General features: G+C 64.4%; 64 protein-coding genes (2 of these 64 only partly in view). 10 read left to right on the plus strand and 54 right to left on the minus strand.

Going from position 1 to position 53,756, the window contains the following annotated elements; genetic code table 11:
* The 9 genes from ACN0SW_RS01660 to recN form a co-directional block, all read left to right on the plus strand.
* Positions 1–236, plus strand: partial view of an APC family permease gene (locus ACN0SW_RS01660; protein WP_417726143.1) — the final stretch only. 952 nt of this gene lie to the left of the window's left edge; only the last 236 of its 1,188 coding nucleotides appear in the window; its start codon lies off the left edge, out of view; the stop codon is at positions 234–236.
* Positions 233–478, plus strand: coding sequence for a DUF2484 family protein (locus tag ACN0SW_RS01665; RefSeq protein ID WP_417726144.1), 246 nt, complete (start codon positions 233–235; stop codon positions 476–478). Before ACN0SW_RS01660 ends, ACN0SW_RS01665 begins: the two co-directional genes overlap by 4 nt.
* A gap of 55 nt (positions 479–533) precedes the next feature.
* Positions 534–1,475, plus strand: coding sequence for a UDP-N-acetylmuramate dehydrogenase (murB, locus tag ACN0SW_RS01670; protein ID WP_417726320.1), 942 nt, complete (start codon positions 534–536; stop codon positions 1,473–1,475).
* 51 nt (positions 1,476–1,526) lie between these two features.
* A complete protein-coding gene (locus tag ACN0SW_RS01675) occupies positions 1,527–2,450 on the plus strand; it encodes a D-alanine--D-alanine ligase (protein ID WP_417726145.1) in 924 nt (307 codons plus the stop codon).
* Positions 2,438–3,307: a cell division protein FtsQ/DivIB gene (locus ACN0SW_RS01680; protein WP_417726146.1), complete on the plus strand. Its 870-nt coding sequence runs from the start codon at positions 2,438–2,440 to the stop codon at positions 3,305–3,307. Before ACN0SW_RS01675 ends, ACN0SW_RS01680 begins: the two co-directional genes overlap by 13 nt.
* Positions 3,308–3,310: 3 nt before the next feature.
* Positions 3,311–4,645, plus strand: a complete 1,335-nt coding sequence (gene ftsA / locus ACN0SW_RS01685) for a cell division protein FtsA (RefSeq protein WP_417726147.1) — start codon at positions 3,311–3,313, stop codon at positions 4,643–4,645.
* Positions 4,646–4,818: 173 nt separating this feature from the next.
* Positions 4,819–6,420, plus strand: a complete 1,602-nt coding sequence (gene ftsZ / locus ACN0SW_RS01690) for a cell division protein FtsZ (RefSeq protein WP_417726148.1) — start codon at positions 4,819–4,821, stop codon at positions 6,418–6,420.
* Between the two features lie 346 nt (positions 6,421–6,766).
* Complete coding sequence (locus ACN0SW_RS01695) at positions 6,767–7,615, plus strand: outer membrane protein assembly factor BamD (RefSeq protein WP_417726149.1); 849 nt, start codon at positions 6,767–6,769, stop codon at positions 7,613–7,615.
* A 39-nt stretch (positions 7,616–7,654) separates the two neighbouring features.
* Positions 7,655–9,304: a DNA repair protein RecN gene (recN, locus tag ACN0SW_RS01700; protein WP_417726150.1), complete on the plus strand. Its 1,650-nt coding sequence runs from the start codon at positions 7,655–7,657 to the stop codon at positions 9,302–9,304.
* Positions 9,305–9,376: 72 nt separating this feature from the next.
* Here recN and ACN0SW_RS01705 read toward each other — a convergent pair whose 3' ends face one another.
* Positions 9,377–10,753, minus strand: a complete 1,377-nt coding sequence (locus ACN0SW_RS01705) for an FAD-binding oxidoreductase (protein WP_417726151.1) — start codon at positions 10,751–10,753, stop codon at positions 9,377–9,379.
* 88 nt (positions 10,754–10,841) lie between these two features.
* Here ACN0SW_RS01705 and ACN0SW_RS01710 point away from each other — a divergent pair, with 88 nt between their 5' ends.
* Positions 10,842–12,530 carry a chloride channel protein gene (locus ACN0SW_RS01710; RefSeq protein WP_417726152.1) on the plus strand — a complete coding sequence of 563 codons (1,689 nt, stop codon included), beginning with the start codon at positions 10,842–10,844 and terminating at the stop codon, positions 12,528–12,530.
* A gap of 6 nt (positions 12,531–12,536) precedes the next feature.
* On the opposite strand, the gene ACN0SW_RS01715 is transcribed toward ACN0SW_RS01710, so the two are convergent.
* The 53 genes from ACN0SW_RS01715 to ACN0SW_RS01975 form a co-directional block, all read right to left on the minus strand.
* The gene (locus tag ACN0SW_RS01715) at positions 12,537–12,878 is read right to left on the minus strand and encodes a DUF427 domain-containing protein (protein ID WP_417726153.1); all 342 of its coding nucleotides are present in this window, start codon (positions 12,876–12,878) and stop codon (positions 12,537–12,539) included.
* A 64-nt stretch (positions 12,879–12,942) separates the two neighbouring features.
* The gene (locus ACN0SW_RS01720; protein ID WP_417726154.1) at positions 12,943–14,745 is read right to left on the minus strand and encodes an aminopeptidase P family protein; all 1,803 of its coding nucleotides are present in this window, start codon (positions 14,743–14,745) and stop codon (positions 12,943–12,945) included.
* Positions 14,746–14,878: 133 nt separating this feature from the next.
* On the minus strand, positions 14,879–16,756 hold the full coding sequence (gene cobT, locus ACN0SW_RS01725) for a cobaltochelatase subunit CobT (protein ID WP_417726155.1): 1,878 nt from the start codon (positions 16,754–16,756) through the stop codon (positions 14,879–14,881).
* A gap of 26 nt (positions 16,757–16,782) precedes the next feature.
* On the minus strand, positions 16,783–17,769 hold the full coding sequence (gene cobS, locus ACN0SW_RS01730) for a cobaltochelatase subunit CobS (protein WP_417726156.1): 987 nt from the start codon (positions 17,767–17,769) through the stop codon (positions 16,783–16,785).
* Positions 17,770–17,896: 127 nt separating this feature from the next.
* Positions 17,897–18,550 (minus strand): Crp/Fnr family transcriptional regulator, encoded by a 654-nt coding sequence (locus ACN0SW_RS01735; protein WP_417726157.1) that lies wholly within the window; start codon positions 18,548–18,550, stop codon positions 17,897–17,899.
* Positions 18,550–19,422 (minus strand): 3-hydroxyisobutyrate dehydrogenase, encoded by an 873-nt coding sequence (gene mmsB / locus ACN0SW_RS01740; RefSeq protein ID WP_417726158.1) that lies wholly within the window; start codon positions 19,420–19,422, stop codon positions 18,550–18,552. The genes ACN0SW_RS01735 and mmsB overlap by 1 nt, the downstream gene beginning before the upstream one ends.
* On the minus strand, positions 19,419–20,468 hold the full coding sequence (locus ACN0SW_RS01745) for an enoyl-CoA hydratase/isomerase family protein (RefSeq protein WP_417726159.1): 1,050 nt from the start codon (positions 20,466–20,468) through the stop codon (positions 19,419–19,421). Before ACN0SW_RS01745 ends, mmsB begins: the two co-directional genes overlap by 4 nt.
* Entirely contained in the window at positions 20,465–21,607 is a 1,143-nt protein-coding gene (locus tag ACN0SW_RS01750; RefSeq protein ID WP_417726160.1) for an acyl-CoA dehydrogenase family protein, read from the minus strand. Before ACN0SW_RS01750 ends, ACN0SW_RS01745 begins: the two co-directional genes overlap by 4 nt.
* A 216-nt stretch (positions 21,608–21,823) precedes the next feature.
* The gene (locus ACN0SW_RS01755; protein ID WP_417726161.1) at positions 21,824–22,933 is read right to left on the minus strand and encodes an ABC transporter ATP-binding protein; all 1,110 of its coding nucleotides are present in this window, start codon (positions 22,931–22,933) and stop codon (positions 21,824–21,826) included.
* Positions 22,930–23,112 carry a hypothetical protein gene (locus ACN0SW_RS01760; protein ID WP_417726162.1) on the minus strand — a complete coding sequence of 61 codons (183 nt, stop codon included), beginning with the start codon at positions 23,110–23,112 and terminating at the stop codon, positions 22,930–22,932. Before ACN0SW_RS01760 ends, ACN0SW_RS01755 begins: the two co-directional genes overlap by 4 nt.
* Positions 23,081–23,299, minus strand: a complete 219-nt coding sequence (locus tag ACN0SW_RS01765) for a Com family DNA-binding transcriptional regulator (RefSeq protein ID WP_417726163.1) — start codon at positions 23,297–23,299, stop codon at positions 23,081–23,083. The genes ACN0SW_RS01760 and ACN0SW_RS01765 overlap by 32 nt, the downstream gene beginning before the upstream one ends.
* A gap of 163 nt (positions 23,300–23,462) precedes the next feature.
* Positions 23,463–23,756: a hypothetical protein gene (locus tag ACN0SW_RS01770; protein WP_417726164.1), complete on the minus strand. Its 294-nt coding sequence runs from the start codon at positions 23,754–23,756 to the stop codon at positions 23,463–23,465.
* A complete protein-coding gene (locus tag ACN0SW_RS01775; RefSeq protein WP_417726165.1) occupies positions 23,756–25,174 on the minus strand; it encodes a glycine-rich domain-containing protein in 1,419 nt (472 codons plus the stop codon). The genes ACN0SW_RS01770 and ACN0SW_RS01775 overlap by 1 nt, the downstream gene beginning before the upstream one ends.
* A 3-nt stretch (positions 25,175–25,177) precedes the next feature.
* Positions 25,178–25,657 (minus strand): hypothetical protein, encoded by a 480-nt coding sequence (locus tag ACN0SW_RS01780; RefSeq protein ID WP_417726166.1) that lies wholly within the window; start codon positions 25,655–25,657, stop codon positions 25,178–25,180.
* A 1-nt stretch (position 25,658) separates the two neighbouring features.
* A complete protein-coding gene (locus tag ACN0SW_RS01785; RefSeq protein WP_417726167.1) occupies positions 25,659–26,267 on the minus strand; it encodes a helix-turn-helix domain-containing protein in 609 nt (202 codons plus the stop codon).
* Positions 26,267–26,671: a hypothetical protein gene (locus ACN0SW_RS01790; protein ID WP_417726168.1), complete on the minus strand. Its 405-nt coding sequence runs from the start codon at positions 26,669–26,671 to the stop codon at positions 26,267–26,269. The genes ACN0SW_RS01785 and ACN0SW_RS01790 overlap by 1 nt, the downstream gene beginning before the upstream one ends.
* Before the next feature lie 25 nt (positions 26,672–26,696).
* On the minus strand, positions 26,697–27,038 hold the full coding sequence (locus tag ACN0SW_RS01795) for a hypothetical protein (RefSeq protein WP_417726169.1): 342 nt from the start codon (positions 27,036–27,038) through the stop codon (positions 26,697–26,699).
* Positions 27,031–27,438 (minus strand): hypothetical protein, encoded by a 408-nt coding sequence (locus ACN0SW_RS01800; RefSeq protein WP_417726170.1) that lies wholly within the window; start codon positions 27,436–27,438, stop codon positions 27,031–27,033. Before ACN0SW_RS01800 ends, ACN0SW_RS01795 begins: the two co-directional genes overlap by 8 nt.
* Positions 27,439–27,440: 2 nt before the next feature.
* Positions 27,441–31,253 carry a phage tail protein gene (locus ACN0SW_RS01805; protein WP_417726171.1) on the minus strand — a complete coding sequence of 1,271 codons (3,813 nt, stop codon included), beginning with the start codon at positions 31,251–31,253 and terminating at the stop codon, positions 27,441–27,443.
* Positions 31,250–31,651 (minus strand): DUF6950 family protein, encoded by a 402-nt coding sequence (locus tag ACN0SW_RS01810; RefSeq protein WP_417726172.1) that lies wholly within the window; start codon positions 31,649–31,651, stop codon positions 31,250–31,252. The genes ACN0SW_RS01805 and ACN0SW_RS01810 overlap by 4 nt, the downstream gene beginning before the upstream one ends.
* The gene (locus tag ACN0SW_RS01815) at positions 31,648–32,307 is read right to left on the minus strand and encodes a hypothetical protein (RefSeq protein WP_417726173.1); all 660 of its coding nucleotides are present in this window, start codon (positions 32,305–32,307) and stop codon (positions 31,648–31,650) included. Before ACN0SW_RS01815 ends, ACN0SW_RS01810 begins: the two co-directional genes overlap by 4 nt.
* On the minus strand, positions 32,304–32,975 hold the full coding sequence (locus tag ACN0SW_RS01820; protein WP_417726174.1) for a hypothetical protein: 672 nt from the start codon (positions 32,973–32,975) through the stop codon (positions 32,304–32,306). Before ACN0SW_RS01820 ends, ACN0SW_RS01815 begins: the two co-directional genes overlap by 4 nt.
* Entirely contained in the window at positions 32,975–35,635 is a 2,661-nt protein-coding gene (locus ACN0SW_RS01825; RefSeq protein WP_417726175.1) for a phage tail length tape measure family protein, read from the minus strand. The genes ACN0SW_RS01820 and ACN0SW_RS01825 overlap by 1 nt, the downstream gene beginning before the upstream one ends.
* A gap of 1 nt (position 35,636) precedes the next feature.
* Positions 35,637–35,885 (minus strand): DUF1799 domain-containing protein, encoded by a 249-nt coding sequence (locus ACN0SW_RS01830; RefSeq protein ID WP_417726176.1) that lies wholly within the window; start codon positions 35,883–35,885, stop codon positions 35,637–35,639.
* A gap of 98 nt (positions 35,886–35,983) precedes the next feature.
* Entirely contained in the window at positions 35,984–36,313 is a 330-nt protein-coding gene (locus ACN0SW_RS01835; protein WP_417726177.1) for a hypothetical protein, read from the minus strand.
* A 38-nt stretch (positions 36,314–36,351) separates the two neighbouring features.
* Positions 36,352–37,287, minus strand: a complete 936-nt coding sequence (locus ACN0SW_RS01840; protein WP_417726178.1) for a phage tail tube protein — start codon at positions 37,285–37,287, stop codon at positions 36,352–36,354.
* Complete coding sequence (locus ACN0SW_RS01845) at positions 37,284–37,406, minus strand: hypothetical protein (RefSeq protein ID WP_417726179.1); 123 nt, start codon at positions 37,404–37,406, stop codon at positions 37,284–37,286. The genes ACN0SW_RS01840 and ACN0SW_RS01845 overlap by 4 nt, the downstream gene beginning before the upstream one ends.
* Complete coding sequence (locus ACN0SW_RS01850; protein ID WP_417726180.1) at positions 37,403–37,834, minus strand: hypothetical protein; 432 nt, start codon at positions 37,832–37,834, stop codon at positions 37,403–37,405. The genes ACN0SW_RS01845 and ACN0SW_RS01850 overlap by 4 nt, the downstream gene beginning before the upstream one ends.
* Entirely contained in the window at positions 37,831–38,328 is a 498-nt protein-coding gene (locus tag ACN0SW_RS01855) for a phage virion morphogenesis protein (protein WP_417726181.1), read from the minus strand. Before ACN0SW_RS01855 ends, ACN0SW_RS01850 begins: the two co-directional genes overlap by 4 nt.
* A 1-nt stretch (position 38,329) precedes the next feature.
* On the minus strand, positions 38,330–38,782 hold the full coding sequence (locus tag ACN0SW_RS01860; RefSeq protein WP_417726182.1) for a gp436 family protein: 453 nt from the start codon (positions 38,780–38,782) through the stop codon (positions 38,330–38,332).
* Positions 38,755–38,982 (minus strand): hypothetical protein, encoded by a 228-nt coding sequence (locus ACN0SW_RS01865; protein ID WP_417726183.1) that lies wholly within the window; start codon positions 38,980–38,982, stop codon positions 38,755–38,757. The genes ACN0SW_RS01860 and ACN0SW_RS01865 overlap by 28 nt, the downstream gene beginning before the upstream one ends.
* A gap of 83 nt (positions 38,983–39,065) precedes the next feature.
* Positions 39,066–39,422, minus strand: a complete 357-nt coding sequence (locus ACN0SW_RS01870; protein ID WP_417726184.1) for a hypothetical protein — start codon at positions 39,420–39,422, stop codon at positions 39,066–39,068.
* A complete protein-coding gene (locus ACN0SW_RS01875) occupies positions 39,419–40,378 on the minus strand; it encodes a hypothetical protein (RefSeq protein ID WP_417726185.1) in 960 nt (319 codons plus the stop codon). The genes ACN0SW_RS01870 and ACN0SW_RS01875 overlap by 4 nt, the downstream gene beginning before the upstream one ends.
* A 17-nt stretch (positions 40,379–40,395) precedes the next feature.
* Positions 40,396–40,761 carry a hypothetical protein gene (locus ACN0SW_RS01880; protein ID WP_417726186.1) on the minus strand — a complete coding sequence of 122 codons (366 nt, stop codon included), beginning with the start codon at positions 40,759–40,761 and terminating at the stop codon, positions 40,396–40,398.
* Positions 40,754–41,839 carry a hypothetical protein gene (locus ACN0SW_RS01885; protein WP_417726187.1) on the minus strand — a complete coding sequence of 362 codons (1,086 nt, stop codon included), beginning with the start codon at positions 41,837–41,839 and terminating at the stop codon, positions 40,754–40,756. The genes ACN0SW_RS01880 and ACN0SW_RS01885 overlap by 8 nt, the downstream gene beginning before the upstream one ends.
* 298 nt (positions 41,840–42,137) lie before the next feature.
* Positions 42,138–42,356, minus strand: coding sequence for a hypothetical protein (locus ACN0SW_RS01890; protein ID WP_339670830.1), 219 nt, complete (start codon positions 42,354–42,356; stop codon positions 42,138–42,140).
* A complete protein-coding gene (locus tag ACN0SW_RS01895) occupies positions 42,356–43,687 on the minus strand; it encodes a phage minor head protein (protein ID WP_417726188.1) in 1,332 nt (443 codons plus the stop codon). Before ACN0SW_RS01895 ends, ACN0SW_RS01890 begins: the two co-directional genes overlap by 1 nt.
* Positions 43,684–45,234, minus strand: coding sequence for a DUF935 domain-containing protein (locus ACN0SW_RS01900; RefSeq protein ID WP_417726189.1), 1,551 nt, complete (start codon positions 45,232–45,234; stop codon positions 43,684–43,686). Before ACN0SW_RS01900 ends, ACN0SW_RS01895 begins: the two co-directional genes overlap by 4 nt.
* Before the next feature lies 1 nt (position 45,235).
* A complete protein-coding gene (locus tag ACN0SW_RS01905) occupies positions 45,236–46,876 on the minus strand; it encodes a hypothetical protein (RefSeq protein WP_417726190.1) in 1,641 nt (546 codons plus the stop codon).
* The gene (locus ACN0SW_RS01910) at positions 46,873–47,439 is read right to left on the minus strand and encodes a phage protein Gp27 family protein (protein WP_008280206.1); all 567 of its coding nucleotides are present in this window, start codon (positions 47,437–47,439) and stop codon (positions 46,873–46,875) included. Before ACN0SW_RS01910 ends, ACN0SW_RS01905 begins: the two co-directional genes overlap by 4 nt.
* A gap of 1 nt (position 47,440) precedes the next feature.
* On the minus strand, positions 47,441–47,743 hold the full coding sequence (locus ACN0SW_RS01915) for a hypothetical protein (RefSeq protein ID WP_009819464.1): 303 nt from the start codon (positions 47,741–47,743) through the stop codon (positions 47,441–47,443).
* A complete protein-coding gene (locus tag ACN0SW_RS01920; RefSeq protein WP_417726191.1) occupies positions 47,740–48,084 on the minus strand; it encodes a DUF2730 family protein in 345 nt (114 codons plus the stop codon). Before ACN0SW_RS01920 ends, ACN0SW_RS01915 begins: the two co-directional genes overlap by 4 nt.
* Positions 48,081–48,653, minus strand: coding sequence for a holin family protein (locus ACN0SW_RS01925; RefSeq protein WP_417726192.1), 573 nt, complete (start codon positions 48,651–48,653; stop codon positions 48,081–48,083). Before ACN0SW_RS01925 ends, ACN0SW_RS01920 begins: the two co-directional genes overlap by 4 nt.
* Positions 48,644–49,255 carry a holin-associated N-acetylmuramidase gene (locus tag ACN0SW_RS01930; protein WP_417726193.1) on the minus strand — a complete coding sequence of 204 codons (612 nt, stop codon included), beginning with the start codon at positions 49,253–49,255 and terminating at the stop codon, positions 48,644–48,646. Before ACN0SW_RS01930 ends, ACN0SW_RS01925 begins: the two co-directional genes overlap by 10 nt.
* 42 nt (positions 49,256–49,297) lie before the next feature.
* Positions 49,298–49,687, minus strand: coding sequence for a hypothetical protein (locus tag ACN0SW_RS01935; RefSeq protein WP_417726194.1), 390 nt, complete (start codon positions 49,685–49,687; stop codon positions 49,298–49,300).
* A gap of 9 nt (positions 49,688–49,696) precedes the next feature.
* A complete protein-coding gene (locus ACN0SW_RS01940; protein ID WP_417726195.1) occupies positions 49,697–50,149 on the minus strand; it encodes a gp16 family protein in 453 nt (150 codons plus the stop codon).
* A 4-nt stretch (positions 50,150–50,153) separates the two neighbouring features.
* Positions 50,154–50,804 carry a DUF3164 family protein gene (locus tag ACN0SW_RS01945; RefSeq protein ID WP_417726196.1) on the minus strand — a complete coding sequence of 217 codons (651 nt, stop codon included), beginning with the start codon at positions 50,802–50,804 and terminating at the stop codon, positions 50,154–50,156.
* 1 nt (position 50,805) lies between these two features.
* Positions 50,806–51,006 carry a hypothetical protein gene (locus ACN0SW_RS01950; protein ID WP_417726197.1) on the minus strand — a complete coding sequence of 67 codons (201 nt, stop codon included), beginning with the start codon at positions 51,004–51,006 and terminating at the stop codon, positions 50,806–50,808.
* Positions 51,003–51,353, minus strand: a complete 351-nt coding sequence (locus ACN0SW_RS01955; RefSeq protein ID WP_417726198.1) for a hypothetical protein — start codon at positions 51,351–51,353, stop codon at positions 51,003–51,005. The genes ACN0SW_RS01950 and ACN0SW_RS01955 overlap by 4 nt, the downstream gene beginning before the upstream one ends.
* Positions 51,340–51,714, minus strand: a complete 375-nt coding sequence (locus tag ACN0SW_RS01960; protein WP_417726199.1) for a hypothetical protein — start codon at positions 51,712–51,714, stop codon at positions 51,340–51,342. The genes ACN0SW_RS01955 and ACN0SW_RS01960 overlap by 14 nt, the downstream gene beginning before the upstream one ends.
* Positions 51,711–52,241, minus strand: a complete 531-nt coding sequence (locus ACN0SW_RS01965; RefSeq protein WP_417726200.1) for a hypothetical protein — start codon at positions 52,239–52,241, stop codon at positions 51,711–51,713. The genes ACN0SW_RS01960 and ACN0SW_RS01965 overlap by 4 nt, the downstream gene beginning before the upstream one ends.
* On the minus strand, positions 52,238–53,035 hold the full coding sequence (locus ACN0SW_RS01970) for an AAA family ATPase (RefSeq protein ID WP_417726201.1): 798 nt from the start codon (positions 53,033–53,035) through the stop codon (positions 52,238–52,240). Before ACN0SW_RS01970 ends, ACN0SW_RS01965 begins: the two co-directional genes overlap by 4 nt.
* An 18-nt stretch (positions 53,036–53,053) precedes the next feature.
* On the minus strand, positions 53,054–53,756 hold the 3' end of the coding sequence (locus ACN0SW_RS01975) for a transposase domain-containing protein (protein ID WP_417726202.1). Its footprint extends 1,421 nt past the window's final position; 703 of the gene's 2,124 nt are visible here — the last part of the coding sequence; its start codon lies off the right edge, out of view; its stop codon occupies positions 53,054–53,056.

The following is a 53,756-nucleotide window of genomic DNA, read 5'->3' on the forward strand; positions in this document are numbered from 1 at the left end:
CAACCATGCTGATTGGTGTGGCGGTGGTTGGCGGGGCTCTGGCCTTGCCGGTGGCGGATCTGGCGGGGGTGACCTCGATGCTGCTGTTGTCGGTCTTTGTGTTGGTCAATGGCGCGCTGATCATGATGAAACGGCGGGTGCCGGAGGCGGCGTTTAGGGTGCCGATGGCGGTGCCGGTCTTTGGTCTGGTGGCCGCATTGGCCGCCTTGGGCGTGAGCGTTGGAGGTATGGGATGACGGTGTCTCTGGTTCTGGCCTGTCTCTGGGCGGTGGCGGCGAATGTGCTGGCGATGCTGCCAAGCCGCAACAACTACTGGCGGCGGGCCTATGTGCTGATTGCGGTGGGCGTGCCGATCCTGGGCTTTGTGACCTGGCAGAATGGGCCGTGGATTGGCCTGTTGGTGATGGTTGCGGGGATGAGCGTGCTGCGCTGGCCGGTGATTTATCTCGGGCGGTGGCTGCGGCGAATTTTGGGCTAGGATTGGCGCAGGGGGCTTTACCTTGGGCGCGTCGAAGGGCAGAACCGCAGCCATGATGACTTTGCCGGACGCTCGGGGCACGCTGACCCCAAACAGGCCCTTGGCCGACCTGACCTGGCTGCGCGTCGGCGGGCCGGCCGATTGGCTGTTTCAACCGGCGGATCTGCCGGATCTGGTGGCATTTCTGGCTGGGCTGGATGCGTCCGTGCCGGTGTTTCCCATGGGGGTGGGCAGCAACCTGATCGTGCGCGATGGTGGGCTGCACGCGGTGGTTATCCGGTTGGGGCGTGGATTCAACGCTATTCGGGTCGAGGGGAGCCGGGTGATTGCAGGGGCCGCTGCGCTGGATGCGCATGTGGCGCGGCGGGCGGCAGAGGCCGGGGTCGATGTGACATTCCTGCGCACCATTCCGGGAAGCATCGGCGGGGCGGTGCGGATGAATGCGGGTTGTTACGGGTCCTATGTGGCGGATCATCTGGTCGAAGCCAAGGTGGTGACGCGGGCGGGGGAGGTGGTCACGCTGACGCCCGATGCGCTGAAATTTGCCTATCGGCACAGTGTTTTGCCAGAGGGTTGGGTGATCGTCGAGGCGACATTTGAGGGGGAGGCAGGCGATCCGGCGGCGCTGGAGGTCAGGATGGCCGAGCAGATCGCCAAGCGCGATGCGACACAGCCCACCAAAGAGCGCAGCGCAGGCAGCACATTTCGCAACCCGGCGGGGTTTTCTTCGACCGGGCAGGCCGGGGACGTGCATGATCTCAAAGCCTGGAAGGTGATCGAAGAGGCCGGGCTGCGCGGGGCAAGGCGCGGTGCGGCGCAGATGAGCGAGATGCATCCCAATTTCCTGATCAACACCGGCGGGGCCACTGCCGCCGATCTTGAAGGACTTGGCGAAGAGGTGCGAAAAAAGGTTTTTCAAATGCGTGGAATAGAGTTAGAGTGGGAAATCATGAGGGTCGGTGAACCGGCTCCGGGCGAAAGCCCTCAGGCAGACTAACAAAACAACACTACAACAGGGCCGGTGAACCGGCTCGGGACATTGAGGCACATGGTGGTTGGTTCGAGCAGAACAACCCCGAAAGTGGCGGTGATCATGGGCGGCCCCTCGGCGGAGAGGGAAGTGTCGCTCTCTTCAGGACGTGAATGCGCCGTCGCGTTGAGGGAAGCAGGGTATGACGTGGTCGAGCTGGATGCTGCGGCGGACCTGTGCGCGCGCTTACAAGAGATAAAGCCGGACGTTGTCTTTAATGCCCTGCACGGGCGTTGGGGCGAGGACGGGTGTGTGCAGGGGGTGCTGGAATGGCTCGGCCTGCCCTATACCCATTCGGGCGTGTTGAGCTCTGCGCTCGCCATGGACAAGGAGCGGACCAAGGTGGCCTATCGTGCCGCCGGTCTGCCGGTGGTGGAGAGTGTGCTGGCGCGGCGCGATGAGGTGCGGACGCGGCATGTGATGCCGCCGCCCTATGTGGTCAAGCCATATAATGAGGGGTCTTCGGTCGGGGTCTATCTGGTCGAGGCCGGTGCCAATCGTCCACCTGCGTTATCGGACGACATGCCCGATGTGGTTATGGTCGAGGCCTATGCGCCGGGGCGCGAGCTGACGACGACGGTTGTGGGCGACCGCGCCCTGACGGTCACGGATATTCTGACCGAGGGCTGGTATGACTATGATGCCAAATACAAGCCCGGCGGTTCGCGCCACGTGGTGCCTGCCGACGTGCCGCAGGAGATTTTCGACGCCTGTCTCGATTATGCGCTGAGGGCCCATGCGGTTCTGGGCTGTCGTGGGGTGAGCCGCACCGATTTTCGTTGGAACGAGGCCAAGGGGCTGGACGGGCTGATCCTGCTTGAGACCAATACGCAGCCGGGGATGACGCCCACCTCGCTGGCGCCGGAACAGGCGCAAGCGCTGGGCCTGTCCTTTCCCGAGTTGTGCCGCTGGATGGTGGAGGATGCGTCATGCAACCGGTGATCCCGCGCGCAGATCCCGCACCGTCGCGTTTGTCCTATCGGCTGGAACGGCTCATGCTCACGCCGCTCTATCGTTGCCTGATCCGGTTTGGGCCGCCGGTGCTTGTGGTGGCGGGGATCATTGGCGGTTATCTGGGCGATGAGGGCCGCCGCACCGCGCTGGTGGAGCAGGTCGCGGAACTGCGTCACCAGATTGAGACGCGGCCGGAATTCATGGTCAATCTTTTATCGGTCGAAGGTGCCAGCGTCAGTGTGCAGGAGGATATCCGCGAGATATTCCCCTATGATCTTCCGGCGAGTTCGTTCGATCTCGTGCTTGATGATATTCGGGTGATGATCGAGGAATTGCCCGCCGTGGCGCGCGCCGAAGTGCGGATCCGGCAGGGGGGCGTGATGGTGGCCGAGATTACCGAACGCGTGCCTGTCGCGCTCTGGCGGACGCGCGATGCAATCAATGTGGTCGATATCGAGGGCGAGGTGATCGGCGTTGTGGCGGTTCGGGGCGAACGGGCCGATTTGCCGGTGATTGCCGGGGATGGTGCGCCCGAGCAGGTGGCCGAGGCACTGGAGATCCTGCGCGCTGCGGCTCCGATGGGTCTTGAGATGCGCGGTCTTGTGCGGATGGGTGCGCGCCGCTGGGATCTGGTCTTGGCCGATGGCAAACGCATTCTTTTGCCCGAGACCGGGGCCGTGCGGTCACTGGAGCGGGTGATGGTGCTCAATGGGGCGCAGGACATGCTGGCGCGGGATCTGGTGGCGGTTGATATGCGGATCGCCGCCCGCCCGACCATCCGGTTGAACGAACACGCCATGGAAGAGTGGTGGCAGATAACACAGATGAGCTTGGGGATGAACTGAACGATGATCGAGCTGTATGAATCCCAGAGGGCGATGCGCCATATGCGCAAGGTGGCGATGCAACGCGGTGTGGTCGCGGTGCTGGATGTCGGCACGTCCAAGATCGCCTGTCTGGTGCTGCGCTTTGACGGCACAGAGCGGTTGCACGAGGCCGAAGGCATCGGCCGGATGGCTGGTCAGGCCGGGTTTCGGGTGATCGGGGCGGCGACGACCCGGTCACGCGGCGTGCGCTTTGGCGAGATCGACGCCATGGCCGAGACCGAGCGCGCCATTCGCACCGCCGTACAAGCGGCGCAGAAGATGGCGAATATCCGGGTCGATCATGTGATCGCCTGTTTTTCGGGCGCGGGTCCGCGCAGCTATGGTCTGGCCGGTCAGGTCGAGTTGGAAGGCCATACCGTCAGCGAGCAGGACATCAGCCGTGTGCTGAGCGCCTGCGATGTGCCGGATTTCGGTGAGGGGCGTGAGGTGCTGCATGCGCAGCCGGTCAATTTTGCGCTGGACCACCGCAGCGGTCTGATTGATCCGCGCGGGCAGATGGGGCAGGTTTTGTCCACCGACATGCATATGCTGACGGTTGATGGCGCTGCGATCCAGAACCTTGCCTATTGCGTCAAGCGCTGTGATCTGGAACTGGCCGGGGTTGCCAGCTCTGCCTATGTGTCAGGCATTGCCGCCTTGGTCGAGGACGAACAGGAACTGGGCGCGGCCTGTATTGATCTGGGCGGCGGCACGTCGGGTGTGTCGATCTTTATCAAAAAGCACATGATCTATGCCGATAGCGTGCGTATGGGCGGCGACCATGTGACCAATGACATTTCCATGGGATTGCAGGTGCCGCAGGCCACCGCCGAGCGGATCAAGACATTCTATGGTGGGGTTGTGGCCACCGGCATGGATGACCGCGAGATGATCGAGATAGGGGGCGATACCGGCGATTATGAGCATGACCGCCGCCGCGTGAGCCGGGCCGAGTTGATCGGGATCATGCGTCCGAGGGTTGAGGAAATTCTGGAAGAGGTGCGCGCGCGGCTGGATGCGGCGGGGTTCGATCATCTGCCCAGCCAACAGATCGTTTTGACCGGGGGCGGCAGCCAGATCCCTGGACTGGACGGGCTGGCGAGCAAGATACTGGGTCAGCAGGTGCGGCTGGGGCGGCCCCTGCGGGTGCACGGCCTGCCGCAGGCGGCAACCGGGGCGGGATTTGCCAGTGCTGTGGGCATGTGCCTCTTTGCGGCCAATCCGCAGGACGAATGGTGGGATTTCGAGATTCCCGTCGATCGCTATCCGGCGCGGTCGCTCAAGCGCGCGATGAAATGGTTTCGGGACAACTGGTGACCGCTATATGTGGCGTCATCGGCGAAATCCCGCGAAAAAGGCCGAGAATGTGGCCATATTTAGTGGCCATATAGTGTTTTTTAGGTGACGATTGGGCCAACCATCGGTAAGAATGGAGCCAATTAGGCGGAAAACAGCCCGCGAATGTGGGCATCAGGACAGGCGGACAAGCTATGACACTCAACCTCACTATGCCCGGACATGACGAGCTGAAGCCCCGTATCACCGTTTTCGGTGTGGGTGGGGCAGGTGGCAACGCCGTGAACAACATGATCGAGAAGCGTCTCGATGGTGTGGATTTCGTGGTGGCCAATACTGATGCGCAGGCGCTGAGCCAGAGCAATGCAGAGAGCCGAATTCAGCTGGGCGTCAAGGTGACTGAGGGTCTGGGGGCAGGGGCGCGCGCCTCTGTGGGCGCTGCTGCTGCGGAAGAGAGTATCGAGCAGATCGTCGATCATCTTGCGGGCGCGCATATGTGCTTTATCACCGCTGGCATGGGTGGCGGCACCGGCACCGGGGCCGCACCGATCATCGCGCAGGCCGCACGGGAATTGGGTGTGCTGACGGTCGGTGTTGTCACCAAGCCGTTCCAGTTCGAAGGCGCAAAGCGCATGCGACAGGCCGAGGAAGGCGTTGAGGCGCTGCAAAAGATGGTCGATACGCTGATCATCATTCCCAACCAGAACCTGTTCCGTCTGGCCAATGAAAAGACCACCTTTACCGAGGCGTTCAGCATGGCTGACGACGTGCTCTATCAGGGCGTCAAGGGGGTGACCGATCTGATGGTGCGCCCCGGCCTGATCAACCTTGATTTCGCCGATGTGCGCGCCGTCATGGACGAAATGGGCAAGGCGATGATGGGCACTGGCGAGGACAGCGGTGAAGATCGCGCCATTCAGGCCGCCGAAAAGGCGATTGCCAACCCGCTCTTGGATGAAATCAGCCTGCGCGGGGCCAAGGGGGTGCTGATCAACATCACGGGTGGGCATGACCTGACGCTGTTTGAATTGGACGAGGCCGCAAACCGGATCCGCGAAGAAGTCGATCCAGATGCCAATATCATCGTGGGCTCCACGCTTGATCCGTCGATGGAAGGGTCGATCCGTGTGAGTGTTGTGGCCACCGGCATCGACGTGAGCCAAGTCGCCGCCGATCTGCCTGTGCCGCGCCGGTCGATGGCGCAGCCGCTCAAGCAGCAGGTCAGCGCCGAGGTCCCCGTTGCGCAGCCTGAGCCGGCACCGGTTGCCGCCCGCGTGGCCGAGCCTGAGCCGTCGCTCTTTGGCGCAATGGAGGCGCAGCGCGCCGCCGCCGAAGATCAGATGGAAGACATCTTTGAGGAAGAAATCGCAGAAGATGATCTGCCGCCCCCGGCCTATCAGCCGCGCGTCGAAGAATTTGCGGGCAGTGCCTATGACGAGGAAGAGGAGCTGGAGGCCTATGTTGCCCCGCGCGCCCCGGCCCCCGGCACGCCTTCGCCTGAGGCATTGCAGCGTTTGCAGGCCGCAGTTGGGCGCGTCCCGGTGCAGCCGCAACAGCGCCGCCCCGAACCCGAGGCGCGGGCCCCGGAAGAGCGTCCGCGCTTTGGGATCAACTCGCTGATCAACCGGATGACCGGGCATGCCGCGCCTGAGGCAGATCGGTCGCAGGCCGCTCCGCGCCCGTCGCGTCAGCAACCCACGATGGGCAGCGCGCAGCCGCAGCAAGCCCCGGCGCGCGCGCATGACGAAGATGAGCAAATCGAGATACCAGCGTTTCTGCGTCGTCAGGCGAACTGAACCTGATCCGAGCGATTTCTGGAAAAGCCGCCCTAACCGGCGGCTTTTTCGATCTTATCAGCGCGGGGCGGAATATACCGCTGAAGCAGGCAGTCGCCGCGCCTCCAGCGGCTGAGAATTGCCCGTGATGATGAGCGAAGGCGGTGGAGCAATGGATCTGTCGCTTCCTCGGCAGAGGTCTGCAAGCGCGGGCGTCGGCTGCGTATCTCGGTGGAATTTTGCATGTCGCCTGAGATCGCCCCCGCTAAATGCGCCAAAGGCGTTTTGCACCGCAAATTAATATGCTAGGACCGAAACCATGCGGGCGAAATGCCCTGCGTTTTCGTAACTGAGAGTGAGATCGCGCATGAGAATCGGCACGTCCCGGGCCAGGCTGTTCGGAGCCCTTGCTGTGGCCATCGCAATTGCGGGCTGTGGTCAAAAGCAAAGCGTTGAACGTGGAACTGTCGATTACGAGAATTACACCGCGCAGCAGATTTTCGAGCGCGGCGAGTATGACCTCGCGCAGCGCGACCCGGAACTGGCCGCCACGAACTTTGCCGAGGTTGAGCGGCTGTATCCCTATTCGGATCTGGCCAAGCGCGCCGTGATCATGCAAGCCTATGCCCATCATCAGGCCAAGCAGTATGAGGAAAGCCGTTCGGCTGCGCAGCGTTTCATCGACTTTTATCCCACCGATGAAGATGCAGCCTATGCGCAGTATTTGCTGGCGCTGAGCTATTACGACCAGATCGATGAGGTCGGGCGCGATCAGGGCCTGACCTTTCAGGCCTTGCAGGCGTTGCGTGAGGTGATCGAGCGCTATCCTGACAGTGAATATGCCAATTCTTCCATTCTGAAATTCGATCTGGCCTTTGATCATCTGGCCTCTAAGGAGATGGAGATCGGGCGTTATTACCTCAAACGCGACAATTTTGCCGCTGCCGCAAACCGGTTCCGGGTGGTGGTTGAGGATTTCCAGACGACGACCCATACCGCCGAGGCGCTGCACCGGTTGGTCGAGTCCTATCTGTCACTGGGCCTTGTGAATGAGGCGCGCACCGCCGGGGCGATCCTTGGGCATAACTTCCAAGGGACGGACTGGTATGAGGACAGCTACAAGCTGTTGACCGGGCGCGGCTATACGCTGGAGGCGGCCGGAGATGGCTGGTTGCAGCAGATTTATCGTCAGACCATCAAGGGTCGCTGGCTATAAGGGGGGGCGGGGGAGCACCCTGCCCGACGGGTTGGCCTGATGCTGCGCGCGCTTGAAATCCGGGACATGCTGATCATTGACCGGCTGGAGCTTGTGTTTCAGCCGGGGCTTAATGTGCTGACGGGCGAAACCGGAGCGGGAAAATCGATTCTTCTTGACAGTCTGGGGTTTGTGCTGGGCTGGCGGGGGAGGGCCGAATTGGTCCGAAAAGGCGCCGATCAGGGCGAAGTGATTGCCGAGTTTGATCTGAGCCCGGAGCATCCGGCGCGTGCGGTGTTGCGCGAGGCGGGCCTGCCTGAGGACGATGCGCTGATCCTGCGCCGGGTCAATTCCGTGGATGGACGCAAAACCGCATGGGTGAACGACCGGCGGGTGTCGGGCGAGGTGCTGCGGCAATTGTCGGATGTGTTGGTCGAATTGCACGGGCAGCAGGATGATCGCGGCTTGCTGGATCCCAAGGGGCACCGTGATTTGCTGGATGATTACGGTAATCTGATCACCATGCGCGACGCGGTGCGCACCGCGTGGCGGGACATGGCGGCACGGCGCAAGGCACGAGATGCGGCAGAGGCGGCGCAGGCGGCGCTGCGCGCCGAGGAAGAGTTTTTACGCCATGCCGTGGCGGAACTGGATGCGCTCGATCCGCAGCCCGGCGAAGAGGCGGAATTGGACGCCCGCCGCCGGATGATGCAGGGCGCGGAGCGTATCCGAGGGGATATCGCCAAGGCCGCCGAAGCTTTGGGTCTCAACGGGGCAGAGGGGGCGGCGGGCGATGCCCTGCGTTGGCTTGAAGCGGCGGCGGATAAGATCGAGGGGCAATTGGACGAAGCGGTGGCGGCGATAGGCCGGGCGCTGGTGGAACTGGACGAGGCGGGGCGCGGTGTGCTGCGGTGCCTTGAGGCGCTGAATTTCGATCCGCTGGAGTTGGAAGAGACCGAAGAGCGGCTGTTTGCGATACGTGCCCTCGCGCGCAAGCATGGGGTTTTGCCCGATGATCTGGCGGGGTTTGCCGAGAATTTGCACGAACAGTTGGCGGCGCTGGACCGGGGCGATGCGGATATGCGCGGCTTGGTGGCGGCATTGGACGCGGCCGAGCGCGCATATGCCAGCGCGGCCGAGGCATTGAGTGCGGCGCGCGTCGCAGCGGCGGCAAATCTGGACCGGGCGGTGATGGCCGAGCTGGCCCCGCTCAAGATGGAGCGGGCGGTGTTCACCACCGATATCAAACCTGCCGAACCGGGAGCCACGGGGCACGATGAGGTGGTGTTTCGCGTTGCGACCAATCCCGGCGCGCCCTCGGGGCCGTTGGGCAAGATTGCCTCTGGCGGGGAGTTGAGCCGGTTTCTGCTGGCGCTCAAGGTCTGTCTGACCGGCACGGAGCGTGGCGTGACGATGATTTTCGACGAGATCGACCGGGGCGTGGGCGGAGCCACGGCGGATGCGGTGGGCCGGAGGCTGGCGCAACTCGCGTCCGGAGGGCAGGTTCTGGTGGTCACGCATTCGCCGCAAGTGGCAGCACGGGGCGCGCATCACTGGCGGGTGGAAAAGCGGATCGACGGGGGTGACACACTCTCGACCGTGCGGGCGATGCAGGGGACCGACCGGGTGGACGAGATCGCGCGCATGCTCTCGGGCGAGCGGATCACGCCCGAGGCGCGGGCCGCCGCCGAAGCACTGATGGAGGGGTGAGCGGGGGGCGCTGCCCCCGTCGGCCTCTGGCCGACTCCCCCGAGGTATTTTGGGCCAGATGAATAGGGCGGTTCAGTTGCGTGGCGGCACCATCTTGCCGGGGTTGAGGATGTTGAGGGGGTCAAGGGCCTGTTTGATAGCCCCCATCATGGCCCAGCCTTGCCCATGTTCGCGCTGCATATAGCCCAGTTTTCCCACACCGATGCCGTGCTCGCCGGTTACTGTGCCGCCAAGGGCCAAGGCGCGTGCGACCATGCGATCGGAGGCGGCTTTGGCGGCGGCCAGTTCGTCTGGGATGCTGGTATCCACCAGCAGGATTGCGTGAAAATTGCCGTCGCCGACATGGCCCAGAATCGGACCCGGCACGCCTGCTTGTGCCAGATCGTTGCGGGTTTCTTCGATCGCCTCGGCCAGTCTGGAGATGGGCACGCAGATGTCGGTGACGATGGCCTGCGCGCCCGGACGCTGGCTGAGGATGGCGTAATAGGCATTGTGGCGCATGGTCCAGAGTGCGCTGCGGGCCTCGGTTTGTGTGGCCCAGTCAAACCCCGAGCCGTGGTGATCGGCGGCAAGTGCGCCAAAGCTTTCGGCCTGTTCTGCTACGCTGCTGCTGGTGCCGTGGAATTCCAGCAGGAGATGCGGTTTCTCGGCCAGTTTCATGTTGGAATAGGCGTTGACGGCGCGCACGCTCTCGGTGTCCATCAGTTCAATCCGGGCCATGGGAATGCCGCATTGGATGGTGTCGATCACAGTTGCGACGGCGTCCGCCACGGTGTTGAAGGCGCAAACGGCAGAGGAGATCGCCTCGGGTTGGCCCGAAAGGCGCAGGGTGAGTTCGGTGATCAGCCCCAGCGTGCCCTCGGCACCGACGAAAAGCCCGGTGAGATCATAACCCGACGAGGATTTGCGTGCGCCCGTGCCGGTGCGGATCACCTCGCCCGAGGCGGTGACCACTTCGAGGGCCAGAACATTGTCGCGCATGGTGCCATAGCGCACCGCCGTGGTGCCACTGGCGCGGGTCGAGGCCATGCCCCCCAGCGAGGCATTGGCGCCGGGATCGACCGGGAAGAACAAGCCGGTTGCGCGCAACGCGTCATTGAGCGCCTCGCGGGTCACACCCGGCTGCACCCGCGCTGTCATATCGGCCTGTGCGATGTCGAGCACTTGATTCATCCGGGCGAAATCCACCACGATTCCCCCCTGAAAAGCCTGCGCCTGTCCTTCGAGCGAGGTGCCGGTGCCCCATGCCACAACCGGCACGCGGTGACGGGCGCAGATGTTTACGATCTGCGCCACCTGTTCTGTCGTTTCGGGATAGACCACGGCATCGGGGGGGCTGAGGGGGAAATACGATTCGCTCTGACCATGCAGGTCAAGATCTGACTTGGACAGGGTCACTTGTTGGCCTAGACAGGAGAGGAGATCGGCAATTGCGCTTGGTGTGTCCATGGGGGAGCTTTCTGACGTGAGCATGCGCTTACTTTAGGCCAGGCTGAAGAGATGCGAAAGCGCGCGGACGTCGCGCGAAGGGGAGATCATGCAGGCGGACGAGCCGTCCTTTTTGGGCCAGTTGCGCCGGGGCATGGGCGAGAGCCTGCGCGACGGGTGGAGCGTGCTGCGCAGGCGCGGTCCGAGCCAGTTTCAGTTCTGGCTGATCGCTTTGGTCATTGGCATTGCTGCAGGCCTCGCGGCGCTGTTGTTCCGCAAAGGGATCACCATATTGCAAGGGCTGGTCTATGGCACCGAAGACGTGGCCCGGTTGCATAGTTTTGCCGAACACTTGCCGTGGTACTGGATTTTGGCGCTTCCGGTGGTGGGGGGCCTTGTTGTTGGACTGATCCTGCATTGGTTCACGCCGGATGGCCGGGTACGAGCGGTCGCGGATGTAATCGAGGGGGCCGCTCTCTATGAGGGGCGGGTCGAGCTGCGTGAGGGGCTTGCCTCGGCGGCGGCCTCGCTGATCACGCTGGGGACGGGCGGATCATCCGGGCGTGAAGGGCCGGTGGTGCATCTGGCCGGGGTGATTTCGTCTTGGGTGAGTGAGCGTATTCATGCCGATGGTGTCACCGGGCGCGATCTGTTGGGCTGTGCAGTGGCTGCGGCGGTGTCAGCCTCGTTCAATGCGCCCATTGCCGGTGCGCTCTTTGCGCTTGAGGTGGTGCTCCGGCATTTCGCGGTGCATGCCTTTGCGCCCATTGCCATTGCCAGCGTTGCGGGAACGGTGATCAACCGCCTTGAATTCGGCGGCGTGACCGAGTTCAGCCTGCCCGAGGCCAGCGCGTTGGAATTCTATGCCGAATTGCCGGCCTTTCTTATTCTGGGGTTATTGTGTGGCGTGGTGGCCGCAGCGTTGATGCGGGCGATCTTTTTGGCCGAGGATGTGGCGGGGCATATGCAGATGCGGCTGGGATTGCCGCGCTGGTTGCGTCCAGCGGGAGCCGGGCTGTTGCTGGGTCTTTTGGCGATCTGGTTTCCGCATATCATCGGGGTGGGCTATGAGACCACTTCGGCGGCGTTGACCGGCAAGCTCTTGTGGCATGAGGCGGCGGTTTTTGCGGTACTCAAGGTTGTCGCGGTGGCAATCACCATTGGCGGGCGCATGGGCGGAGGCGTGTTTTCACCCTCGCTTATGGTTGGGGCGCTGACCGGGTTGGCATTTGGCCATGTTGCAACGGCTATCCTGCCGGATTTGTCGGGCGCGCATACGCTTTATGCGCTGGCAGGTATGGGGGCAGTGGCGGCAGCGGTGCTGGGCGCGCCCATTTCCACAACGATGATCGTGTTTGAGTTGACGGGCGACTGGCAGACGGGGCTGGCGGTGATGGTGGCGGTCTCGACCTCGACCGCGCTTGGTTCAAAGCTGGTGCGGCGGTCGTTCTTTCTGACGCAGCTGATGCGACGGGGAGTTCGGCTGGCGGCGGGGCCGCAGGATTACTTGCTGGGGATGTTCCGGGTGTCCAAGGTGATGCGCCTGCCCGACCACGCGCAGGCCGCCGATGAGGCGCAATGCTGGTCCTTGATCGAGCAGGGTGTATATCTGGACGCGACGGCCACACTTGAGGCAGCGATGCCGATCTTCGAGCGGGCAGGCGTGCCCTTTGTGCCGGTGGTGACACTCTCAGGTGGGGATCAGCCGCCCGAACTGTCGGGCGCGCTGTTTCATGTAGATGCGCTCAAGGCCTATAATCGCGCGCTGGCAGCGGTGTCTGAGGAAGAGCATAGTTGAGGCGTGTCAGACCCGTTCGATGGTCACGGCGTCGGTGGCGTAAAATGCGATGTGATCCTTGATTGCGGCGGCCTCTGGTTTGACCACCTCATAGCTCCATGCAGCGTTTTCCAACGTCTGGCTCTTGGTGATGATCGAGAAAAACCGCGCGTCGCCCTTGTGGGGGCAGTGGCTGGTTTGTTCGCTCTCATCGAGAAAGGCCATGGCGATATCCGCGCGCGGGAAATAGATCACAAAGGGATAATCCCCCTCGGTCAGTTCCAGCGCATTGCGGCTTTCGCCCAGAACGGCGCCACCGGCGCGGACTGTCCATGTGCCTTCGGCCTTGCGAATCGTGATACGTGCCATTGTCCATCCCCTTGTTGTCTTGATCTTGATTTTTTGTCTGACGCCAGAACCTAACAGGAATATGTCAGCTTGTCTGCGTTACTTTATCCAACCATAGCCGTGCCGGAGCCGAAAGCAGAGGGCCTATCTTGTCGCGGCAGGCGGTATGATAGGTCTCCAGCCAGTCGCGTTCGGGTTTGGTAAGCAGTTCGGGGGCGATCAGGCGGGTATCTATCGGCGTATAGGTCAGTGTTTCGAACCCAAACTGCGTGGCCGCGTCGCCGCCCGGCAACGGGTCCAGCGCGGTCACGACGATCAGATTCTCGATCCGAATGCCAAACGCCCCTTCGCGGTAATAGCCCGGTTCATTGGATAGAATCATGCCGGGCTCAAGCGGTACGTCCGAGAGGCGCGAGAGGCGCTGCGGACCTTCGTGCACACAAAGATGCACGCCAACGCCGTGGCCAGTGCCATGGGCGTAATCCTGATCCGCCAGCCAGAGCGGATAACGCGCGATGGCGTCGAGATCCCGCCCCGCGAGGCCACGCGGAAACCGCAGGCGGGAGATCGCAATCATGCCCTGCAACACACGGGTGAAGGCGGCGCGTTCGTCCGCGCCGGGGGGGCCCACGGGCAGGGTGCGGGTGATATCGGTGGTGCCATCGAGATATTGCGCGCCGCTGTCGAGCACCAGAAGGTCGCCCTCTATAAGGGTCCGGTTGCTGGCCTCACTCACGCGGTAATGTGGCAGCGCGCCGTTGGGGCCGGACCCCGCGATCGTATCGAAACTGATGTCGATGAGTTGGCCGGTGGCGGCGCGACAATTCTCAAGCTGGCGCACCACGTCGATTTCGGTGAGTGTGCCGGGCGGCTGGTTGTCGAACCACGCGAGGAATTCGCACATCGCCGCCCCGTCGCGCAGATGCGCCTTGCGGGTGGCGGCGATCTCGGCCGGGGTTTTGCGGGCCTTGGGCAGGATGCAGGGATCGGTGCCCCATTGATGGGCGACGTTGGCGGCCTCGAGCACCTGCACCACGCGCAGGGGCACATTGGCGCGATCAAGGCGCACCGGACCGATGAGGACGGCGAGAGCCGCCTCAAAAGCGTCAGGTGGGGCGATCGTGACTGCCTCACCCAGATGCGACCGGGCTGCCGCGTCAAGCTTGGCGGGATCGGTGAAGAGCGTGGTATGTCCGGCGTCGTGCACAATGGCAAAGCCCTGCGCCACCGGGTTGCGGGGAATGTCGCGGCCCCGGATATTGAGGAGCCATGCGATGGAATCGGTGAGGGTGATAACCGCCGATTTTTGCCCCGCTGCGCGCAGAGAGGCGGCCAGATTCACGCGTTTGTCCATATGGCTTGCCCCGGCGAGGGTATCAGGCCAAGGCGTGATGGCCCCCTGTGGTGGTGCCGGGCGGTCAGGCCAGATCGCATCAATCAGGTTGTCTAGCGGAACAAGGCGGATGCCGCTGCCGGAGAGGGCCTCGGTCAGGGTGTCAATCTGTTCGGGCGTGTAAAGCCAAGGATCAAAGCCCACTGCGCCACCCTCTGGCAAATGCTCTTTCAGCCATGGGCCAAGGCGGGTGTCGGGCCAGTTGACCGGGGTGAAATGGCCGGTGTCGACCTGTGCGCGAACCTGCACCCGGTAGCGTCCGTCGACAAACACGCCCGCCACATCCGTCAGGGCCGCGCAAAACCCGGCAGAGCCGGTAAAGCCGGTGAGCCAGGCGAGCCGGTCATCGCAGGCGGCAACATATTCGCCCTGATGGGCATCGGCGCGGGGGACGAGCCAGCCCGCCAGTCCGGCACCGGCCATGGCACGGCGCAGGGCGGCGAGCCGAGGCGGGCCTTGGTCGGGGCGGGCGGCTTCGGTGAAGGACTGAAACATGCTCTCTCCTGCGGGGCGGATGGCCCAAGAAATCCTCGGGCGCGCGTGGATTGTCAACGGGGGAGGGGGCGCTGCCCCCGGCGCTGCATGCAGCGCCCCCCCCCAGGTATTGCGGGCCAGATGAAAGGTCGCGTCAGCCCGCGCGGCGAATGCCCATGACGCGGGCGCGGGCGCGCGGGTCACTGTCAAAGAGCGCGGCCAATTGTTCGGTCATCGCCCCCGCCAGTTGGTCGGCGTCGGTGATGGTCACGGCGCGCTGGTAATAGCGGGTGACGTCATGGCCGATGCCGATGGCCAAAAGTTCGACCTGTTTGCGGCGCTCGACCATGGCGATCACATCGCGCAGGTGCTTTTCCAGGTAATTGGCGGGATTGACGCTGAGCGTGCTGTCATCGACCGGCGCGCCGTCGGAGATCACCATCAGGATCTTGCGGGCCTCCTTGCGGGCGACCATGCGGCGATGCGCCCATTCGAGCGCCTCGCCGTCGATGTTTTCCTTGAGCAGCCCCTCTTTCATCATCAGACCAAGATTGTCGCGGGTCCGGCGCATGGGCGCGTCGGCGGATTTGTAGACGATGTGGCGCAGGTCATTGAGGCGGCCGGGCAATTGCGGGCGGCCTTCGGCCAGCCATTTCTCGCGGCTTTGGCCGCCTTTCCACGCGCGGGTGGTAAAGCCGAGGATTTCGACCTTGACCGAGCAGCGTTCCAGTGTGCGCGCCAGTACATCGGCGCAGATGGCGGCGATGGAGATCGGGCGGCCGCGCATCGAGCCGGAATTGTCCAGAAGCAGCGTCACCATCGTGTCGCGGAATTCGGTATCCTTTTCCACCTTGAAGCTGAGCGGCGTGGTGGGATTGGCCACGACGCGCGCAAGGCGGCCTGCGTCAAGAATGCCCTCTTCGCGGTCGAATTCCCAAGAGCGGCTCTGCTGAGCCTGAAGGCGGCGCTGCAGTTTGTTGGCAAGGCGGCTGACCGCGCCCTTGAGCGGCTCCAACTGCTGATCGAGATAGGCGCGCAGGCGTTCCAGCTCGACCGGGTCGGCCAGATCCTCGGCGCGAATTTCTTCGTCGAAATCGGCGTTGTAGACCGTGTAATTGGGATCGGCATCGGAGACGGGGTGGGGCGCGGGCGGCTCGAGCGGGGCTTCGCCCTCGGGCAGCTCGGTTTCGTCCTGCATGTCCTCGTCGGCCAAATCTTCTGAGCTGACCTGAGCCTGTGCCGCGTCCTGCTGTTCGTCCTGAGAGCGTTCGGGATCGGCCTCGGCCTCGGTCTCGTCGCTGTCGTCCTGACCGGTGCTGTCGGGCTCTTCCTGCTCTTCGCCTGAGTCTTCGGCCTCGTCCTGCTGGTCGTCGTCCATGCTGTCAGGATCGTCGCCCAGCTGATCGCCGTACCCCAGATCTTCGATGATCCGGCGGGCGAATTTGGCAAAAGCGGTCTGATCGGCGAGTGTGTCCTGAAGCGCATCAAGCGTGCCGCCCGCCTGTTCCTCGATGAAGCCGCGCCAGAGGTTCATCACGTTTTGCGCGCCTGCGGGCATATCGCGGCCCGTGGCGAGGTGGCGGATGAGGTATCCGGCGGCGGCGGGCAGGGGCGCATCGGCGGTCGAGGTGATCCGCTCGAACCCCAGACGGCTTGCGTCCTGCGCGATCTTGGCGTCGATATTAGTGGCGGTGCCGGGCATGTCGCGGGCGCCCACCGCCTCACATCGTGCGGTTTCCATCGCCTCGTAGAGGTCGCGCGCCATCTCGCCGGGGGGGGCGTAGCGGGCATGGGTGCTGGCGTCGTGGAATTTGTGGCGCAAGGCCAACGCATCGGCGGTGCCGCGCGCGAGCAGCACCTCTTCGCGTGACATGCGGCGCGACACCTGCGGCAGGCGCATCGCCTCGCCCGAGAGACCGCTCGGGTCCACCGAATAGCTGATCGTCAGTTCGGAATCGTCCGCCATCACCTTGGTGGCGTTGGCGAGCGCCTTCTTGAACGGATCGGCGGGGTTGTCGGTGGGTTTGTTCATCGGGGTATCCCTGACGCCCAGCGGGCTTATCGCACTTTCACATTCGCAGCACTCTCGGGCAGTTCTTCGTCAAAGCAGCGCTGGTAGAATTCGGCCACGGTCTGGCGCTCCAGCTCATCGCATTTGTTGAGGAAGGTCAGCCGGAAGGCGTAGCCCACGTTGCGGAAGATGGTGGCGTTCTGCGCCCATGCGATCACGGTGCGCGGGCTCATCACGGTCGAAAGCTCGCCATTCATGAAGGCGGTGCGCGAGAGATCCGCGACCGTCACCATGCGGCTGATGGTCTTGCGCCCGTCTGCGGTATTGTAGAGCGGGTTCTTGGCCAGAACGATGGCGGTTTCGGCGTCGTGGCTGAGATAGTTGAGCGTGGCCACGAGCGACCAGCGGTCCATCTGGCCCTGATTGATTTGCTGCGTGCCGTGATAGAGCCCGGTTGTGTCGCCCAGACCCACGGTGTTGGCCGTGGCGAAGAGGCGGAAATAGGGGTTGGGCGAGATCACCTCGTTCTGGTCGAGCAGCGTCAGCTTGCCGTCTGCCTCAAGCACGCGCTGGATCACGAACATCACGTCGGCGCGACCGGCATCGTATTCGTCGAACACGATGGCGGTGGGGTTACGCAGCGCCCAAGGCAGGATGCCTTCGTGGAATTCCGTGACCTGCACGCCGTCGCGCAGTTTGATCGCGTCCTTGCCGATGAGGTCGATCCGGCTGATGTGGCTATCGAGGTTGACGCGCACGCAGGGCCAGTTGAGGCGGGCGGCGACCTGTTCGATATGGGTCGATTTGCCGGTGCCGTGATAGCCTTGGATCATCACGCGGCGGTTGTGGGAAAACCCCGCAAGGATTGCCAATGTGGTGTCGGGGTCGAACTTGTAGGTCGAGTCGAATTCCGGCACGCGGTCGGTGCGGGTCGCAAACCCCTTGACGATCATGTCGGTGTCGATCCCGAAGGTTTCACGGACGGAGATTTCCTCGGTCGGTTTTGCGTTGATGTCCATCATTCCGTCTGCCATTGCGCCGGTCCTTCAATCGGGTCGTTTCTCAGGTATCGTCGTGCAACATATCGCAGCAGAGGGCAAGAGGAAGGGGCAAGATTGCGCTGGCCTTATGCGGGGGGACAGATTGGCCTGATGGTTGCGTTTACTCTATGCTCTGGGCGATTTCGGTCAGGGTGTCGGGGTCTACTATGTGCACCACGCCGCGTTCGAGTGCGACAATTCCACGCCGGGCGAGGGCATCAAGGCGGCGCGACACCACCTCGCGGGCGGAGCCGATCATCACCGCAATCTCGGCATGTGTGGCGCGCAGTGTGCCGTTTTCCGCGCGGTCCAGCAGGCCTCGGGCAAGCCGGGTTTCGATGCGTTGAAAAGCGACGCGGTCGAGCAGGTGCATCATGGATTGCAGGCGTTGCGCAAAGGCGGCGAAGACAAAGTGCCGAAAGTTGTCGGAGAGGTCCATGAGGCGCAGGAAGGTTTCCCGCGGGACGAGGACCAGTTCGGAGGGGGCGCGGGTGACAGCCTCGCCGGAATAGTCGTCACCGCCCATCAGGCCAAGTGTGGACTGCACGCAGCTTTGACCCGGCTCGATCGCGTAGAGCAAAAGCTCGCGGCCCGAGGTGCCGGTGAGATAGACCTCGACCCGGCCCGAGAGCATGATGACAAAGCCTTTGACGGTGTCGCCCGGATGAAACAGTACCATGCCCGCTGGCGCGGACATGGGTGTCAGCCGGTCGAGCAAGGCCGTCGCCTCGGGCTCAAGGTGTGGCAGGCCGGGGGCCCGCGCCACCCATCCCATCAATCGCGCCCGCGGCGCTCGAATCGGGGCAGCATGGCCGAAAAATCGCGGCCTGCGCCATCTTCGGACTCGACGAACTGTGCGTAGAGGTCGCAAGCGGCACGGCCCATCGGGGTATCGGCATCCGCCGCCTCGGCCGCCTGTTGCGAAAGGCGCAGATCCTTGAGCATGAGCTCAGCGGCAAAGCCCGGTTTGTAATCGTTGTCGGCCGGGGATTTGGGGCCGATGCCGGGGGCGGGGCAATAGGCGTTCATGGACCAACTATAGCCCGAGGAGGTCGAGACCACGTCGAACATTGCCTGCCGGTCGAGACCGAGTTTGTCAGCCAGAGCAAAGGCCTCGCAGGTGGCGATCATGGTGACGCCAAGGATCATGTTGTTGCAGATCTTGGCCGCCTGCCCATTGCCGGAGGGGCCGCAATGCACCGCCTTTTGCCCCATAATGTCAAAGAGTTCCCGAGCGATGTTAAAGCCTGCCTCATCACCACCAACCATGAAGGTCAGTGTGCCAGCGGTGGCGCCGCCCACCCCACCCGACACCGGGGCATCAAGCGCTGAGAGGCCTGCCGCCTGTGCCTCGGCTGCGACATCACGGGCGCTGGCCACATCGACGGTGGAGCAGTCGAGCAGCACCGCGCCGGGTGCCATGACCGGGATCACCTCGGCTGCGACCTTGCGCAGAATGCCGCCATTGGGCAGCATGGTGATGACGACAGCGGCCCCTTTGGCGGCCTCTGCTGCACTGGTCACCATGGATACGCCGTCAATCTTGACGTCGGCCATGTCAAAGCCGGTGACCTCATGCCCCGCTTTGGCAAGATTGGCCGCCATTGGCGCGCCCATATTGCCCAGTCCGATAAATCCGATTTTCATGTGTGCGCCTCCTCCAGCGTCAGGGCATGGTCGCCCAAGGGCCGTAGCATCTGCGAGACGGCGATGTCTGGCAGGCTGTCAGCCTGATGTTTCCAATGCGGTGTTCTGTCCTTGTCGATGATAGCAGCGCGAATGCCCTCGAGAAAATCGCCGTGCTCCATTGCACGATAGGTGAAACGGTATTCAAGGCCAAGGGCGCGCCGGATATCGGCGGCGGGGCCACGCAGGCGGGGGATCATCTCGATGGTGCAGGCCATCGAGAGGGGAGAGTTGCGATTGAGGGTTTTCAGCGTATCTCGGGCGAAATCGCTGTCCTCGGCGCGCAGGGAACTGGCGATATCGCGCAGAGTCTCGCCGCTGAAATGCCGGTCAATCTGGGGGGTGAGGCCGCGCAGGGGGCCGGGGGGCGGTGTCTCGGCATGGGCGGTTATGACGCTGGGGGCACCGGTCTCGATGAGGGCGGCGGTCAGGTCCGGCCATTTGATCTGCGGGATGTAGGTGTCTGCAAAGCCAGCGTAAATTGCATCATCCGGCCCCATGCGCGTGCCTGTTGTGCCAAGGTATTCACCCAAGCGCCCCGGTGCACGCGCGAGGATCAGTGAACCGCCCACGTCTGGCACAAGGCCAATGCCGCATTCGGGCATGGCGATTTGTGTGCTCTCACAGGTGACGCGGTGCGTGCCATGGCAGGAAATACCCACACCGCCGCCCATCACAAAGCCCTGTATGAGGGCAACATAGGGTTTGGGATAATCCGCGATCTTGGCGTTCAGGCGGTATTCATCGGCCCAGAACCGTTGGCCAAAGGCGAAATCCCCGGCGCGGCCCGTATCGTAGAGTTGCTGGATATCGCCGCCCGCGCAAAACGCCTTGTCGCCCTGCGCGTCGATCAGGATGAGGGCCACGCCGTCATCTCCGCGCCACTCATCAAGCGCCGCCTCGATGGCCATGGCCATGTCGTAACTGAGCGCATTCAGCGCCTTGGGGCGGGTGAGGGTGATGCGTCCGGCATGCCCCTCTTTGCGGATGTGGATATCCGTGCTCATTGGTCCGCCAGCAATTGGCGCGCCACGATCAGGCGCATGATTTCATTGGTGCCTTCGAGGATTTCATGCACCCGCAGATCACGAACCAGTTTCTCGATGCCATAATCGGCCAGATAGCCATAGCCGCCATGCAGTTGCAGGCATTGATTGACCACGCGGCTGCCGGTTTCCGTGACGAATTTCTTGGCCATGGCACAGAATTTCGTGGCATCGGGCGCGTCATTGTCGAGCTTCCACGCTGCTTGGCGGAGGAAGGTGCGCGCCGCCTGCAATTCGATTTCCATGTCAGCCAAGCGGAATTGCAGTGCCTGAAACTGGTCGATTGATTTGCCAAACGCCTTGCGCTCGGCCATGTAGCGCAGGGTTTGGGTCAGGCCTTGTTGCGCTGCGCCCAGCGAACAGGCGGCGATGTTGAGACGGCCACCATCAAGACCATTCATCGCATAAGTGAAACCTTTGCCCTCTTCACCCACCAAACTTTCGGAAGAAATGTTGCAATTGTCAAACTGTACCTGTCGGGTTGGTTGGCTGCGCCAGCCCATTTTATCCTCGAGCCCGCCATAGCTGAGGCCGGGTGTGCCGTCCTCGACATAGACGGTCGATATCCCTTTGGGTCCGTCGGCGCCGGTGCGGACCATTACGACATAGGCGTCGGAATAACCGCCGCCCGAGATGAAAGCCTTTGTGCCGTTGAGGGTGTAACCCTCATTGGTGCGCTCCGCGCGGGTCTTGAGCGCGGCGGCATCCGAGCCGGACCCTGGCTCGGTCAGGCAATAGGACAGCACGGTTTCCATGCTCATCGCTTTGGGCAACACGCGCGCCTTGATCTCGTCCGAGCCGAATTTGTCGATCATCTTGGCACACATGTTGTGGATCGACAGGAATGCCGCGACCGAAGGGCAGGCCATCGAGAGGGCCTCGAACACCAGCGTCGCATCAAGCCGGGTCAGACCCGAGCCTCCGGCTTCTTCGCTTACATAGAGCCCGCCAAAGCCCAAGGCCGCAATTTCGGGCCACAGATCCTTGGGGATGGTGCCATCGCGTTCCCAATCACGGGCATGCGGCGCAATCCGGTCCTGTCCGAACGCATGCGCCATGTCGAAAATGGCGGTCTGTTCCTCGGTAAGGGCGAAATCCATCTGCGGCTCCTGCTTGCTGAAATGAACGGCTGTTTAATTAACAACTATTTCAGAACTATTGCAAAGCCAAGTCGCGTGTGTAGCGTTTGTAGCGTGACTGTAGCGTGACAACTTAGTTTGCAGTAAATTACACTCTAGTTTACAGCAACGGGGTTTTCAAAGAGCGCGCGGCACCGACCCGCCAACGCCCCTTTAACACCCCCTTAAATACCCCTCTCACTCCACGTACCGAAACCCCTGCACGGCGCGGAAATGCCCGCCATATCCAGACCCGGCGGATTTGAGCCCCTTGCGCGCCCGGGCGGCGGCAAGGGTCTTCATGCTGCGCTCCTTCGATTCGGCGTAGAGGATGGCCGAGACCTGCGCCCAGAGGGGGTCGCGGCGGAGCGCTGCGGCGAGGCCCGGGTGCGAGGTGTGAAAGAGCATCGGCATGGGCCGCTCGTAGCGGTTCACGCCGCGCCGCCAGAGGGCGCAGACCTCGTTGAGAAAGCGCAGGCCCAGCCCCGCGCCCTGCCATTCGGGCATGACGACGAGGCGACAGGCGCGCCCCTCGACCAGCCCCGGCCGGGTCGAGACGGCAAGATGCGCCACGGGCGCGCCGTCGACGAAGCCCACGTAGTAATTGGCAGCGATCATGCGGGGCAGCTTCAGGTAGTGATGCGGCTCAAAGGCGGGCCAGAAGGAGCCGTCTGTCTGGTGAATGTCCATGGCAATGCGCGGTGCCCGTCGAAGACGCCTCCAGCGGAACTCTGCCCGGCGGGTGTCGATCACCCAATCGGGCTGCAACCAGGACACCACGTCCTCGTGACAGGTGACGGCGACGAACTGGCCTTTACCGCGCCGCCATGCCTTGGCAAAGGCGGCAGCACCTATTTGGGCCACGCGCCGGTCGATGGTCGAGGTGAACTCGTCGAGAATGGCAAAGCTCGGCCGCTCCGCCAGAATGCGCGCCAGCTCAGCCCGGAACTGCTCGCCGGTCGAGAGGTGGGGATAGGGGCGCAGCCAGCTCGGCACCGTGCCAAGTCCCACGGCCGAGAGCGCCGCCGCCACGGCATCGAACGCGCCGTCCGGATCAATCGCGTCGATCAGCGCGCCCTCGGGCCACGGGCGCGGGTCAAGCTGCGCACCAAAGGCCGCGCGGGCGAGCGAGGATTTCCCGCTGCCCGAGGGGCCGACGATGAGGCCGATCTGCCAAGGGCGGGCGGCGAGATCAGCCTCGACCTCGATGCGGAAATCCGCGTCGCCCTCGACGTTGAAGAGGCTGGAGACCCGGGCCGCGCGATAGGTGTCGGGGATGGGGCTGGCGTGATGAATGGCGAGCTTCATGTCACCACCACGCGGCATTTGAAGCCTTGGCGACGCAACCGGCCGAAGGCGTCGATCTGGGCGGCCTCGTCCTCGAGCAGGACAATGACGCCATATTGCCGCCGGTAGCGGGTGCCCTTGGGCAGGCCCGGCGCACCGGGCGGCAGCTCAGGTTTCGGGAGGGTGGACGATCTGGCCAAGTTCGGCTCCTTCGCTCTGCGCATCGCGCGTTGGGGGAAGGGCTCTTGGCCTCAGGATATTCATTGCCCGGCAGCGCGGGCACTTGATCGAGACGCCGGATATTTGCGCCCCTCTCTGATATTTAAATAGCAAACGGCTGCATGCGCAGCAACGCAGTTCTAGACCTTCCAAATCGAATCGCCTCATAGTCCCGCCGCCCCTTGGGGCAGGGAGCGGCCATGAGTGAAGTCTGGTCGACGGGGTTTCTGTTTGCCGACTTGGCCCCGTGTCCCCGGGGGTGCGCACTCCAGCGTGCGTCCCGGGGCCTCCTGTGGTGTAGCTCTCCGTATGCGGCGGGGTGGCCCCGACCTTAGATGGACCGGCCCACCGATAGCCGTGCGGCGTAGGTGACCGTCTTGCCGTCCTTTGACGCGCGCAGCTGGACCTCGTAGAGCCCTGCTGAAAAGGTCTCGGCGGGCCAGAACACGCGGACCTCACCGGCCAAGCCGTCAAGGACCGTAGCCCCCAGTGCAATGCGGCCGCCAGCACCCAACGCCCAAGCCTCAACGCTGGCGCCTGTCAGGTCGGCCGGGGAGCCGTCGGTCTCCACAAAGGTGACGATCGCAGAGTATGTGTCCTTCTCGAAGGTTGTCATCTTGTCCATCAGTCTCTCCATTTGGCCACAAATCGCGGCTCATCCCAGTGCGCGGTAAATTGAGGTTCGTCCCAGAGCGCGGTAAATCGAGTGTCGTCCCAGAGGGCAGTTGCTCGGAAGTCGACGCTGTCTGAAGCCGTGATATTCCAGCCGCTGAATTCCGCGCTGCTCACACCACCGGACGCGCCCGAGATCAACGTGACACTGGTAACGGATCCAGACGCGAGGGACGCCCCTATAGATGCCCCACCCCGCGGCGATACTGATACCAATTCGCCGGAGGCGCTCGATGCGCCAATAGAGGCTCCGGATATCTTGGTGATCCTGACCACCTCGCCAGAGGCCAGAGACAGGCCAACCGCCTCGCCCAAGACCTGTTTGATGCTGGTAACTGATCCAGATGCGAGGGACGCCCCTACGGAGGCCCCACCCCGCAGCGACACTGATACCAATTCGCCAGAGACGCTCGATGTGCCAACTGATGCGCCCGAAATCAGCGCAACACTGACCACATCACCCGAAGCCGCAGAAGTCGCGACAGAGGTCCCGGTGATATTCGTGATCGTGCCGCTGGCAGGCGACGCCACGCGTAGGATAACGACACCGTCACCGCCGCTTGATGCGACGAAGTTGTTGGTAGAGGATGGAGCCCCACCGCCGCCACCGCCGCCAGTGCCATCGCCGCCCGCGATAGAGTTTGCAGTATCTTTAAGCGCACCGGAGCCGCCACCACCAATACCGCCAAGGCCGCGCATCAAGGGGTCTGACGAGGCCGACCCACCACCGCCGCCGCCAGCGTAGTAAGTCAAAACGCCTGTTATATCGTTGGCTTGTCCGCCCCCACCATCCCCTGCGGTCGCATCTCCGGCGTCGATGCCGCCATTACCACCGGGACCAGCAGCACCACCACCCCCTGCGGCTCCGTGGCCGCCGGTTGTGAAGGTTTGCCCTCCACTGGTCCCTTGCCCAGTTGTGCCAAGACCACCATAGGAGGGGGTACCTGCGGATGCACCGCCGCCAGAGCCGCCCGCCCGGCCTGCGCCGGTCCCCCCGCCCGCGCCACCTCCGCCTAGAGCGCTGAATCCCAAAAATGCCGACGCAGCGCCGTCAAACCCGGCCTCGGCGCTACCCGTCCCCGGAGGTCCGCCAGCGCCGACAGACACGGCCGCCACCGTCGCCGTGACCGGGGCCACACCCGACAAAAGTCCACCCGCGCCACCGCCACCGCCGCGTTTGGTCGTGAAGTTTGGGTTGGTCGCACCGCCGCCGCCGCCGCCAACGATCAGGTAGTCAACGTCGCCCCCGACGCTGAACTCAATCGATCCGCCTGCCGTCGAGGTGAACGTATAGACGTCATAGTCCGTGCCAGCGATATTGACGGTGCTCTTTGCCGCGCCGATATAGCTAGTGACGACGGCGTAGGCCATTTATCAGCCTCCTACGGCTTCAAAGGCGTCAAGGAGCGCGCCCAGCTCGGCGGACTGACGCAGAGGATCAGCGATTAGAGCCGGAATGAACGATGAGCGCTCGATGTGTTTTGTCTGACTATCCGGGCGCGTCACCAGAGTGATCAGATCGCCAGAAGTAAGCGATGCCAATGTAGAGGCCAGCCGCGCATTCCACGCCGCTGCGGCAGTCTCTATCGTCACGGCACCCTGCTGATACTGCGCGAGTGTCGCGGGGCCATTGACGGAAGCCATGAACGCTTGCGCGGCCTCCGGTGCTTTCTGCGCCTCGGTTAACGCTTGCACGAATGTAATCTTGGCTTGCTCCAGACCATTCTGGATCGCATCCAGATCGCGGAACAAAAGATCACCTGTCGCTAAACGAACATGCCGGATCGCAGAGGCGGCACGAAGAACCGCCTCCACGTTTTGCGGCATGACCGTTGGAAAACGAGAAAGTGCCATTTCAGGTCTCCTTTTCCCATGGCGCGACCCAATCGTCTGGGACGCTCAGGTTGTATCCGACGGCATAGTGGTTGTTGATGGTGATCGGGTGATCCGTCTGCTCCAGCGCACGGCGCAGGCGCTTGATCCCGCCGTTGATCGCCAGTTCATCGGGGTAGCTGCCCGAGATATACTCGATCTGCTGGCTGATATAGCCATACGTCAGGATGCGCGGTCGCGACGTCCAGAGCAGGCTGAGCAATTGCGTGCCGCGCCGGTCCGCTTTGGGAATGTGATCCATGATCCGGGCATATTTCTCGCGATCCGCTGCCAGACCGATCTCGACCACCTCAAGCAGATACTTAACAGCATCCTCTGGCAACATATCCGCGATGAACTCGCGATGAAAAGCTGCTTCAGCGCGGATATGATCCCCCGGCTGGGTGAAACTGGACGAGGTGAAAGTGTCGATAGTGCGCTTGCTTTGATCGTCCACAAGGATGATCCGCGAGAACTTTTCCGCCCGGCTGTCGACCATGACCTCCAGCGTCTGGCCACCGTCCGACACGCGGGTGACGCGAACGCCGTCACCCACCGTGCCGCCGTTGCTGGCAAAAACGACCCGGCCCATCAGGACAGCGCCTGTTTGATCTTCGACGGATCGACCCGCACTTCGGCGTTCACCCCAAGATCAGAGGCCGGGATTGGGGCCCACGTGAGCATATTGCCCAGCGTGGCCGCATCGAACAGACCGTATGCCACGACACTCACGACCGGGTCATGCGTGGTCACGAACGGGATCGCCGCGCTATTCAGGACTGCCTGACGCGTGGCGTCAGCCGGGTCAGCGGCGGGGGCATCAAACGCGATGACCTGCCGCGCGTAGCCGCTGCCGGAGACCTCAGTCCCGCCGCCCGCGTCGGTGGGGGCTGAGGTAAAGAGCGCCAGATAGATCGTCGCGGGGCTTGTCAGGGCGACGTTGCGGAACACGTGGTTGAGAATCGCGGCTTCGAGATATGTGGTAAATGAGGACATTTCAGGGATCCTTTCAAAGTGGGTTTCAATGGCGCGCCGCGAACTCTGCGACGCCGGTAGGCACTTCAGGCCAGACGGCGGCGGTGCCGTCTTCGATGGCGCGGCGGCATTCTGCTTGCATGGCCTTGCGCCAAGAGGTCCACGCCACGGCGCGGTCTTGGTCGCCCTCGATGAGGCCCGCGAGGGCCAAAGCGTCTGCGCGGGCCGCGCCGTTGAGCGTGGCGGTCGAGAAGAGGATGCCCGCCTGGGCGATGTTGCTTTGGGTTTCCATGTCGGCCACGGCGAGGATGCGCGCCCGGCATTCGGCCTTGATCGCTGCGGCACGGATCGCCTGTGCGCGGGGCGTATTCTGACCGAACTCAGGCATTGGTGACCCCCATGTCAATCTCGAAGCCGAGCCATGGGAAGGGCGGCGCGACCGTGAGGCGATAGGTGCCTGCATCGACCAGCGTCAGAGGCTCGGACAGGTCCGTGATTTCCAGCGCGTCGCCCGCCTCGTTGCGCGCTGTGACCACGCTGCCAAGAGGCAAGTCTACCAGCGTGTAGGTCCAGCCCACGGGCTGCGGAGAGGCGGGCACCGGCACCTGCGGACGCGGCTCCAACCGGATAGGGTCAAAGGCAACGTAATGGGTTTCCGGATCCGCCAGCGTCCCCGCCAGAAAGCCGCGCTCCGGGCTGACATTGGCCATGACTGTCGCCACATCGGCCTCAATATAGCCGGTGATCATGCCGGTCGCGGTGTCATAGGTCAGGCCGGAATATCTCATGGTTACCTCTTCAAAATGGTCACGACCGAGTGGACGTTCTGGATCAGGAAAGTAGAGGTGGTGCCGCGCTGGCACTGCAGCGTGATCGTATGCGTGCCCGCACTGACCGGGATCGCACGGCGGAAGGGAGCAAGCTCCTGGAAGTAAGAGCCACCCATCGAATCAAACGCCACGCCGTTGAGCAAAAACTGCAAGCCCCATGAAGCGGCTGTTGATCCGCCGTTCAGCAGCCAGTTGACGTGACAGTCGACCAGCAGGATCGAGCCGCTATCCGGCACCACGACTGAGAAAGCCGTCGCGTTATTCCACGAAGGCGCAGTTGCAGGCGTCTTTGTGCCGCCGCCGTAATTCTCGAAGAAGGACAAGGGGTCGGTGATGTCGCGCCCGTTGATCTTGTCCGTGGTGATCGAACCGGCGGTGAGCTTCGCGGCGTTCAGGTCAATGATATTCGCGTTGGTTATATAGGCCGTGGCAACCGTCGCGAGGCCAGACACCACCAAGTCGTTCACGTCGATGTGGCGGGCTTGCAGCGAGCCGTCAACCGTGACCTGCGCCCCATTCGCGCGCCAGAGCCTCACGTCGGTGAGGTAGACGTTCTGCGTCTGATTTGCCACGCCGAGGAACCGGAACAGGGCGGTGGAATACTCGGCCGGGAGGGACGTTGAAAGCGTAATCGCACCAACAACCCGAACCCACGCGCCGACCTGAAGCTGTGAGACCAGCGACAGGGTTGTCGAGGAGACAAAAGCCCCAGACCCATTATAGTGAGCGGCCTGAAAGAAGAAGTTCGTGGGGAGGGACCCGGTGACATAGACCAAGGCGGAGATGTAAAATGGCTCACCCCGCTGCACGGCAACACGCTCCGCCGCAGCGCCTGACCAATTGGCCCATGTCGGTTGAAGGGCATTGCCGGTCGGAAAGCGCACGACGTGTGTCGTCGGTGCGGACCCCGTTGGATCGGCGATGATGTCAGCCCCTTGGAGAACGTCGGTGCCTTCTTCTGTCAGCCCGTTGACCTGTGGTTGCCGCCACAGGTTTTGCAGGTCAGTGACCAGCAGGTTCTTTGTGGCCACCGAGCGCGCCGCGAGCTGATCCGCGCCGATGGCCCCGGCTGCGATGGAAGCGGCCGTAAATTGCCCCACCACGTCGGTGCTTGCCACCGAGGCGACATAAGCCGTGCCGTCCCAGCGATAGATTTTGCCGCCAAACGCGACGAGCTCAGTGGATTTGACCGTGGGCAGAGACCCCACAACCGTGACCGGCTCCAGACCCGCCGCAAAGCTGGTGGCGTCGATCAGATCCGCAAGCGCCTCCGTGGTGATGACATCCCCCACCGCGCGCGCGGTGGCCGTCTCGCGCACGGACCAGCCCGATTTGTTGCCCGAGGTGTCGACCGCGCGCACCCAATAGTTCAGGGTCTGGCCCCCCGTCAGGTTCTGGCTGATAAATTGCGGCGTGGTGGTGATATAGGTCGGCACAGTGCTGACGCCCGGAGCCGTGGCCGACACCCGCTCGACGACCTCATAGCGCGACAGGTCGCTCTCGGAGTTCGCAGCCCATTTGACCCAGATGCCCTCGAATATGCCCACCGCAGACAAGCCGCTCGGGACAGCAGGCGGGATTGTATCCACGGCAGACGTGATACCAACCGGGTCGGACCAATCCGACTTGATGCCAATCGCGGAAACGGCGCGGACGCGGATCGAGATCGCAGTCCCCGGCACGCCGTCGCGCGACCAGGCCGTCCCGCCAGCCGGGAAAATGGTCTCGACCCCGCCCGTGGTGGCACCCACCTCATAGGCTACGGCGTCCGCGACCGCAGCCCAGGCGGCCGACACGCGGGCCACGCCGTCGGCCACCAGCACGGAGGCGACCGCCAACCCAGAGGGGATAGCCACGGTGGTGAGGGTTTGGGCCAGATCGGCGGTCTCGACGCGCACGTCGTCGCTCGTGATCCAGATCCACGCGCTCCAAATCCCCCGGCGATTGTCGGCGAGGGCCTTGGCGCGCACCCGCAGGTTGGTGAGGGCGGGCACGGGCTGAATGGTTGCGAGGCCCCTCTCGACATCGAGGACGGTACCGCTCCAGACCTCTTCTTCGGTCTCGCGCTTCTCGCACTCGATGGCGATGCCTTTGATGGTCTCGGATATGCCGGAGGCATCCCAAAAGACGTCGACCACCGCATGCGCGCGGGTGCCCGCCTGATTGAAGACCTTGCGCGCGGCGGCGTCAAAGAGCGGCAGGCCCTCGTCCGTGGGAATGGGGCGGGGCAGGATCTGCGCGCGGTCCGGGATTTCGAGGGTTGGGTTGATCACAAAATCAGCCGGGTCGCGCTCGCGCAGCGAGGTGACAATGGTCAACCGATGCAGGTCGAGCACAATCTCGGTGACCTCGAAGAGCTTGGCGTCATAATCGTTCCAGACGCTCGTGACCGAGACGGTATTGAGGGGGCGCAGACCGGCGTAGTCGGGCGGCAACGGCCATGCGTGACGACGCCAGCGGCGATGATCCTTGAGCGCGTCCTCGGCCAATTGCCCGGCTTGCCCCGGATTGAACACCGCAGGCAGGTCCATCTCGAAATTCCGCGCGATGCCGTCCTCGGCCTCCCATGTGGCGTTGCGGATCATATTGAGCGGCACGCCGTTCCAGAGCGCACCGGGCGAGACGTATTTGGCCGTCACCCGGTTGAAGATCTCGAGCAGCTCGGGAAACGGGTCTTTGGTGGCGGCGTCCGTCACCAACAGATCGTCGTCGGTGATCGTGGCCACGGCGATGTCGGGCGCGCCGACCTGAACATACCAGAAGCCCCCGAATTCCGCGATTTGACCGCTGCAGGCGGCGAGCAATTCGTTGACGACATCACCGGGCGTGTCCTCGGCGAACTTGATCTCATAGCCCGCCTCGTATTGCGGGCGACCGGTCACGTCCACGTCGCAGGCGTTCATCGCAGGCACCCAGTTCCAGAGCGGCAGGTCCTCTGCGTCGGCCTCACCGCCCCAGATCGAGCCGTCATAGAGGGCTATGCCGCGCAGGATGTTGTAGATCTTGACGATGGGATTGCGGGTTGGCTCCCAAGTCGTCGGATCGCCCCAGCGGTGCAGGCCCGCGCCGCCGACCGTGCTGTCGAGACGTGGGTCATAGAACGGGATGCCGTTTTCCTCATAGCGCTGCTCCGGCGCGCCGTTTGGCCAGACCTTGGAACTCACTTCCATGGTGAGAATGGCATAAGGAATGCCGCGCCCGACATGGGCCTCGGTCCAGGGGGTCTCGGCATCCTCGGCGTATTTGGCGACCAAGGTCGGGTCGGCGGTGGTTTGCGTGCCGTCGTAAACCTTGATCCAGGCATAATCGACGCCGAGGTCGCGCTTGGCGATAAGCGGCAGACCGTAATCAGGATGCGCCTCTGTCCCCAGCTCGGAATAGACGCCGTCGACCATGATCCGGCTGAAGGTGGCGCCGGGCAGGCCGCCCAACTCGATCACGGTCTGGTAATACTTGTTGTTGGGGCCGTGGCTGTTGTGATAGATCAGATGGCCTTTGGTGGCATATAGGCCGATGATCGAGGTCTCGCTCTCCAGCTCGCCACGCGTGGTGGCTGTCACCTGTAGCCCGAAGGATCTGTTGCGTCCGCGCCGGGCGCGGCGCTGTTGCAACAGGCTCAGCCCGACAGACGCGAAGAGACGCAGGGCAAAGAGGGCGACGGCCTTGGCCGTGACACCCGCAAAGACGGCAGCGACAAGCCCCGCCACCGGCCCGGCCGAAGCCGGGACGCTTGAGGCGAGAAAAAGCGCCGTGATCCAGACAAGCAGTCTCATGGCCGGTAAATCCTGACGGCGCGATTTATCGGGACAACGCCCAGACCGCGCAGGGGCCGCAGGGCGTGGATATGCCCGCCGCCCACAACGCCCATGGCCTCTTCGCCCGCCTCGATCAGCACAGCCACGTCGCCGGTTTGCGCCTGCATCCAGCCCGCGCCCTCGACCAGCATCGAGGCCAGAACCTCGGCGGGGGAGGCAAAGCCGTCAGCGGCCAGCAGCGCGCGGCCCTCCTCAATGGTGCGATAACGCCCGCGCCAGTCTGCGGCCGGATCGACGCCGGTCAGTTCCACGATCCAGTCGGCCGCGAAGAGCGCACAGTCGAGCAGGCCCGGTCGGAACGCCGTCCCGCGTCGCGCGTCGAGAAATTGCCGCAAGAGGATGTCGCGCTCTGTCATCCCCGGTTGCCCCCTTCGGTATGCAGGGGCGGCGGTGGCGGCGGGATCTCTGTCACCACCGTTTCCTGACCCCACGGGATCGGGCGGTCGGCGATGCTGGCGGCATGTTCGCGGAATTTGTCGGCCGGGTCGCGCAACCGTTGTGCCGCGTCCGACTTGAAGAGCGGCTGGCGGAACGTAAGCCGCCGGGCGGCCGAGGCGATCACCAGCTCCGTGCGCGACTGATCGCCGAGCTTGCCCAGCGTCTCCGGGGCCGTCTCCAACCAGCCCTTGATGACGCGCTGCGCGCTGCCCAGGGGCGCGCCGGTGTAGATATCCAGCGGCTGCGACCAGACCCGCACCCGCGCCTGCGCGGCCTGATAGACCTGCAAGGCGAGCTTTGCGGCATCCGTCATCGGCGGCAGGATGACGCGGTGGCGACGCACCTCAAGGCCGATCCCGGCCCGGATCGGCGGCACCTCAATGACCGCGCCCGCACCAAGAAAGAGATGGCTCTCACCGTCGACGGTAAAGGTCTGGTGGTCATCCCCGGTCCAGAGCCCCATGGGCACGGTCTCTCCCGTGGTCCGGTCACGCGGCTCGATCAGCACGAGGATATGCGCGTCGGTGCCGCTGCGCTCTGCAAACTGATCCGTCTGGGCGAGGTCAAAGCTCATACCCCGCCCCCCAGCGTTTGCTGCCAGCTGAAGCTGCCGCCCTCGGTGCGCGATGAGCGGCCGGGGCCGGGTTTGAACGAGAGCAGCTTCGCGCGCGCCTGTGGCCGATCAAGGTTGACGGCCGCGCCGACGACGGCACCGGGCCGGATGAAGGGGGAGACCTCGAACGCACCGGTGACGCCTGTCGCGTCGGCGGTGACGGAGGCGCTGACAATCCTGTGCACGGCGTATCGAACCGGGCCGGTGAGATACTGGAACCCGATCTTTTGCCCGCGCCGCAGGGTAAAGTTCGGCGGCATGCCGCGCAGGCTGAGTTCGCGGTTGCCAGCGATCAGGCTGTTGATTGCCACAGGCTGTGCCGCCCAATTGATCCCGCCCGGATAGCCGGGGTCTTGCGGCGCGAACTGGCGTCGATCATAGGTCATGAAGGACGCGCCGGGTTCCAGAAGGTGCTCGATCAGCGCCTCCTGCGCCGCGATATCCTCAGGCTCTGAGCGGCCCAGCACCACCTCGCCCTGCCAGAGCCGCGCGCCGCGCCGGTGCACGATCACCTCGCCCCCGGCCGTCACCGAATTGGTGGCATCACCGGGCAGAAAGAATGTCGCCTGCTCGATCCCCAAGAGATCGAAGAACTCGGTTGTCGGAATGGGCCAGACCTGTATCGCCATTATCCTCTCCCCAATGGGTCGCGCCGGATCGCCTCGACCCGCCCCGGCAGTTGCTGCGCGGAAAAGTCGTCGACAACCTCGAGCGCTACGTTGCGCGCGCGCTCTTCGGCCACCACGCGGAACAGCTCGGATGGCTCGATCCGCAGCCGTGTGACGCCGCCACCCTGACCGCCCGCGCCACCCGGAACTTGTGCTGCAGTGCCCGCCTGAGACGGCAAGGGCAGGCCACCGCCCGCAAAACCCGGGATGTGCGCACCTGCGTTCATGGCCTCAAGCACCGCGCGGTTGCGGGCCGTGGCCTCGGCCGTCATGATGAATTCGCCCGCGCTCACCAGTGCCGGGATGCGGTCCCCCCGGCCGGTGCCCGCGCCCAAAAGGAGGCCGGGTCGGGTGACACGGGGATCGCCGCCGCTGGCAAAACCGGGCACCATCTCGCCGGGGAGGCCGCCCGTGGCAATGTTAATAAGCGATCCGCCCGAGAAGAGGTCAAAGACATCGCCGATCCCGTCAAAGAGACCGCCCAATAGGCCGCTGCCGCTGCCGCCAAAGAGGCCGCCCAGCGGGCCGGTGCCGAGGATCAGCGCTTCCTTGGCCGCGCGGATGATCATGTCGCCGATCCCTTCCCAGACGTCCCGGAGGCTTTCGGCCTCGAGCAGGACGTCGTCGACGGCATCGCGAAATTCCTCCTTGCGCTCCATGGCGACGCGCTCGTGTTCATGGGCCTCGATCAGCGCCTCAAGTTCCTCGCGCTGTTTTGGCGTCGCGGCGGTCAGCCGCTCGCGCAGGCGGATCATTTCGCGCTGGACCGGGTTGGTTTCACGCAGGGCTTCCAGTTCCCGCCGCTTGGTCTCGATCAGCCGGCCAACGGCTTGCTGCTCGCGCAAGGCCTCGTTGGCGGCCTTGTTGCGCGCGCCAATCCCGGCCCGGTCGGGCTTTGCCAGCTCATTGAGGCGCGCGGTCTCGCGGGCAAGGTCGACAACGGCGTCCCGACGCGCGTTGAGAAAGGCTTCTTCTCCGGCATTTTCAAAACCGGCGTCCCGGATCGGGGCCGCCTCGCGGTCAAACCGTGCACCGGCCAAGGCTCCAGCCCTGCCAACCGGATCGTCGCGAAACTCCGCCCGGATGCGCGCCGTCTCCAGCCCGACCTCGCCTTGGGACTGCAGGTCAGCCATCGCGTCGACCGCACCGCGTACCTCGGCCGAGAGACGGGCGGCCTCATTGGCGGCCGCGTTCAACACGCCGGAAATATCTGCCGTGGACAGGTCAAACGCAGCTTGTGCGGCGTCCCGGAGCGCGTCCTTTGTTACCTCTGAGGCCTTTGAAGCCTCGATTTCTTCAAGCTTTGCGTCGAGCGCGAACTGCGCGCGCAGCCGGGTGACTTCGACACTGTCCGCCCCATGCTGTGCGATGGCCTCGGCAACCGCGTTCTGTTCGGTCAGCGTCGACAGCAGAGAGGATGCGGCCGCCTCGGCCTTCAGCTGCTCGCCGGTGCTTTTGGTCACCAGATCGAGGAAGGTCAGCATTTCCTCGGTCTGGCGGTTTTGCGCGGGGTCTTGGGACTGGAGCTGGGCGACCTCTGCCAGCGTGAGACGCATCTTTCTGAGCGTGTCGAGCCGCTCCAGCTCCAAGTCAGAGGTTTCCCCTGAAGCCGCCGCCGCAAGAGTGTAGCTCTCGATCAGCGCGTCGACGGCGGCGGCTTGGTCTTCGACGGTGCCTTCGGCGGCCTCCTCGAGGGCGGCAAAATCATTGAGAACGTCCTGGACAAGTTGACGGCTCCCGGCGCGCATCCGCCCAAAGAGGCCGCTGAGGTCAAGCTCGGACGCCAGGGTAGAAAGTGCCTGCCCTTCGGCCACGTCAAGCCCGCCGTCGACAGATTGCGGCAGGAGTTCGCGGTTGCGGTTGACGCGCCCAAAGTCGACGCCGGTCTCGCCCAGAAAACTTCCGATGCTCTCGCGCGTCTCACGGGCGGTGATGCGCTTTTCAGCCTCGACAATCCGGTCAAGCAGATCTTGCGCGCGCTCGACAAAGCCTTCGCCGAACCGCTCGGCCAGCTCCAACCGGGTGGCCGAGGCCTCGGCGATCTTGTCCTTGAGGCTGTCGATCCGGGTCTCTAACGCCTCGACCGTATCGGCAAAGCTCTCACCTTCCTCCGAGGCAGAGGTGAACCAATTGACCAGCGTGGCCGTCGCCGCCAGTGCGCCGATGGTGATCAGATTGATCGGGCTCAGCATCGCAAGAACCGCGCCGCCCAAAGCCCGGAACGCGCCCGCAGCCCCAAGCGGGCCGATGACTTGCGTGATTTGCGTGCCCTGCTGGATGGCCAGCGTCAGCGGGTTCTGACCCGCCGCCAGCATGACGAACACGTCATTGCCCTGCGCCACGAGGTTGCCCATCGATCCGGCGGCAAGGCGGTTGGCCGAGGCCAGTTTCTGGGTCGCGGCGGCGTTCACGTCGGCGGCGGAACTGGCGGCGGCAAGGCCCGTCGCCGAGGTCCGCGCGGCGGTTTCGAGCTGTTTCACGCCGCGTGCGGCGGTCGCACCTTGGGTGCCGACGCCGCGAATATCCCCGGCGGCCGTCTTGGCGGCACTGCCGGTGGCCTGCAGCTCCGCCTTCGCCTGATCGGCGTCCATCAGGATTTCGCCCTGGACACGCAATGTCATGTCAGCTCTCCCGCATCGCGGCCACGGCCGCGCCTTCGATCACCTGCACCTCGGCCCAAAGCTCGGGCGTGGGGCGTATCCCGCTCAAGCGCAGACCCGCCCGGGCGGCCGAGTAATCGAGGCCCACGACGCGGAAGCCCGCCAGCCCGGCCGAGATGGTGCGCCATTGATTGCAGACTGCCAGAAAGGCCCGCACGGCCGGGGCGTTCTGCGGCCAGACACCAGAGCCGGACGGACCACGGGTGAGCACGCTTGGGTCGATACCCCAGAATGCCGCCTCGTCGTCATGGTCGCCGCCTGTCTCTTCCTCGATCAGGTCGCCCCGCGCCCATGCCCGCCCGGCCCATTTCAGTTTTTTACCCGCTTCCCCATGATCGCTGCATAATAGGCGTTGATCATCGCCACGCGGACATAAGCGAGACCAATCAGCCGGTCGCGCAGGGCGTGGCTATAGGGCAGCTTCGCGCCTTTCTCGTCCTCGACGTCGTCAAAACCCGTAACCACGGCTCCCAGAAACTCCCGCTCGCCGCGCGCGGTGCGCATGTCGAAGCCTTCGACCTCCTCGTCGGGCAGCACGCGGAAGGTGACCTGCATGTCCTGCAGCTCGTGGCCGCCGTCTGCGGGCACCTTGATCTCGACGCGGTGGGTGAAACTCGGGGTCTGGTCGATCTTGAACATGGGATTTAACTCTCTGTTGAACGGGGCATTGAAGGGCGTCAGGTCAGCGTCATCGACCACTGGTTTGCGGCGGTGGAGGTGGTCGGCAACGGCACAAGGCGCAGCGGCCATTCCTTGCGGCCCTGTCCGTCCTCCAGCCCTTCGGGGCGCTGCATCTGCGCATTGGGTGCGGTGATGTTGACGATGTTGCCCGCCGTCTTGCCATGCTCTACCACCACGGCGAGTTTGGCTTGGGCGGCGGCCATGGCGAAGGGGTTGAAGGCGGCCAGCGCAACGGCCCGCACCCGCGCCTCAAAGGTGTTCTCATGCCCGTCGAGGACAACTTCCTCCTCGCCGATCAGGAACTGCGCCTCGATGCGATTGGCGAGCGTGAGCTTGCAGCTGCGCATCACCAGCGCGGTGCCGTCAATCGTAAACACCGGCGTGTTGGCATCCGAGGCGGCCAGCGGATCTGGAATGCCCGAGAAGTCCGGGGTTGGCTGGGCCACGTCGGCCGGAGCCACATAGAGTGCCGTGAACTCGAACTCGATATAGGGAATGCCCGAGGCCGAGACGTCAAAGGCGGCGGTGCCGCGCACGCCCACCATGGCATAGAGCGTGCCGCCGATGTTGAGGTGCAGCGTCACGCTCTCAAGGTTCGAATAGACCCGGTTGTAGACCACGGAGGTGGCCACGGTCACGGTCTCGGCGCAGCCACAGGCGCGCAGGAGACGACCCCAACGGGGCGCGGTACCGGCGGCTCCCGACCCGGCCAGCTCGACCTTGAACGAGATTGTCCGGTGCAGATCGACCGGGATCGTGCCGGTGGGGCCGCCATGCGGAGTGTCGAGATTGCGGTCGAGGTCCTGACCCTGCATCGGCGACAGGCGCACATCGGTGGCGAGGATGGCATCCGTGCCGGTGGGAACGGCATCGGTGCCGTAGGTGGTCTCCAGCTTGGCCAGCAGGACCTTGTGTCTCCAGAGCAGGCTCATTTGTCAGCGTCCTTTTTGGCTTCGGGTTTCGGCGTGGGCTTGGGCGGCGTGCCGGTGGGCTTGAGCGCGCCCTTGTCGTCGCGAGTGTAAGACCCGCCGGAGGTGGGGAGATTGGTCATGACAGGATCCTCAGTTGATCGTCGATGGAGAAATCGAGCTGATAGGCAAGGCGACCGGCCCCGCTCTCGATCAGTTGGCCGCGTTCGAACTTATGTACGCCGACCTCGTTGCCCGGTGCCCAGCCCGCCACGGCGCGCACCACGCGCATCAGGAACTGGTCGATCTTGTCGAGAGCAGTCGCACCGGTGCGGTCAAAACTCTGCACAAAGATCACCACGCTGGTGCGGTGGGTCAGCATCTGGCTGTAGACGCCCGATGCGGCATCGGCGCGCCCGCCCTGCATGCCGCTGGGAAACACATAGGCCGCGACCGATTGCGCGGGCAGTTTCTTGGAGCGGATGAGGTCGACAAAGGCGCGGCCGCCGTCGACACGACCCGACAACTCGGGCACTTGCGCTTCGATCCGGGTGATAACGTCACCGATCATTCGAAGACCTCGCGCAGATAGGCCTCGACCGTGTCGACGATGTTGGTCTCGTCCTTTTCGTCAAAGCCGAGGAATGGCCGGGCCGGGATCTCGACCTGGTCGACCATGATGAATTGGCCATTGGGCAAGGTGAAGGCCAGCTTTGCGGCGGCGTCCGCGCCGGTCGGCTCGATGAAGGCTCCGAACTGATGCGTGGCGGCATAGGGCACATTGGTGCCGATGCGGGCGGAAAAGCTATCGGCCTCTGTCACGATGCTGTCGCGCAGCCGTGTGCTGTCGACCAGCGTCTTGCCGCCGGATTCGCGCGCGCGGTGCGAGACCGGCCAAACGATGCCGCCCGGGCCTTCACTCTTCTCGAACCGCTCGGAGACGGAGGTTTCCAGAACGGTGCCGATGCGGCGCATCAAAGGGGTGAGGTCGGACAACTGGCGCAGCCCATTGGCCACGGCATTGTCAAAGTCGAGACTGTCGAGACTGACGGTGAGGGTGACCATGTCAGAACCCCTTGAGGCTGTCGCGGCTGAAGGTGCCCTCCGGCGCGCTGATCTGAGGCAGCTGGGGATTGCCCTGGCCGGTGTCCTCGGGCGTCTCGTCGCCAAGCGAGGCCTCGCCCCGGCGCACCTCGCGCAGGAAGCTGAGCGCGGCCTCATAGCCTTCCTTGGCCCCGTCAAATGCGGCCGCCCGTGCGCCGAGCAGCCGGTGCCAGGCAATGGCCGCCGCGTGCATCGTCAGGGCGCGCGGTGGATTGGCCGCGTTGTAAAGCCCGGCCACATAGCTCTCGGCGACGGATACGGCATCGTCGACGGCCACCTGCAGCGCGGCCATATCGATCACGCCGGGGGCTGTGTCCCGCGCCGTGACCTCGGCGAGGAACTCCTCGCCATAACGGTCGATCATGTCCTGGGCGGCGAGATAGGGCATCAGCGGGTCACCCCTTTGACGGCCCACATGACGGCCTCTTCAATCTTGGTGCGTGCGAGCGCAAATTCGCGGCCCTGATTGGCGGCAATCTCGCCGAGGAACCTTTGGCCCATGTCCTTGATCGCCTCAACTTTGGCCTTTTCGCTGTCGCTCAGCGTCCGGTAGGCATGCCGCAGGGGGCTGTTCGCGACCCGGGCGTCGTCGGTGCTCTTGATCGTCTCGGACATGATGCGCCTCCGGGTTGGGTGTTTGGTGCCGGTCTCTCCCGGCTGTCACGCCTGATCCATGGCGGCGTCCCCTTGGAGTATTGTCAGGAGGCCGCGTTGGCGGCGGCCTGCATCTCGGCCCAGACGGCGTCCCGCGCAGCGGCGGTGATCTGGTCTGCAAGGCCGGGGAGTGCGTCTTGCAGCGCCTTGACCTTGGGCTTGCCGCCTTTGTCGAAGGCGTCGGGGGCGAGGGCGTTGATGGCATTGGTCAAGGCCACGCGCAGCGCGTCGTCGAGGACAGGCGGCGGCGCGGTGTCAGCCCCGCCGTCGGTCTCTTCGATTGCGCCCAAGGCCAGAAGGCGCGCAACCTGCGCCGCGCTGCCGATCTCTTGCGCGGGGTGGGTCGTTCCCGCCTCAAGCCGCGAGGCTGCGATCACGGTGCGTTTGATGAGATAGCTCATGCCGCGTCCTCGATCAGATAGCCGGTGGCGGGGGCCGCGATGACTTCGCGCAGCTGCTCGCCCACCCGCAGGGTGGTGGCCCCTTTCAGCCCGACCTTGGGATCGAAGAACCGCCCCGAGACGCGGCCATCAAACTGCGCGGTCCAACCCCATGCGGGGGCGGTGCCGTCGGGACCCGCTTGCGTGTTGCGATGGATCAGGGCGATATTGCCGCCCCAGACCTTTTCGAAGGCCGCCGTCTGACCCTTGCGGGCCGAGTTGATGTAGCTGTCACCGACGAGGATTTCGTTCAGCTCGAACAGCTCGGCCACCGCCTCGCGGCTGGCGCGGCCCTTGTCGCCCGAGGTCCGGTTGATGGCCTTCAGGATATCGGGATGGGTCGAGAGCGCCGTCCAGGCCTTGCGCCCCATCGCGCCCACGTTCGGGCGCATGATGAAGGTGGCGTCCAGAGCGGCAGAGATCACGCCGATAGGGTCGGACGTGGGGTCGGTGAACTGGCCCGCGCCCGCAAGTACCACCCTCTTGTCGGCGTCATAATTGGCCGCGTCCTGCACCATGGCTGCGACGCGCTTTTCGCGGTCGAGCTGGATCAGATGGGTCAGCCCCTCGACAGCGCGCGCCTCGGGATCGAAGGCCGAGTTGCCAGCGGCGCGGAGTGCCCGGGCGGCATCGATGTCGCGCTGCGGCACCACGTCGTCGAGACCGTAGTCCTTGACCGAGGAGGTCTTTTCTTCTCCGGTGAACTCGACCTGTTGGACCAGACCTTTGCGGCCCACTTCCGTGTCGGGCACCGTGAACATCTGTTCGGGCGGAAAATACGTCCATTTGAAATCCGGGGCCATGACCGGCACGCGCGGCATCACCTCGTCGGCGATGAAGGAGATATCGGGGTTGCGGTAGTTGACGGCGATGGCGGTCAAAACCGGATCGACGACGAAGGGGGTGGGGGTGGGCATGGATCAGCTCCTCAGGATCAGGTGACAGAGTGGCGGGCAATCGCCACGTCGATGATGTCGCCAGCCACGCCTGCCTGCAGCGCGTAGCCTACGGCGACGTTTCCAACTCCGGTGATAGCCGCGACGCCGAGGCCGGTGGCGTTCGCCGCGACCGGCGCACCGGCGGCAACTGTGCCCGCAAGCTCAAGCTCGGCCGATCCGGACATGATGACGTCCTGAATGTCGCCAAGCGCGGCGTCCAGCTGATCGGAGATGCCGATTGCGAGGTTGGTCGCAGAGGCGGCAACGAGAATGCCGCCGCTTGCGCCGAACTTGACGATCCGGCGACCGGGCACCGCAGCTTCGGCGGTGTAGGATTTGATGAACATTCCGGGGTTAGCCATTGTCGCTCTCCATGGTTTCCTCGATCTGGCGCGCGGCCTCGGCAAAGCTCAGCGTGCGGCCCTCCGCCTCGGCGTCCTTGATCAGACGCTTGGCGGCGGCGGTGATGTCGTCTGGCCCCTTGACCTGCGGCAGGGCATCTCCGCCCGCGCGCTCGCTGAAATCGATCAGCGGCTTGGTCTGCTTTGTAAGCAGCTCGCGGAACCACGCGCGCGGACTGGCGCTCTTTCCTTCGGCAAAGGCCACCTCGTCGGTCGCGTCGAGGCTTTCCATGAACGCGGCCATCTCGTCCTTGAGACCCGGCGCGATGCGCCCGTCCTTGACCAAGGCCTCGACCAGGGCGGCATCCTCGGCGCGGCGCGTCTTGCTTTGGGCCTCGGCGAAGGCGGCTTCCTTCGCGTCGAGCTCGGCCGCGCGCGCATCGAGCGCGGCTTGGCGGTCTTCGGGGGTTTGCGTGTCCGTGCCGGACATATCGGGTTCTCCTTTTTGGGGTTCGGCGAATTGGGTTTGCCCGGTCTCGGGCGCGCCTGCGGCGTCGCGGAGGGCCTCCTGACCTGCGGGCGTGCGTGCCCAGGACAGGACGGCGGCAATCGCGCCTTTCAGGGTGTCCGCGAAACTGGCAGCGGGCGCGTCCTCTTCCGAGAAGGCGATCTCGAGGGTCACGGCCTCGGCGTCCTCGGCGAACTCGGCGGCCTTGAGGCCCTTCACGGCGGGGGGCTGTGCGCCCAGAAAGCCCACATGCTTTAGGTAATAGGTGCCGGGGGTCGGGTTTGCGGCGGATTGAGGAGGATAGAAGGAGGCGCTGATCCGCTTGAAGCGTCCCGCGCGCACCATCTCGGCGAAGGCGGGCTCCACCTGGTCAGGCTCGGCAAAAAGCTCGGCTCCTTCGGCGCGCAAGCGTTTGACCCAGCCGTAAGCCGGGGCATCGGTGCGAGGATGGCCCACGACGATGGGCGCCTCATGGAGGGCGGGATCATAGGCGGTGGCAATGCCCTCGACCTCGGCTTCGGAAAACTCGAAGCTCTGCCCGGATTGGGCGGTGTGGCGGCCAGCGCGGAAGATGTGAAGCGGTTTTGTCATGACCCGACATTAAGCCGGGGCGACGGGCCAGATCAGATGAAGGGCTTCAGGGGAGAGGGTGGGGCGCTGCGCGTGCCATCTTGGGTAAGACTAGCGCCCTCTGAGGGCATGCGGCAAGCCCGGAATGCAAACGGCCCCAGAACGGCCCGCTGAGTGCGCTTCCGGCTCTGGCGGGGGTTGGGTCGCAAAATCCCCGAGGGGGGTATTAAAAGGGTATTTAATGGCGCGCCGAGAGGCCATTGCGTCTGGTGGGGTCGGTTGCAGGTGCACCTGCGGGGTCAAATAACCCCAAATTGCCTCAGGATGCCGATTTGTCGATGAAGGACCGGAGGAGTGCGCGGCGCTCTTCGGGCGTCCTCTTGGGGCGGTCGAAATAGACCCGAAGGTCTTCGCGGCGGACCGCGACCAGCTCTTCCTTGTCCGGATCGTCGTCAGGCAATGCTTCTGCTTCGCGCAACGCGGCCTCATAAGCCTCGCGGCTCCATTCGTCGGGGGGCTCAACCAGCAACGTTCGCATCACGCGTCTCCGTTCATGACCCTGACAATGGCGGCGGCAACAGCCCGGGCGGTCTCTTCTATGCGTTGGCGGATTGCTCGCGACTGCGCGCCAAGGCTCTCTTGATATAAGATCAGGCCCTGAGACTGCAAGACGTCGAGGACCGCGAGGCGCACCGCATGGTCGCGCTCTGTGTTGGTCAAGCCCGGGGCAAACTCGTCAATGAGTTCGGCCGCGACCTCCGCAAGCTCGCGCATGTCGCCATGGCTGGGCCTCAGCATCTGTGCCCGGTAGAGCGAGCCGTCGTGACCAGCGGCGGTGATTGATCGAACTTGGCGCTGGAACATGACCGCCATGTCATCCGGGCTGAGCGGCGCGGAACTGGGGTGATTGTGAACGAGGCCGACACCCGTGCCGCTCTCCAGCCGCCCGATTATGGAGGAGGTCAGTTTGACGCGCTTAGGCTTGCCCACGTTCCAGTCGATTTCCTCGCCGGTCCCCAAGTCGAACGCGCCAAGATGCTCCCGCCCGTCGCCCAGGCCCATGAGCCGGGCGCGCATGGCAAAGCCCAGCTCGCTGGCCGCCGCCGGGGCGGAAAGCCCACCCGAAATCCCTGCATGACGCGCTCGCAAGTCAAGCCATGCATGGCCCGTGTTGCCGTCCCATGCCGGATCAACCCCAAGCGCCGTGGGTTCGATCTCGCCGGTGCGACGGTTCAAGACCCCGCGCTCCTCCAGCTCAAAATCCTCCGTCACCTTCAGGCCGCGCCGCTCCAGCATGCCTTGGGAGAGTTGTTGGACCGTGCATCCGCAGCGCCAGCCGTTGGGGGGAAAGATACGAAGCCAAGCCGGGTGATCGACGGGCAGGATCAGGTCGTGATAGCGCGCGTGGTCCTCGCGCTTGGTGTCGCGCTGGATCTGGACGTAGCGCAGGAAGGGGAAGGCATTCTTGGTGCGCTGAATGCGCGCCCATTTGCCCGCAGCGTGGGCTGCGCGCATATTGGCGTCGAAGATCACCCGCAGGCGGCGGGGCGAGCCAAGCTGGACGTTCTTCAACTCGCCGGTCAGGGGATCGCGCTCCGTGGCGCTGCCCCACCAGCCAAGACGTTTCAACTCGGGCTCGAGGTCATCCATGAAGCTGCCCAGCGTGCCGCCATTGGCCAGCGCCCGATCCAGCGCCGCCCGGATCGTCTCCAGAACATCAGTCCGCATGGCCTTGGCGACAACGAAATTGCTGGCGTGCTCATTGCGCCAGACGTCGCGGAAATCGAACCGCGCATCGGGCGGGGCGAGGCCCTTGGAGCGAAAGAAGGACAGCGCATCCTCGGGGCGCAGGCGCTGCAGGTCGATCATGGGGCCACGGAGCCGGGCAGGGTGTCCGACCCATCTGTTGCCTCGCTGTCATCCACCACGGCCCCGAGCTCACCCGCCAGACGCGCGGCGAAACTGGCCTCGGTCAGCAGATCAGTCATCGCTTGTCCGTCGCTCGGTGCGGCCGCCAAGGCGTCGAGACGGGCGCGCAGCGCCTCAAGCGTGGTGCCCGGTGCGATGTCGCCCAGAAGGGCCGCGATATCTGCGAATAGCGGCTCGACGGCCGTCTCGACATGACCTTCTGCGATGATTTCGGCCGCAAGTCTGTCGAGCGCGCTCTCATGGCGATGCTCGGCAAAACCGGCCTCGGGCGGGTCTTCACCGGCTGGGGTGGGATCGGGGGGTGCTGTGCGTTCATAGCCGTCGCCATAGATTTCCTTTACGCGATCCTCGGTCATCTGCCAGCCGATGCGATGCAGCTTCTCATCGCGGTCGACGGCGGCGGTTGTATCCTCCGGGTCTTCCATCTTGCGCCACACTCTTGGCGGCGTCACGCCGGGAAAGTTGAATTCACACAATCGTGCGACAGGTCCCTCGTTGAAGGATTGGCAGACGAGATCGGCGTCGGATTTCTTGACCGCGTCGCCCACGTCGTCATGCACCTCGGCCTGCGATCGGCTGGAGCCGTTGTCGGTGGTCATGGTCTGCGACAGCACGATCTTGGAGATGGCAGCATCCATCGTGTCGTGCAGCTTTTGGTAATCGAGAGAACTGGCACCTGCGGGTGCGGACAAAAGCTCGATATCCATGCCGTCGGGAATGATGATCCCGGCCTCTGAGCGGATGGCCAGAACCGCCTCGAGCAGCGTCTTTTGCTCTTCCTCCGTCGCCTGAGAGGGATACTTGCCGCGCGCGGTCGGCATGCCGAATTTGTCGAGAGCGATTAGCCAGAGTTTCAGCCCGTTGCGCTTGAACCAGACCGGCCAATAGAGCCAGTGCGCGAGACCCAAGCCATAAGGCTCGTCGTCGTGATCCGCCCCGGTCGAGAACACCCAGAACTTCTCGGGCGGCATTTCCTCGCCGGTCAGCATGTTGGACAGGGTCAAAAGGCGCAGGCCGCAATTCTCGTCAAAGCGAAACCGCACCCGGTCGCGTACGCGGATTTCCTCCCAGCCCCAGAGCCGCCCGTCGCGGCGATACATCTGTTCGGCGACGGAATAGCCATAAAAGAGGCCCCAGAGCATTTTCTCGGTCAAGCGGTCGAACTTCATGGCCGAAAGCTCGTCGCGCAACCAGTCGGCCGCGCGCTTGCCCGCCGCCGTGTCCTCGCCCGGTACCACCTCCCATTCCCGGCTGGTGACGGCCGAGATGCGCTGCGTCATGACCGATTTGACCTGCGGGTCTGTCAGGATCGGCTTGTAGATGTCGAAACTGCCGCCGCCCCGGGTGCGCAGGATCGGGTCAGTTGGCTCGAGCAGCGGGCCGATCCATGGCCGGGTGATGTCGCGCCCGCCCTGAATGCCCGACAGTTCCATCGGGTTGCGCATCCGCACCGACCGCAGCCGCATGGTGCTGGTCTTTCTCGCCATCTCAGAACCCTCCGAAATCCAAGCCGCCCCGGCCCCGGGCAAAGCCCATGCGCTGCCCGCCCAAAGGGCTGGTGAAGTCTTGGGCCGTCAAAGCGGTGCGCGGCCCGGTCGATTGAAACTCCATCGGCACCACGTCCTGATTGCTCGCATACCAGGCGAGCGCGCCTGCGATGGCGCTGTCGCCGTGCCGGTCGAGCCCGTCTGATCCTTTGAAGCGGAAATTCTCGGGCACGCGGATGATGCCATTCGTGTATTGCAGCGCCTGATGGTCGCGCAGCACGTCCTCATGCGCGGGCAGAACGATGGTGCGATCCGAGAAGGCCTCGATATAGGGCGGCATCTCCACCTCGTACCATTGGCGCGAGAATGAGACTTCGACGATCCGCGCGCCGTAGCGTTGGGCCGCGACCTCGGCGAGATAGGCCCCGTTGCCGGTGCGGTCCATCGCGCCCTTCTGGAAATTGGGCAGCCGGTCGAGCAGCCAGAACAGCACGTCGCGCTGCTGGTCAAAGGGGATATTGCGCAGCTCGACGATGAGCTTGGTGCGCCGGGTGAGATCGACGCCCTGTTCGAGGATGATGATGTCGGTGGCATCACCCGAGCGGGCAAAGTCCTCACCCATGAAATGCGAGCGGGTTCGATCGAGGGTTTTAAGCACCGGTTCAAGGTGGGTTTTACACCAGGCTTCAGCAGCGGCCTTGCGCACCGCCTCGTCGGCGTTCTTGAAGCTGTCGGGCTGCGTCCAGCGGTGAAACGGGATGCCCTTGGCCATGCAGGCCTCGATCTGGACGCGGGTCAGCGCCGCGCCCTGCATCTCGGCGGGTTCGGCGTCGAGTTCCTGACGCATGGCGGCCTCGCGCGCGCCGTAAGCGCGACGCACAGTGGCCTCCCAAGCGGCCTCGGCCTCTGGCGTCCAGGTCTTGCCCTGCATCATGCAGACGCGCTTATAAAGCCCGTTGGCGACCGCGTCGCCGAAGGTGTAGCGATGCACCGCAAAGCCGTTCTTGCCCGCGCGCGCCTCGCGGATCAGCTCATTGAAGGCATTGAGATAGCCGTTATGGGTCGAGATGATCCGGACCTTGCCGCCCCAGATCAGCATCGCGTTCACGGCATCGATCACCTCGCGCACGTCCTTGTGAAACGCGGCCTCGTCGATCACCACGGTGCCCTGAAGGCCCCGTATATTGGCCGGGTTGGAGCTGAGCGCCTCGACGCGGAACCCGGAGGCAAAGCGCACCCGGTAGGCCGAGATGAACTTGGTGGTGCCATCGGGCTGCTGATCCTCGAAGAGAAACTCCTCGATGGGATGGGCTGCCCCCGCGATCACCCGCGCGAAATGCGCGACATAGCCAATGGCCTCGCGACCCTTGTCCTTGGTGTCGCCGATGTAAAAGCAGTTTTGCCCGCCTGCGCCACGCGCGGCGGCGGCAATGAGCGCGCAGCCCAGCATTTCGGCAAAGGTGATGCCGGTGCGGCGGCCCTTCTCGCAAACCTTGAGGTCGCTCTCGTCGGCCAGCCAAGAGCGTTGGTGTTCCATCAGGATGCCATCGGCCAGTGGATCGAGGCTCTCGGGGATTTCCGAGCCGCGCGGCAACTCCTCGGGCAGAGCGTCGGGGTCGCGGGTGAGGACGGGGGTGCTCACGCGCGCACCCCCAGAAACTCGCGGCGCAGCTTGCCGATGACGTCGCTCGACAGCCCCAACTCATCGCGGGCGCTGTCCAGTGCCTCGACGGCATTGGCGCGTTCTTCGGCGGCGATGCGGGCGCGTTCGGCTTTAATGATGCCGTCGCGCAAGCTGCTCGAGCGGATCAGGTTGTTGAGCGCCGTGGTGAGGTCCTTCATGCCGCGCGGGTCCGGCATCTTCGTTGCATCCGACATCATCATCTGAAGACGCCACTGGATCGTGGTGAGCTGCTGGAAAAGGGCAGAGGTCACGTCCGCTTCATCTTTGAGGCTGGCCTCTTGCAGGAAGGTTCGGATTTCGTCCTGGGCGCGTTCCTGCATCAGCGCGTATTCGCGGAATTCCTGCCCGTAGGAATGGATCGCCGATTTGCCGATCCGCAGCTCCAGCCCTTCTTCTTCGCACCGGAAATTCAACGCCTCCGCAATGCGCTCGTATTGCGAAAAGCCACAGTTGCGCAGCTCTTCCTGCAGCCACTGCCGTAGTTCCTTGGGCAGCAAGTCGACCTTGCGGGGCGGGGGCATGTCAGAGCCTCCGCGCGCTTGGACGCTGGATATCCGGATGTACCGCCTCGCCACGCGCGACCTCGATGCCGCGCCGGGTGGCCTCGGCAATGACAAAGTCGCCATGGTCGGCGACGGTGACCATGCCCACCTCCTGCAGCCATGCCAGTTCGGTGGTTACCTGGTCAAAGGTGGAGCCGACGCCCACGCCATTGAGCACGTCGCGTAGGATCGAGGCATTGGCGGTATAGCCCGAGACCTGCTCGAGATGGCGCAGGATCGCGAGGCGGCGGTGTTTGCGCAGGGTTGCTTGATAATCGCTCACTTCTTGCCTCCATCGAGCAGGTGTTGTTCGTGGCGAGACACGATGGCCTCCAGCCGCGCGGTGATCATCGCGTTGCCTTCCATCACGGCCGCCATCTTCTCCATCGACCCGGTTTGACGGACCAGTTCGAGCTGGAGCGCGTGCATGTCATCCTTGCCGGGCATGTTCTGAACCGCCTGTTCGAGCCGCGAGAGGCGCGCCTCGTGCCGGTCCATGCGCTCGTGACCCGCCTCGAGCTTTTTATCCAGGTCTTTGCGGCGGGTGGCCAGGAAGGTGTAGATGGCCACCAGCATCGGGAAGACGACGCCCAGCCCTTTCCAGAAGAGGTCCCAATCCATCATGCCGTGCGCTTCCAGTTGTCGAGCGCCGGATTGTCGGTCACGTCCACGGCGGCCAAGGCGATCTCGGCATCCGGCCCTGTATCGGCAGCACCCGGGCTGTCGGGACGCAGCGCCCGCAATTGGGCGACGCTGTGCGCCACTTGCGGGGCCTGTGAGATGATCCGCGCGGCCTCCTTTTGCATCGCGGTTCCCCGGAACTTATGCAGCTCGCGCGCGCCGAAGTAGAAGGCAACAATGGCTCCCATCAGCGCCCAGAGCGGTTCGGGCACGAGGGCGAGACCGGTCATCCGCTCCGCAAACCAGATCGGGTCGGACATGGCCGACCAGAAGAGGAAAATGCAGCCAAAGGCCATGGCAGGGCGCGGCAGACGGTTGAGACCGTCCACGAACTGCCCCCAAAGTCCGCGCGCGCCGGTGAACTCCGCCGCCATTTGGCTCAACGCCGCCTGCTGAAACGCGGCCTCCCGCATATCCGCCTTTTCGGCAGTGGGCCGAAAGACCTCGGCCGTCTCGGCAATGACATTGCGCCCGCCGCCAAAGAGCGCCCCCAGAAACTTGATCAGCCCCATGGTGCCACCCTCTCTTTGAAATCTGCGTCCGTCATGCGGTAGCGCGCTGCCATGAATTCCTCGGCGCGCCGTATCCAGCCGCCTTTGCCGCCCGCGCGGGCGCGTGCGAACTTGCGGCTTGCGGGCCGCGCATCGGCAAGGCGGAGGTAATAATTGCGCCGGGCAATTGCGTAGGCGTCGGCGATATGGGCCGGGGCCGCGTCATGGGCGGCGCGCACCGCGCGCAAAGTGGCCGGGCCGATCACGCCGTCGACCGTGGCCGGGAAACCCATTTCGGTGACGAGGCGCTGCAGAATTTTCACGGCATTGGAGCCTGCGTTGACCTGCATGTCGAAGACGCTCGCCTGCAGCGCCTCGGGCAGTTCCGCGATGCGGGGCCGCACGAAGTAATGCTCGATGAAGATGTCGACGGCGCGGGCACGGGTCATGAAGCGCACGTCGGCCACGTCCACGTCGCCGTCCCGGTCGAGATCAAGGCCGAGGCTGCGCATGGTGTGGATCGTGACGCCAAAATTGGTCGCCCCGCCGGGATCGGCCGGGTCATTCACAAAGCCGCCTTCGCGGGCGACAATCTCTTCGGCAATGGTTCGGACTGTTTGCATGGGCGTCCCCCTTTCCCGTCAGGATAAAGGGGGACGCACAGCTTATTCAGATGAAGCCCTTCGCATGACCTTGAGGAGGGGTGGCTCTTCCTCCTCTGCCAGCGCCGCCTTGACTTGCAAAACGCGGCGGGCGGTCACGCCGAAGCGGTTGGCCAGTTCATTGACCGGCGTATCTGGGGCCTCGCGGAGCGCGTGTCTGAGGCCGTCTCGGGTCTGCGCCCGGATGGAGGGCACGTCCACGTAATCACCAGCGTAGCGGTCGGAAATCCATCTGGCAATATCCGGCCCTCCGAGCGCCATCAGCTGGCTTTTGGTCTTTGGCGTGCCGGGCACATAGAGGCGCATGCCGCCTGCACGGAGCAAGAAACGCTCGACCGGGGCATCGCCCAGATCGGCGCGCATCTCGTCGACCCAGAGAGGATCATTCTCCATCGGGCTTCTTCACCGGCGGTGATCCTCCCAGTCGAAGTCGATGCTCTGCCGATGGCCCCACGTTTTGAGGGCCTGAATGACGGCGTCGATCTGTTCCCACGCGCGCAGCATGTCGACATCGGCCGGGACCGATCCCCAGACGCCTCCGAACCGCGCGCGGATGAACTTGTTGAGCCCGGCGCGGGAGGGGTCGCGGAGTGCGCCGGATTGTCCGAGCTTGCGCCAAAGCACATGGATCATGCGCAGGTCGGCACGCGGCGCGGGCTTGTGGCGCGGGTTGCGCGGGCGGTCCTCGAACCCGGCCTGTTTCAGCCGGTTGACGACGAGCTTCAACTCGCCGTCGTTCATGTCGCGCAAGGAGGCCTTGCCTGTGACGCTGACCTGCAAATCCCGGCGCGCGTCCTCGTCGAGGCCCAGCTGGCGGCAGGCCGCGAAGATCAGTTGTTGCAGGGCGCGGTTCATCGGCTCAGACCTTCGCAAGATCGATGGTGATCGGCTCCCATGGCGCGTCATGCGCTGCCCGGTGCCAGCACCGCACATAGGTCTTTGAGCCGACCGTGCGCATGGCATCCCGGATCGCGTCCTGCCCGCGTTTCCAGCGCGGATCAGTGCTGTCGCGGCGCAGGAGCATGAAAATCAGCGCGCGGTTGATCTGGCCCTGCTTGTCGGTGTTGAAGGCGTCGGCCACGAGGCCGCGCAGCTCGGCGCGCGCCTCGGCGGACCACTCATTCAGGCATTCGTCAAAGAGCTGCTTTGCCGTCTGCAACTCGGGGCCGAAGTCAATCCGGTCCGACACGCGCACCTCGACCTTGTAGAGCTGATCGACGCTCATCAGCGTCTTGTTGCCCTTTTTGCCGCCGATCCTGGCATCATATTCCTGCGCAAGGATCGCCTCGAATGCACCGATATCGTCGAAGGTATGGGCCTTGAAACGCTTGACCTGTTCGGAAAGCGGCAGGCCGTAGCTGACAATCTTGCGGACGGTCTCATCCTCGAGCATGTGCTGCGGCTTGATGGTCTCGAGCGGCTGCCAGCCGCCCCGGCCGTCGCCCATATAGATGTTGCCGTCGATCTCGCGGCGTCCGTCCGGGATGGAAAGAGGGGTGACTTCAGACATTTTACTCTCCTGTTGAAGGGGGTGTTGAAAGCAGGCGCGGACCCACGCCATGGAGGGCGCAGACGGCGGCCATGGCGGCGATCTCGTCCATGGAGCAAAGCGTGCTACCGCGCGGGCCAAGCAGGTCGACTTTGGCCACGCCCGAGGCCGCGAGGCGCAGCATTTCGTCGTGGCTCCAGCGGGCGATTTCGGGGGAGGTCATGGGTTGGTCTCCTTGTCGTCGAGAATGGCGTCGACCAGATCGTCGCGGGCCACCGTGCGCAGGATGCGATGCACAAGCTCCCGTATGCTGACTTCGCGCGCCGCCGCATGGGGCTCGAACGCGCGCCTCGTTGCCCCGTCCAGCGTGCTCAGCCGCAGGCCCTGCGGGCGAAGCGCGGGGCCGGGACGCACCCTCGGGAACACCTCACCGTTGCGGCGCAGGCGGGCCAGCACGGCATGGACGCGGTTCGGGGTCACGCCGAGGTTGCGGGCGATGAAGGCCGCACCGATCCCTTGTGCCGCAGAACGTCTCACCGCCGCATCGAGGCTGTCGTCATGCCGCGTCATCATCGGCCCCCTTGTGGATGGGGCACCGATTGCAGGCGCGGTACATCGTGACGGACTGCGAGTTCACGTTCTCGAACTGCGCGGCCTTCCCGCGCCAGCGGCGGCAGACCTGTTTGCCGATCTCGCCCAAGGCGGGGCAGTCGACCACCTCGCGCATGAAATGCCCACGCACGAGGTCCTCGACGATGCTCGTATCGGCGGGGTAGCGGTTGCGCAGGATGTTCGACACGAGCGTCGCGCTGCGTTCCATCTTGACCGCGACCTTGTTCTGGCTGGTCTCGTCGCAGGCGCGCGCCAAGGCGGCCACCCAATCGGGCAAGGCGTCGCCCCAGAATTCCCGGGCGGTATCGCGCGCACTCATGCTGCACCGCCTTTCGCCGGGCTGAAGCCGCCGGTGTTGGGGTCAAGGATGCCCGCCAGACGCACCGGCTTGGGCGCGCGTGGTCCGGTATCCTCGATCAGGCGATAGACCGCTTCGCGGCGACCGGGGATGGCCATTTCGACGACGCGCAGATGTTCGGAGGCCAAGAGCTGGCGGCAATAGGCGCGTGCCTTCTCGACAGTCACTTCGACGCCTCCTGCATTGGCATGCGCGGCAACGTCTGTCGGGTTGAAGTGGCGCAGCGTGCGCATGGCGCGCCACATGTTGCCCTCAGGCGTGGCCTCGCCAGAGACTGGCTTCGGGCCGGGCAGGGGGCGGTCTGTGGGGGCATACCAGCGTTTGCCATTGCGGGTGACACGGCTCACGCGGATCTTGCCTGCGTCCCGCCAGTGGCGCAGGTAGCGCACGGCGGTCTCGCGGCTGCAGCCGAGCCGGGACACGGCCTGCCAGTCAAACTCTTCAAGCTCGCGGACCTGCGTCCAAAGGCGATCAAAGAGGTCACTCATGCCCGGCCCGCCTTTTTCTCAGCCGCGAGCGGAACGATCTTTTCGGGCACGCGCGGGGCGACGGGGCGGAAATCGTCGACCCGGCGCACCGCTGGAGGTTGCCCGGTCTCGAAGGCCCGGTTGCCCCAAAGCTCAAGGTCGGCCAGACGTCGCCCCCGTCCCATGGCCAGTTCCTTGGCGCGTGCCAGATTGATTGCCACCCGACGGATCGAGCCGCCCGAGGCGTCGACGATGGCCCCTAGCAGGTCAGCGCCGACGTCGATGCCTGCCGCGTAGATCGGCGCGAGCTTCTCTGCATCTGGCAGGTTGCAGGCCAGCGCAGGCTCCCATGCGAGTTGGCGGTTGTGGATGTTCTCCCAGCGGGTCAGCTCCTGCGGCAGCTTTTCTTCGCCCACCAGAATGACCGGGGCCTGACAGCTCTCATAGATATCGCGGGCCAGTTCGATCATCCGCTTGCGCAGGAGGTATTGCGCGTCGTCGATGATGAGCGGGCGGTCGTTGCGCGCAAGCTGTGCGCCGATGGCGTCGACCATGGCCGCCACGCCGCGTTGAGGCGGCAGGCCGATTTCGCGCAGGATCGCCTGCGCCAGATAGGTCGGCGTCCAGCAGTCTTTAACCTGGACAACATGGGCCTGATACTCATTGGCCGCGACCGTCACGGCGGTGGTCTTGCCCCAGCCGGAGGGGCCGTAGAACGTGGCCATGCCGGGCAGGCCAAAGGCGCGGGACTGGACGCGCTCAACGAGGCCGATCAGCGCTGCGACGTTTCGCAGGGGCGCAATGGAAGGGGTCATGCTGCTCTCCTTTTCTTGTTACTCTTGGGCACCGAAGCGGCGCTCCATGCGCAGCTGGGCGCGGTAGTCGGAACTCTGTTGGTAGTCGGCCAGCCAATCGGCCTGTGCCTGCGTCAGCGTCTCGCCCTCCGCCAGCGCGGTCTCGAGGGCGCGGGCACGCAGAAACAGGGCTTTGGGATCGTCTTCATCGACCTCGACGGGGCGGGCGCGATGCTCGGCGAGGCGCGTCACGCGTGCCTCAAGCGCTGCTTCACGCTCTATCTCCTCGACGCTCTGAGCGCGCCGCCGTTTGGGGGCCGCCTTATGCGGCGTCACAAGTTGATGCACCTGCGCCTCGGGCAGGGGTTCGTCTGCCGCCAGCCCCGAGGCTGCGCGCACCCGTGCTGCCACCTCTGCCGCCGTCAACTCGCGCGCGGCCTTGGCCTCGGCCTTTTGCGCCTTGGCCCACGCCCCACGTTTGCGGGCATGATCCCGCGCCGCGTCGACGTCGATGAACTTGGCGTCTTCAAGGCACGCCGCATGACCCAGATACCGGCCAGCCAGATCGTAGACTTCCAGCCCTGCTCTCAGATCATCCGCGTCGAACCGTGCAACCACCTTTTCGCCTGCGATCCGGTACATCCACTCGGACCAGTATTCCGTGTCATAGAGCTTCAGCGCGCCATTGCCGCGCTTGGCGCGAACGCCCTCAGCCCGCAGGAGCCAGAGGCGTAGCTGCTCG

Origin of the sequence: Roseovarius sp. (genome assembly GCF_048262375.1) — a bacterium.
In the GTDB taxonomy this organism is placed as follows: Bacteria; Pseudomonadota; Alphaproteobacteria; order Rhodobacterales; family Rhodobacteraceae; genus Roseovarius.

Coding starts and splice junctions, on each gene's coding strand:
- ACN0SW_RS01665 (WP_417726144.1), top strand. CDS start 233: ATGACGGTGTCTCTGGTTCTGGCCTGTCTCTGGGCGGTGGCGGCGAAT.
- murB (WP_417726320.1), top strand. CDS start 534: ATGACTTTGCCGGACGCTCGGGGCACGCTGACCCCAAACAGGCCCTTG.
- ACN0SW_RS01675 (WP_417726145.1), top strand. CDS start 1,527: ATGGTGGTTGGTTCGAGCAGAACAACCCCGAAAGTGGCGGTGATCATG.
- ACN0SW_RS01680 (WP_417726146.1), top strand. CDS start 2,438: ATGCAACCGGTGATCCCGCGCGCAGATCCCGCACCGTCGCGTTTGTCC.
- ftsA (WP_417726147.1), top strand. CDS start 3,311: ATGATCGAGCTGTATGAATCCCAGAGGGCGATGCGCCATATGCGCAAG.
- ftsZ (WP_417726148.1), top strand. CDS start 4,819: ATGACACTCAACCTCACTATGCCCGGACATGACGAGCTGAAGCCCCGT.
- ACN0SW_RS01695 (WP_417726149.1), top strand. CDS start 6,767: ATGAGAATCGGCACGTCCCGGGCCAGGCTGTTCGGAGCCCTTGCTGTG.
- recN (WP_417726150.1), top strand. CDS start 7,655: ATGCTGCGCGCGCTTGAAATCCGGGACATGCTGATCATTGACCGGCTG.
- ACN0SW_RS01705 (WP_417726151.1), bottom strand. CDS start 10,753: ATGGACACACCAAGCGCAATTGCCGATCTCCTCTCCTGTCTAGGCCAA.
- ACN0SW_RS01710 (WP_417726152.1), top strand. CDS start 10,842: ATGCAGGCGGACGAGCCGTCCTTTTTGGGCCAGTTGCGCCGGGGCATG.
- ACN0SW_RS01715 (WP_417726153.1), bottom strand. CDS start 12,878: ATGGCACGTATCACGATTCGCAAGGCCGAAGGCACATGGACAGTCCGC.
- ACN0SW_RS01720 (WP_417726154.1), bottom strand. CDS start 14,745: ATGTTTCAGTCCTTCACCGAAGCCGCCCGCCCCGACCAAGGCCCGCCT.
- cobT (WP_417726155.1), bottom strand. CDS start 16,756: ATGAACAAACCCACCGACAACCCCGCCGATCCGTTCAAGAAGGCGCTC.
- cobS (WP_417726156.1), bottom strand. CDS start 17,769: ATGGCAGACGGAATGATGGACATCAACGCAAAACCGACCGAGGAAATC.
- ACN0SW_RS01735 (WP_417726157.1), bottom strand. CDS start 18,550: ATGGGATGGGTGGCGCGGGCCCCCGGCCTGCCACACCTTGAGCCCGAG.
- mmsB (WP_417726158.1), bottom strand. CDS start 19,422: ATGAAAATCGGATTTATCGGACTGGGCAATATGGGCGCGCCAATGGCG.
- ACN0SW_RS01745 (WP_417726159.1), bottom strand. CDS start 20,468: ATGAGCACGGATATCCACATCCGCAAAGAGGGGCATGCCGGACGCATC.
- ACN0SW_RS01750 (WP_417726160.1), bottom strand. CDS start 21,607: ATGGATTTCGCCCTTACCGAGGAACAGACCGCCATTTTCGACATGGCG.
- ACN0SW_RS01755 (WP_417726161.1), bottom strand. CDS start 22,933: ATGAAGCTCGCCATTCATCACGCCAGCCCCATCCCCGACACCTATCGC.
- ACN0SW_RS01765 (WP_417726163.1), bottom strand. CDS start 23,299: ATGAGGCGATTCGATTTGGAAGGTCTAGAACTGCGTTGCTGCGCATGC.
- ACN0SW_RS01770 (WP_417726164.1), bottom strand. CDS start 23,756: ATGGACAAGATGACAACCTTCGAGAAGGACACATACTCTGCGATCGTC.
- ACN0SW_RS01775 (WP_417726165.1), bottom strand. CDS start 25,174: ATGGCCTACGCCGTCGTCACTAGCTATATCGGCGCGGCAAAGAGCACC.
- ACN0SW_RS01780 (WP_417726166.1), bottom strand. CDS start 25,657: ATGGCACTTTCTCGTTTTCCAACGGTCATGCCGCAAAACGTGGAGGCG.
- ACN0SW_RS01785 (WP_417726167.1), bottom strand. CDS start 26,267: ATGGGCCGGGTCGTTTTTGCCAGCAACGGCGGCACGGTGGGTGACGGC.
- ACN0SW_RS01790 (WP_417726168.1), bottom strand. CDS start 26,671: ATGTCCTCATTTACCACATATCTCGAAGCCGCGATTCTCAACCACGTG.
- ACN0SW_RS01795 (WP_417726169.1), bottom strand. CDS start 27,038: ATGCCTGAGTTCGGTCAGAATACGCCCCGCGCACAGGCGATCCGTGCC.
- ACN0SW_RS01800 (WP_417726170.1), bottom strand. CDS start 27,438: ATGAGATATTCCGGCCTGACCTATGACACCGCGACCGGCATGATCACC.
- ACN0SW_RS01805 (WP_417726171.1), bottom strand. CDS start 31,253: ATGAGACTGCTTGTCTGGATCACGGCGCTTTTTCTCGCCTCAAGCGTC.
- ACN0SW_RS01810 (WP_417726172.1), bottom strand. CDS start 31,651: ATGACAGAGCGCGACATCCTCTTGCGGCAATTTCTCGACGCGCGACGC.
- ACN0SW_RS01815 (WP_417726173.1), bottom strand. CDS start 32,307: ATGAGCTTTGACCTCGCCCAGACGGATCAGTTTGCAGAGCGCAGCGGC.
- ACN0SW_RS01820 (WP_417726174.1), bottom strand. CDS start 32,975: ATGGCGATACAGGTCTGGCCCATTCCGACAACCGAGTTCTTCGATCTC.
- ACN0SW_RS01825 (WP_417726175.1), bottom strand. CDS start 35,635: ATGACATTGCGTGTCCAGGGCGAAATCCTGATGGACGCCGATCAGGCG.
- ACN0SW_RS01835 (WP_417726177.1), bottom strand. CDS start 36,313: ATGTTCAAGATCGACCAGACCCCGAGTTTCACCCACCGCGTCGAGATC.
- ACN0SW_RS01840 (WP_417726178.1), bottom strand. CDS start 37,287: ATGAGCCTGCTCTGGAGACACAAGGTCCTGCTGGCCAAGCTGGAGACC.
- ACN0SW_RS01845 (WP_417726179.1), bottom strand. CDS start 37,406: ATGACCAATCTCCCCACCTCCGGCGGGTCTTACACTCGCGACGACAAG.
- ACN0SW_RS01850 (WP_417726180.1), bottom strand. CDS start 37,834: ATGATCGGTGACGTTATCACCCGGATCGAAGCGCAAGTGCCCGAGTTG.
- ACN0SW_RS01855 (WP_417726181.1), bottom strand. CDS start 38,328: ATGGTCACCCTCACCGTCAGTCTCGACAGTCTCGACTTTGACAATGCC.
- ACN0SW_RS01865 (WP_417726183.1), bottom strand. CDS start 38,982: ATGTCCGAGACGATCAAGAGCACCGACGACGCCCGGGTCGCGAACAGC.
- ACN0SW_RS01870 (WP_417726184.1), bottom strand. CDS start 39,422: ATGAGCTATCTCATCAAACGCACCGTGATCGCAGCCTCGCGGCTTGAG.
- ACN0SW_RS01875 (WP_417726185.1), bottom strand. CDS start 40,378: ATGCCCACCCCCACCCCCTTCGTCGTCGATCCGGTTTTGACCGCCATC.
- ACN0SW_RS01880 (WP_417726186.1), bottom strand. CDS start 40,761: ATGGCTAACCCCGGAATGTTCATCAAATCCTACACCGCCGAAGCTGCG.
- ACN0SW_RS01885 (WP_417726187.1), bottom strand. CDS start 41,839: ATGACAAAACCGCTTCACATCTTCCGCGCTGGCCGCCACACCGCCCAA.
- ACN0SW_RS01890 (WP_339670830.1), bottom strand. CDS start 42,356: ATGCGAACGTTGCTGGTTGAGCCCCCCGACGAATGGAGCCGCGAGGCT.
- ACN0SW_RS01895 (WP_417726188.1), bottom strand. CDS start 43,687: ATGATCGACCTGCAGCGCCTGCGCCCCGAGGATGCGCTGTCCTTCTTT.
- ACN0SW_RS01900 (WP_417726189.1), bottom strand. CDS start 45,234: ATGGCGAGAAAGACCAGCACCATGCGGCTGCGGTCGGTGCGGATGCGC.
- ACN0SW_RS01910 (WP_008280206.1), bottom strand. CDS start 47,439: ATGCCCCCGCCCCGCAAGGTCGACTTGCTGCCCAAGGAACTACGGCAG.
- ACN0SW_RS01920 (WP_417726191.1), bottom strand. CDS start 48,084: ATGATGGATTGGGACCTCTTCTGGAAAGGGCTGGGCGTCGTCTTCCCG.
- ACN0SW_RS01925 (WP_417726192.1), bottom strand. CDS start 48,653: ATGGGGCTGATCAAGTTTCTGGGGGCGCTCTTTGGCGGCGGGCGCAAT.
- ACN0SW_RS01930 (WP_417726193.1), bottom strand. CDS start 49,255: ATGCAAACAGTCCGAACCATTGCCGAAGAGATTGTCGCCCGCGAAGGC.
- ACN0SW_RS01935 (WP_417726194.1), bottom strand. CDS start 49,687: ATGGAGAATGATCCTCTCTGGGTCGACGAGATGCGCGCCGATCTGGGC.
- ACN0SW_RS01940 (WP_417726195.1), bottom strand. CDS start 50,149: ATGAACCGCGCCCTGCAACAACTGATCTTCGCGGCCTGCCGCCAGCTG.
- ACN0SW_RS01945 (WP_417726196.1), bottom strand. CDS start 50,804: ATGTCTGAAGTCACCCCTCTTTCCATCCCGGACGGACGCCGCGAGATC.
- ACN0SW_RS01950 (WP_417726197.1), bottom strand. CDS start 51,006: ATGACCTCCCCCGAAATCGCCCGCTGGAGCCACGACGAAATGCTGCGC.
- ACN0SW_RS01955 (WP_417726198.1), bottom strand. CDS start 51,353: ATGACGCGGCATGACGACAGCCTCGATGCGGCGGTGAGACGTTCTGCG.
- ACN0SW_RS01960 (WP_417726199.1), bottom strand. CDS start 51,714: ATGAGTGCGCGCGATACCGCCCGGGAATTCTGGGGCGACGCCTTGCCC.
- ACN0SW_RS01965 (WP_417726200.1), bottom strand. CDS start 52,241: ATGAGTGACCTCTTTGATCGCCTTTGGACGCAGGTCCGCGAGCTTGAA.
- ACN0SW_RS01970 (WP_417726201.1), bottom strand. CDS start 53,035: ATGACCCCTTCCATTGCGCCCCTGCGAAACGTCGCAGCGCTGATCGGC.